This is a genomic window from Agaribacter marinus, from assembly GCF_030160655.1.
GTDB lineage: Bacteria > Pseudomonadota > Gammaproteobacteria > Enterobacterales > Alteromonadaceae > Glaciecola > Glaciecola marina.
Genome location: NZ_BSOT01000010.1, coordinates 1 through 42709 on the forward strand (window position 1 = coordinate 1; position 42709 = coordinate 42709).

A 42709-nucleotide genomic window follows, 5' to 3' on the forward strand; every position below is an offset into this window, starting at 1 on the left:
TAACCCACGAAAATTGGAGAGCAGCACCTTTAAAGGTGGCTCGTGGGGAGTCATTATGTCTATACGCATCTAATAGAGCCTCTGTCGTTAGATGAAGCGTATTTGGATGTAACAGACGCGACACTATGTAAAGGCTCAGCAACGCTCATTGCGCAGCAGATTCGCCAAGAAATATTTGATGAAACGCATTTGACGGCATCAGCGGGGATTGCTCCGTTGAAATTTGTCGCGAAAATTGCGTCAGATATGAATAAACCCAATGGACAGTACCTAGTAACACCAGACGACATTGATCAGTTTTTAATGGCATTGTCACTCAAAAAAATCCCGGGAGTAGGAAAAGTTAGTTTCGAAAAGCTATCAACATTGGGTTGGACGCATGGCCACCATATTAGGTCTTTGCCAGAGCATGAGTTGGCTGATAAATTTGGTAAGTTTGGGGTGTCGTTGTGGCGTAAATGTAACGGCATCGATAACAGGGACGTGCAAGTGAGCCGCGTTCGAAAATCAGTCGGTGTAGAACATACTTTTTCCGACAATTATCATTCCGAAAAAGACCTCCATAACTACTTAAAAGCAACCTTAATTCCTGAGTTAAAAAATAGAGCCTCAAAATACATTCTTGCGTCACAAATTGAAAAAATTGGCGTAAAGCTGAAGTTTGCTGATTTTACACAAACGACAAAAGAACAAAAGCATACGGAGATTGATGAAAATTTACTTAAAGAGCTGCTTCACGAGGCGTTTTTGAGGGGCAATGGTAAGTCTGTGCGTTTGTTGGGGATTCAAGTGGGCATTTCTGCTAGCAATGCTGTTGACGGCAAACAGCTTTCTCTGTCATTACTTGACTCTACTGCGCAATAAATTGTTTTTGAGGAGTGAGTTGCTAACGTAGTGTTTATAATAATTGATTCAATTGAAATCTTATTGCTAAAACATCGGTATAAGTACTATCAAGATCAATAAATAAAATAGAATTGTTACGACAGAAGGGAATTATATATGAAAAGACTACTAATATTGGCTGCAACTGTTAGTTTTTGTGCGACAACTTATGCACAAGATAGATTTGCCGATGTGCAAATAAAATCATCACATGTGGCAGGCTCGGTACATATGCTTGTTGGTGCTGGTGGAAACATTGGGGTGTCAGCAGGAGATGATGGTACATTAATTGTTGATGATCAGTTTGCGCCATTAGCAGAGAAGATTGATGCAGCCTTAGGTGTGCTTAGCGATTCACCTACAAAATACGTTATTAATACGCATTATCATGGTGATCACACGGGTTCAAACGCATTCTTTCAGACCCAAAAAGGAGCGACTGTTTTTGCCCATGAGAATGTGCGTATAAGGTTAGCGTCCGCCGAAAAAGCCAATAAAGCTGCATTGCCTGTCGTTACATATAATGACGGCGTTAAGTTTCACTTGAATGGAGACACAATTCATGTCTTTCATTTAGCCAAAGGCCACACCGATGGTGATAGTGTGGTTTGGTTTGAAAAGGCGAATGTTCTTCATTCTGGCGATTTGTTTTTTAAAGATAGATTTCCATATATCGATCTAGGGGCGGGCGGCGATGTTAAAGGCTACATTGAATCGGTAGAGATCTTATTAACTAAGATAAGTGATACCACTAAAATCATTCCTGGTCACGGTGAACTAGCAAATAAAGCCGATTATCAACGCTTTGTGGCAATGATGAAAGACACCTATGCTTATGTACAACAAAAAAAATCTGACGGCTTGTCTGAAGAACAGGTATTAGCGCTTGGATTGGACGATAAGTGGGATGCTTGGTCTTGGAATTTTATTAACGAAGAACGTTGGATTAAAACGCTTTATCAGTAAGAGACTCTCTAGCCTATTCTTCGAATGAATAGGCTAGTTTTCCATTGACCCATGTTTGCAATACCCGTGTTTCGCGTATCTCTGCCGCAGGTACTGAAAATATATCTCTGTCGACAATAATAAAATCGGCTTTTTTGTTTGTATCAAGTGTACCCAATATGTCCTCCTGAAAAGCAGCATAAGCTGCATCAATCGTAAAGCTAGCAAAGGCTTCTGTTATCGATACTGATTCTTCAGGTATCCAACCTCCTTTTGGATCGTTGTTAGCATCTTGGCGGGTGACTGCCGCATGTAAGCCATGAAAGGGGTTTGCTTTTTCGACTGGAAAATCTGAACCAAACGCGATACGAGAACCTTGGTCTAACAGCGTTCTCCAAGCATATGCGCCTTTTAAACGTTGTTTTCCAAGTCTATCCTCAGCCATGTTTTTATCACTGGTTGCGTGAGTAGGTTGCATCGATGGAATGACATTTAATGATTTAAATTTTGGTATGTCATCCAGTGCAATGACTTGCGCATGTTCAATGCGATGGCGCATGGGGTTATTTGGGTATTGCTTAAAGGCTTCGCCAAAATGTATGAGTGCAAGTCGGTTTGCACGGTCGCCAATGGCATGAAAGTTAAGTTGAAAATCCTGACTGATAACTTGCTCAAATAGGCCGGGTAGTTGTGCTTGTTTAGTGACAAGTAAACCACTATTTTCAGGCGCGTCCTTGTAAGGTGCCAATAAGGCAGCGCCTCGACTGCCCAAAGCGCCATCACCATAAGCTTTGACTGAACGTATAGATAGGAAATCTTGCTTGTCAGAAATGTAGCCTTCGCTGAGCATTTTATCTAGCGCAGGATCTGTCGCCGCTAGCATTGCATATATTCGGACTCTAAGCGCCGTGTCAGTCGACTGTTCGACATAAAAGTCCCTTACTTGTTCGCTAACACCAGCGTCATGCATACTGGTTATACCCAAGGACAGTAAATGATCAAAGGCGGTGTTTAGCTGCAAGTGCAATTGTTTGTTATCTAGTTTAGGAATAAAGTGTTCAACCAATGCCATCGCATTATCGATTAATATGCCGGTGGGTTTTCCATCTTTCCCATGAATAATGTCACCTCCCTCGGGTGACACTGTTAGTTCAGTGATACCGGCAATTTTTAGCGCTTTGCTATTTGCCCATGCAGCGTGTCCGTCCACACGTGTTAACCATACCGCTTGATTTGGAAAGGCCTTGTCGAGTGAATCTTTACTTGGGAATTGTTTGTTATGCCAATTTTCTTGATTCCAGCCTCTACCAATTATCCAACCGTCACCAATAGAAACACTGCCAATAAAATCCTTAACCAGCTTTACGGCATCCATTTCACTGCTGGCTTCTCGTAAATTAGCTTGCGTGAGGTTTTCACCTAGACCCAATAAATGTCCATGTGCGTCTATAATACCGGGCAGTAAGGTTCGTTGCTTTACATCGATTACTTTTGCACCCTCTGGTGCATTCAATCCATTTCCGATGCTTACTACCTTGTCATTTTTAATCAACATTTCACTGAATCGGATCAATGCATATTTGTCTTCGGTGTTAGTTCTCAGTGTGTAACCATTAGCGTTAGTAAAGTGTGTTACGTTGGCAAACGTTTGAGAGGTTAAAACACAAAACAATAGTGTCGAAATAGTGAGGAAACGCTTTAATCGAAAAAATTTCATGGCTACATGCCTCTACTGTTATTTTGATTTATATTTGCGGAATGTCATTTAAGTAATCTTGTTGCCAAATATGCTGCATGCTAGCGGTACTAATATTGCCGCCACTCGCGATGACTAACACTCGTTTGGGTGACGTTTGTAGTTTAAGCCACTGAATAACGGCTTCCATACTCATTGCACAAGTAGGTTCGATATGCAGCTTGAGTAAATGATGTAACCATTGGGTCCAATATTTTATTCGTTCTTCATTGACTTCATAAAAACCATCTAAGGCCTGTAGAAACGGAAAGTTAATTTCGCCAACCGCTGGGGTTGCAGCGCCATCAGCCAAGGTGTTTGGTGTTTTACTTAAACTTATTATTTGTTTTTGACGCAAAGACTTTGCTGCATCGTTGGCAGCCAAGGGTTCTACTCCAATGACTTGAGTATTGGGCGACAAGGCGCGGGCTGAAATTAACGATCCGCTTAATAAGCCCCCGCCGCCGCAGGGAGCGAAAATGCCATCAATATTGTCAATAGACTCAAGTGACTCAGCAACAACAGTACCTTGCCCTGCAATAACATTCAGGTGATTAAACGGTTTGATCCACGCCGTATCTTCTCTGTTTGCAGCTTCGCTAACGGCAGTATCAGCTAACGCGCGGTTTGCAAATAGCTTTAACTTTGCTCCGTAAGCTTTTGTTGCCGCCGCTTTAATCTTTGAAATACTTTCACTGGCGTAAATTGTGGTAGGAATATTCAGTTTTTTGCCAATGTACGCGACGGCTTGGGCATGATTACCAGAAGAGTTCGCAATAATCTTTTTGGGCGCCGTACCATTTTCAATTTTTTTAAGTAAGTAGTTACTTGCGCCGCGGATCTTAAATGATCCGGTCGTTTGCAAACATTCAGCTTTAAAAAATATCTCATGGCCTAAGCATTTGTTAAGCATTGACGAGCTTACAATCGGTGTTTTTTTAACGTATGGCGCGATACGTGATCGCGCCGACTGGATATCTGAAAAATCAATACTGCTCAACGCTATTACCTGTTATCTAGATGAAGATCGAAAAAATTTGTGACCGTATTATACAGATGGATACCGGTTTGTTTGCCACGAATACTGTGCTTTTTACCCGGATAGTCCATTGTCTGAAAGGGGAGTGCTAAATCTTGAAGGTGCTTGTATAACTTTGTGCTGTGAGTAAATAGTACGTTGTCGTCAGCCATACCGTGGTAGATGAGTAAGTCACCCTTTAAGTTTTCCGCATATGGAAACACACTTGATGCCGTGTATTTGTCGTCAACTAGTGTTGGATTACCCATATAGCGCTCAGTGTAATGTGTGTCGTATAGACGCCAATCTGTCACCGGTGCACCAGATACGCCTGCTGCAAAATAATCTCCGGCTTTAAACATTGACATTAAGGCCATGTATCCACCATAACTGTGGCCATAAACGCCTATTCTTTTTGCATCCACATAATCGAGTGTGCGCAAAAACTTCACACCAGCAACTTGGTCGGTCACTTCTATATCACCCATGGCATGGTAAATCGGGTCTTCGAAAGCTTTCCCTCGATAGTTAGACCCCCGATTATCAATACTGAATACGACATATCCTTTGTTTACCCAATGTTGGAAAAGCAAACCGCGATTGCCGGCCCAGCGATTTGTGACGACTTGCGCATGCGGGCCGCCGTATACGTAGACGATTACAGGGTGTTTGCCGTGTCGTTTTTTAGGCGCATACAAACGATAGTGCAACTCTGTTGTTTTATCGTCGGTCATAATAGTACCAAAGCTCGGTTTTACCCAACTACTACTGTATGCGTTCAATGGGTGATTAACATCAAGCTTATTTTCATTCAGCCATGTGATATGTTCGCCTTTGTTGTTGTAGAGAGCTACTTGAGAGGGGGTGTTAATGTTTGAACTAGTGTTTACGTAAACAGAACCGTCTTTACTAAAAGTAGGCAAATGGTAGTAACCACGCTCAGAAATTCGTTTAATGTTTCCATTGTTTGTCTCAAGACGATAAACATGCCGCTCTATAGGTGTGTCTTTTCTGCCACTGAAAAATATGAGACCGCGGTTTAGATCTACTGCTGAAATAGTATCAACGACCCATTTTCCTTTGGTCAATTGTGTACGTTGTTTGCCATCCGCATCATGCAAATATAAATGTTTGTATCCGTCCTTTTCTGATGCCCATATAAATTGACCATTGTCAGCAAAATACAAATCGTCATGAAGGTTTATCCATGTATTACTTTCTTCCGTAAGCAAAACGGCTGCTGTATCGCTAATTAAGTCATACGCAATTAAATGCAGACGTTTTTGGTCCCGAGATTGTACTTGGTAACTAAGCTTCGTATCGTTAATCCACTTAGCTCTTGCGAGGTAAATATCTTTATTGGCACTTAAAGGTATCCATTTTTTTTGCTTGGTTTTAAGGTTTACAATCGCCAGCTCAATATGCACATTAGGTGTCCCCGCTTTAGGATATTTTTGCTCGACCATTTTTATGCTGTCAGCATATATTTCTGAACGAGTGATAATATCTACGGGGGATTCATCTACTTTTGTAAGTGCTATGTTTTTTTCATCTGGCGACCACCAATACCCGGTCATTCGCGACATTTCTTCTTGAGCGACAAACTCTGCCATCCCAAATTTGATATTCCCTTTTCCTTCAGTGGTTATTGCTGTTTCAGTACCCGTGGCGATCTCGGTTACATATACGTTTTGGTCACGAATATAGCTGACAAAGTTTCCTTTCGGAGAAAAACGAACATCCGTCTCAAATGCCTCCGTTTCGACTAGTTTTATTGCCTTGCTTGTGCCAAGTTTGTAGTAGTAAACGTCGCCAGCTAACGGGAATACTAAGGCGTCACTTTGGGCGGACCAAGCATAGTCTAAAATACCGCTCCCATAAATTCGCATGCGTTCTCGACGGGCTTTTTCTTCATCGGATAATTGTTCATCACCTTTATGTAATTCGTCCGCATCAAACAATATGCGTGTTTTGCCACTTTCAACATGATATTCCCATAGGTCATAGCGGTCAAAATCCGAAGCTTTTCCTTTTATAAAGGTAACTCTTTTGCCGTCGGGTGATACTTTGAGTTTACTTGGTGCGCTGCCGGATAAGCTTGGTGACTGAAATATACGTTCAATGCTGATATTGTCGTTTGCTAGCACACATGAGCTTTGAAAGCTAAGTGCAATAAAGCACGATGAAATTAATTTAAGAACATTTTTTGTCATTTTGATGTATTTATAGTTATGTTTATAGACAAAAAAAGAGTATCACAAAGCACTCTATTATGGATATCAAATATGGACGCTAATGTTGAGAGGCAATCAACGTTAAACAGGAAAACAGCATTAGTATTGGGTGCTTCAGGTGCGGTTGGTCGAGCATTGGTTAACTGCTTGTGCGCAGACGTGCGTTACCACAAAGTGGTCTGTTTAGTGCGTAGCCCACTTAGCAATAATCAATACTGTGACCCTGAACGAAAGTTAGAACCGCTTGTTATCGACTTTCAGTATCTACAAGATTACCAAGGATATTTTACGGTGGATCACGTGTACTGCTGCTTGGGCACAACCCTAAAAAAAGCGGGCTCGAAAAAGGCATTTCGTTATGTGGATTTTGAGCTCGTACATATTGTTGCGCAACTTTCCCGTGCGCAGCGAGTCAAAAGCTTTGTATGGATTTCGTCGATTGGCGCAAATGCCAAGAGTAAAAGCTTTTATTTACGTGTGAAAGGCGAGTTAGAAAACGCAGTTTTGAATATGCCACAATTGAATAGTGCTGCTGCGGTTAGACCATCTTTAATTGATGCACATCGGCAAGGTGATACACGCAGGGCGGAAGCGCTGGTAATTAAAGTACTTTATGCTATCGGGCCAATATTGTTGGGCGCATTCAAGAAGTATCGGCCAGTAAAGCCTATACAAGTCGCTAAAGAAATGGTTCGCTTACAAACGTTTTAAATGCGCGCTAACTTAAGCATAGTCAAAGAAAATTAAAGTAAATTCGAATTACGGTGGATATAAATCATATAGCAGTTTTCTTATAAACAACTTAGGCGGAGTAATAATTATGGATCTTTTATTACCAGAAAGTGTTCGCAGTCTATTTCAAAATATTCAAGTTAACAGGTTTTGGTGGGATGGTGTTCAGGTAAATATTCCCATGCACTGTGTTTATGCCATTATTCCAAACCCAATCGCTGACCACTATACCGAAATCTCTGGATTCAATGTCCCTATAATGGCGTTGGGAAATTACCATGTGCCTGTATGGGATCCGATGCATAAAAACATAGATAAAATGCCAAAGTTTGCAATTGTTCTTATACATCAAGAAAATGAAAAATTTGGTCTTTACGCCTATCCTTCTGACTGTTTAGATGAGTCATTTGAGCTGAGTTACGACGAATGGTTTGAGCGTCAGAAAATGTCGTAAATAAACACCACCTAATTAAATACTGCTGGTCTTTGTTTATAAAATAAGCATAATACGCGTCCGTTACAACTAAGTGTTATGGTATTTCTTAGGGGCTGCATTGGATAACTACGTAATTTATGCTGAGGCTTTGGGCGCACTCGCGGTAATTTTCAACTTTATTGGTTATCGCCAGCAAAATATAAATAAGTATTTACTTATTTCAGCGATAGCGTTGGCCTGTCTTAGTACCCATTTTTTTATGATTAATGCGCTAGCGGCAGGCATTAGCTGTGCTCTCGCTTGCACGCGCAACCTTATCGCACTGTATTATCGTGGCAATCCGATCCTTATTTTTTTCGTGCTGGCTAACATTGCGTTTTTTTCTTATGAATGGTGGTGGCTTGGCAGTGAATGGGTTATTTTTATTGCTTATGCGAGTTCTATGATTTTTACCGTGGGGTCAATCGTATTAACGAGTGCCAAGCGAGTTAAGCAGTGGTTTATATTGGCTGAAGTCTTAGGGTTGGTTTATGCGATATTGGTCGGCAGTGTGTTTGGAACAGTATTCAACTTGAGCAATCTGTGTAGTATTTTTTATAGTTTACATAAAGAAAAACGTAATCAACTTAATGATGCAGTGGAAAAAAACGATAAGTGAGTGTTAGCATTAAAAATACGTTGTATAGCGTATTAGCTGTTTAATACAACAATAATAAAAAAAGCCAGCATTGCTGGCTTTTTTTAAATTAATAAGACTAACGCTGTTTAATCTTTTTTAACAAGCACCGATACGTTTTGAATGCCTGCAATTTTAACCTGATCCATTACTTGAACTACAATACCATGATCAGTATCTTCATGGGCTTGAATCGCCGCAGTTTCGGTCGCATTTTCAGCCAAGTATGTCTGAGAGTTTGCGACTACTCGACGAATATCCACAATACGACCGCCCATTTGAATCTGACCATTTGCATCTATTCGTATAGATAAGGCTTTAGATGGTTCATTATTATTTGGGTTATCTTTTGGACGGTTCGCCATTAAACCACGCTCTGACGAGAAAGTAGTGGTTACGATAAAAAATATTAACATAATGAATACGATGTCTAGCATCGGCGTCATATCAATCTGCGCGTCGTCATCCGAGGCTGTATGCTTCTTTCTCTTCATTTTCCAGCTCTTTTTTATAATCAGTTATTTTTATAGTATAACTATTCCAATGCAAATGCATAGAAAAAAGTTAGCGGTAGCATAACAATTTTGTATCTTATTGCAATTCTTCTATTAACTGGGCGCACCAGTTTTTTATACGTTCGTCAGACATTTCAAATTGATTTTCATCATCTAAACTTAAGCCAACAAAAAAATCTTTGTCTTCAGTAAGTGCTTTTGACGCCGTAAATTCGTAGCCTTCGTTCGGCCAGTAACCGATGATGTCGGCATCTACAGCAACGACTTCATCATGAAGCATGCCTAGCGCATCTTGAAACCAATCGGCATAACCATATTGGTCACCTAAGCCATAAATTGCGACTGTTTTACCGGCCAGTTTGAGTGACCTAATGTCTTCCCACGTTGATTCCCAGTCTTCTTGCAATTCACCAAAATCCCATGTGGATATACCAAAGACAATAAGCTCATATTCTTGGCATTTATGCAGTGAGATGTCTTTAATATTGAACATCGGAATACGTTGGCGGGTAAGTGCTTCCAAAGCACCTTGTATTTTTTCGCCCGCCATTTCCGTGTAGCAGGTGGTTGAACCATAAAAAATTGCGATTTGCATAGTGCGTTTCTAAGGCCTAGTGGTATTTGAACTCATTCATCGGAGGGCGTAAATTCGACACGTGTTCCGTCTGCACATATAAGTTTACAGGCTTTTTCAGTGCCATCTTCACTCAATTGTAGCAAACCTAAGGCGCATTTATTCACAATATCTCCGGTGTGCTTTTCTGGACCATTTTCAATCATGCTTTCGGGCTTTCTTTGCTTTACAGACATATTACGTCGTTTGGTTAAAAAATTTAGCGGTGACCTATGTCCATACAAAAAACGATTGCAACGCTCAAAAAATGTGATGAGCTTTTGTGGAAATTGGTTGTGAATGCCTGAACACGTGAATTGTACAATTTTAGGGCTATTTCTGCGAAATCGTAGTGACACGTCGTAAACGAAGGAGTAATGCACGTCCCCTGACAAAATGATAAAATTGGGTGGTGTTTTTATATGTCTAAACACGTTTAGCATGACACTTGCGGTGCCTTTGTGCGCCATCCAATTTTCTGCGTCAACAATGAGAGCCCCGCCAAACATAGTAAACATTCGTTGTATGGTTTCAATGAATTTAACACCATAGACCGGTGCGGCAGATACCATGATTACGGATTCTTTTCCGATGATACTATGTTGTAATTCGCAGAGGCCTTCCCAGTCCATGAGACCGGATGGTTTATTTGGATTAGATTCACTTCGCCAGCGCTGAGTGCGCGTATCTAATACATGAATCGACGGAGACGTATTTAGTTGATAGTGCCATTGATCAAAGTCAAAAAGCGTCTCTAATAATTCCTGATGACCCTGTATACGGCCACCAGAGAACGTTTTATTCGCGGCATCGATAAGTGGTGAAAGCTCAGCGATGGGATTACCAATACCTTGAAACAAAAAATAAGCACATATTGCATTGCCAATGATTTGTTTAGAATAGGCTTTTCCGTAGACTTGCTCTTCCCAGCCTCTTGTTAAATTCCAGTCGTCTGTAACATCGTGATCATCGAATATCATGTAAACAGGCACATGCGCTAAAGCTTTTTCTACATCAGGCAGAGTAGACACAAATTGCTCTATATGAACTCTTTCGTTTTCATAGCGTTGCTTATATTCGGGTTTTACATTGGGTGTTTCTAGGCTGACGATTGCCCATAACCTTGATGACCAAGACAATAAATACAATGCAACCATTTCATTCAATGCAATTAGGTGATTATGGGCGTTCGCGGAGGTAAATACTGGTTTTCGTTTGGCTTTGAAAAGTGCTTTAACCAAGGCCTCATTTTCGTCAACTTCAGGCAAGAGTTGTTCGCGTTCGTAAAAGCAATGCTCATGCCCAATTAAATCTTTCGACGATGTGATTACGCTGCCTGAAATGTCTTCGTGGTATAGTCCTAAATGGCGAATGACTTGTTGAATCGCATGTAGCATAGGCCCTGCTACATCATCCACATAAACCTGATCACCCGTAAATAAAACGATATCAGGGATATCATCTAGTTTATTATTCGGATCGACTAATTTTGCTAATTGCGGCAGCGCATCTTTGGCGAAATGATGCGCTTTTCGACAAGATCCATGAACGACATTCGTCAACTTTTGGGAGAACAAAAAACTGAATTTACTAGATATGTTCCCCTCTTCACCAGGAGTAGAGTGTTCTAGATCTGTGGCGCATTCGTATCTAAGTGCAGGTAGTAACTCACTTAATCTTTCTTCTGATGATAGTAAAACGTCATAATAATAGCGTTGACCGCATTTGAGTTGTTCGCCGACTGCCTGACCTTGCTCCATGAGTGAAGATTTTCCAATTATCAAATGAATAAAGCAACGTGTGCCTAGCTCCCATTGGATATGCTGAGAATCAAGGATTGCTAGTTGTTTTCCATCATCATTAAACAGTTCGAGTTGTGGTGTTATTGGCAAGGAGCTAACAAACCATACGCTCACGGAGTTTACAGTGGTATCTCTTAAGATAGGTCCAGCGACAATTGAAGGAAGAGGAGAATTTGGCGTTACCAATTAAATTTAAATCACGAGTTGGTTCATATTGATTTATAGCATAACATGCTAATCACAATAGAAAAGTACTGCCACAATATTTGTGTGTCAGTCATTGTAAATATATGTCAAATCTCATTGTTTTTTGTATGATTTTAATATATTTACATGTCAATGTTAGTTGCTGTTTCACTCGCAAATGAACAGGTGCCAATTTGCTTTTTTATTGTTTTTATAAAAATAAAAACATGTTTCGGCGGAGAATATGTAGGGCGGTGGTGTCGACGGCACCGGGTCATTACTTTAGTTAGGTTTACAATGAATAAAAATAAAATAATCTTTACAGGATGTTTACTGTTGAGCTTGATAGCTTGCTCAGCGCCACCTAAATCTTATGAATTAAATGGGCTATGGATAAAAGAATCAGATGGTACGACAATGCTCGACCCACAAACGTCTGGTTTAGTCAAAATTGGTGATAAGCTCTATTCTCTATCTGACGCGAGTGCTGATAAAAGTCAAATCAAGCGCTTGCATGTCATTGACCCGGTGTCGGGAAATATTATAAATAAGTCGGATGGCATGGCGTTTGATGAACGCATACGACAATCGTGCTTTTATGACTATTTGGCAGGTGAACCTGATTATGAAGCACTAGTGCCCGATCCATTCATTGAGAATAGTTGGATTTGGGTGACTGAAGATGCAAGTCGCAGCAAGCAAATGACAACGGCGTGTCAAGATAAGTATGGCGATACAGGCTCAACTGTTTACCCGACATTGTTAGTACGCCTAACGTTAGAAAATAATAGCTTACGCGTTACTGGTGTTAGACCTGTTCGCTACAATGAGGAAGAAAACGTTGCTGATCATCCTAATGACGGCATCGAAGGACTCGCGATTACTAAAGATAAAACGTTGTTATTAGGTTTAGAAAAAGACGGAAATGGTAACGCAAGAGTTTTTAGCGTGCCGTTGGATGTTGATTTTTTCAGTACCTTAGCATTCGTCACTGCCAAAGATGCTGGCCTTCGTATGCCGACGTTTGAGAAAGGAAATCATCCAATAAATGGTATGGATATTGTTTATAGAGAAGATGGACGTGGCTATTTAGTTGCGGCCGCGAGGAATGACAATCAGCTGTGGATCATTGATTTGCAGAAAGAGAAAGACACCGTAATTGTGCAGTTACAATTTTTAGCGCCTTCCCAAACATCTGATAAATGTGAGCCTTTTCATCTGATGAATAATTCCTCGATAGAAGGCATAGCCGTCGATGACGAAGCAATCTACATGGTGAATGATCCTTGGAAAGCAAATTACCACAAAAATATCGTTTGCGATGAAGACAAAGTGTTATATCAAAGGTATTCACCATTGCTATTTAAACTGCCGCTAAATGATGGCTGGTTTTAGAGGTTGGGGTCTAAAGCGAGCCAATAAATTTTTCGTTAGCGCTTTAATCTAGCTGAAAAGGTTTTCTTAAACTTTGCTAGTTTGGGCGCTACAACCATGTTGCAGTAAACATTTTCGGGATTATTGTTAAAATAGTCCTGATGATAATCTTCTGCTTGGAAGTAACTTTGCAGGGGCTCTAGCTCAGTCACGATAGGATTCAGGTAGATTTGCATATCACGCATTTCGCGCAGGATTTTTTCGGCATCTGCTTTTTGCGCTTCGTTAATGTAATAAATCCCACCTCTATATTGCGTGCCTTGATCATTGCCTTGTCTATTCAATTGCGTTGGGTCATGTAAGGCAAAAAATATTTCTAATATTTCTCTTCGGGTAATAACCTTTGTGTCAAATGTCACTTGCACAACTTCCGCATATCCAGTGCTACCGCTACAAACGGATTCGTAGTCTGGGTTTTCAGTACCGCCATTGGCGTAGCCTGAAAAGGCACTGATAACGCCATCAATTTGGTTATATGCTGATTCGATGCACCAAAAGCACCCGCCAGCAAGGGTAATTGTTTCGTGAGACATGCCATTTTCCTTTCTGTCTGTATATGCTTACAGAATGTAGCCGCATTTATTGTAATTCAAGTCATCTAATAGATATTATTTTGAGTACAAATGTTATTCACCAGCAAATATATATGCTAAACGGAAACGATTTTATGGTCTTAATAATATTTTATGACGGCAGGTGCCCACTTTGTGTTAGGGAAATGGCATATTTAAAACACAGATACAAAATATCTTATTGGTTAACGGGTAAAAAACGATGCGATACTAACTGCGGGATCAAGTATTAATGGCAATGAAAACGACGCTAGTGGTGGGAGCTAATGGAGGGATTGGACACGCGGTCGTTAATTACTTGTGTGAAGACCCGACTATTTCGCTCATCGAAACTGTATCTCGTTCTGAATATAAACATCAAGACAAACGTGTATTTCATACCGTTATTGATGTCGCAAGCGAGGACAGTATTAAGCGCTATGTCAACGAGCGAAAAACGTCTCATCAACGGTTCGACGCGGTATATATATGTACTGGTATTTTACATTCGGATAAGGCCCCAGCGCTGAAGCCTGAGAAGCGGCTAGAAGATATTAGTCAACGTCAATTTTTGGAATATTTCCAAATAAACACAATACAACCGTCGATATGGTTGAGTGCTTTAGTGAGTGTTATGACGAACAACTATTCGGTGATTGCCTTAATTACCGCGCGGGTGGGCAGTATTGAAGACAATCGCCTTGGCGGGTGGTACGGCTATCGAAGTTCCAAAGCAGCACTCAATATGGTGATCAAAAGTGCTGCGGTTGAGTATGCTCGTCGCAGCCCAAGTACAATACTGCTAAGCTATCACCCCGGTACTGTCGACACGTCATTGTCAAAACCGTTTCAAGCCAATGTGGCTCCTAAAAAATTATTCACTGCTGATTTCACTGCTCAGCGACTTGTTGACTTAAGTTACTCGCTAGATATTGAAGAATCACCGTATTTCTTAGACTGGGCAGGTAAGCCGATTCCGTGGTAGTGTTTTCTCTTTGATTTGCCGGCTAACGCTTTTGGTGCAGACATTTTTGTCTATGCTTGCTAACATCATAAAAAAATAACAAAAAAGGAAATGAGATGGCGGGTTCTAGAGAGCAGTTTGGCTCGAAGTTAGGATTCATATTGGCGGCTGCGGGTTCTGCAGTTGGCATCGGTAACTTGGTTGGTTTTCCAGTAGGTGCGGCTAAAAATGGCGGTGGGGCATTTTTAGTCATGTATGCTCTCTTTGTATGTTTCATTTGTTTACCTGTAATGATTGCAGAAATGACTGCAGGCAGAGCTAGTCAAAAAGACCCGCTAGGGGCATACACTTCGCTCAGTAATAAACAACCTGGATGGCGCATTGCAGGTTGGTTGTCGATTGTAACGCCGTTTATGATTGCGGTTTTCTACTTGGTAATCACGATATGGATTTTTGGCTACTTAGTTGAGTCGGTAATAGGTAACCTTGATGTACTAGCTAACCCAGATACCTTTGGTATGTTCATCAATTCCTACTCGCTTTTTGCATATATGGCGGGTGTGCTAGTCATTGTTTATTTAATCTTGCAGGGGGGGGTAAAGCAAGGGATTGAAAAAGCCGCAAAAATACTCATGCCAGCGCTTTTCATCATGCTGTTAGCGTTGGTTGTATTTGTCCTAACTCGGGACAATGCAATGGCTGGTGTTGAATTTTATTTGGTGCCTGATTTTTCAAAAATTGATGCAGGAGTTGTTAATGGCGCGTTGTCACAAGCGTTTTTCTCCTTGTCATTGGGCATGGGAATAATGATAACCTATGGCAGTTACATTGATAAACGCGCGAATCTTCCGCAGTCTGCAAAGCTAGTGGCGTTAACTGACACCGCAGTTGCGTTTACGGCAGGGTTAATGATCTTACCCGCTATTTTTTCTTTTAATCCTAACGTAAATACGGCCTCATTGAGTGAAAGCTCTATATCGATGATTTTTTCGTATCTTCCACAAATCTTCCTGGAAATGCAGAATTCACTTGGGTATGTTGGCGCAAGTATTGTCGCAGCGACATTCTTCCTATTGGTATTTTTTGCTGCGATTACTTCGTTGGTATCAATATTTGAAGTGCCTGTTGCTTCACTAATGAGTGAAAAAGACATTTCGCGAAAACGTTCATTGATGATTTGTGGCGCCTTACTGGTAATACTTTCTGTCTTTTGTGCATTGTCGTTTGGGTTTGTTGACTTTTTCACGTCATTTGTATCCTATGCAAATAGCGAAAAATCATTCTTTGACGTGGTTTATGACGTATTTTATGACACCATATTGCCGTTAAATGGTTTGTTGATATGTTTATTTGTTAGTTATCGCTGGCGTAAACGAGGTTTTAACGATGAGTTAGATATGGGGTCTGAAGGATATAAAGGTAGTTTGATTCAAAAGTATGTAGATTTTTCTCTTAGTACGTTTATTCCAATCATTCTAGCCGCGATCTTTATCAATACCGTAGCCCTTAAGTATTTTGGCATTGCTTTAATCGGCTAAAAAGTCATTTATATGTTTTCCGGAACTTCTAACAAGGAGGTTCCGGGTGAGCTGATCATTTCCTATATTGCGTTTGTTGTTTCAAGGCAGCATATCGTAAGGCGTCGTGAAATCTAACGTTAGGCCTAAGGTTTCCAACGTGTCTTTTGCGTTAATTCGCTTCGTTTTTCTGCTTCCTCTATCGTTATCGACGAATGAAAGTGGTGGCAAATCAAGTTGTTTCGCACACCATTGATAGTAGTCAACTCGTGTTGGATGTTCATGACTACATAGGTTAAATGCTCGGCCATCGTAATTTTGCTCAAGTAGCCTATGTATTGTAGAAATGACATCTTGTTTGTGAATAAGATTTACCGGGCCGCTAGGATCTGAAAGTACTGAGCGCAAAGCGAGTGAATGTATGGGATGCCTGTAGCCTTTGTCGGGGTTTGGTCCTACTAAACCTGCTAAACGAAGTACATTACTTTGCTGATGTGCAGACAATAAGTATTTTTCGATTGCATAATGAGCAAACCCTGAGCTTGAAGTAGGCTTTGGTTTGGTTAGATTGGTAATTTCTGCTTCGTCATCTGCAAATACTGAGGTCGCGCTAATGAATATTATCTTTCTACACCTTGACGCTGTTGCTATGTCTATCAGATTTTGGATAGCATCTATATATCGATGAGGATCTAAATTTCGCCTTCCTGCAGCGATACTGATGATAACATTTCGATGTTCAAATAGTGTTGAAGCTAAGCTTGTAGGAAGCGTTTGGTAGCAGTCAAATATATGGGCATTGACGCCTTTATTCGCCAATACGTGTTGTTTCTCTGTTTGCCTTACTGTGCCTATAACATTATGGCCTTGTTGGCTTAAGTGCTCTGCTAAAGATTGTCCTAACCAGCCAAGGCCAATAATCGTATGTTGCATATAACTCTTTTTATGCGCGTTGTTTAACGTCAATCATATCGATGTTTTCAAAAGCTTCAATGTTTTGCAGTTTAGATTCTGTTTCATCTAACTCTACAAGTGATTCACAAAACGCTTCTGCAGTATGTTCCAAAGATGCTGCTCTAGATTCAATTTCCAATTCTATGTCTTCTCCGAGTTTATCCATACGTGTTTCGAAATCAGTTAAGTTACCGTCGCCACTCAGCATGCTTTTCCCCAAGGCCATGAATATTTCGCCCATACCCTCGGATATTAGGTTTTCAACCGTGTCTTCAATTTTGCTTTCCAACGAACTTGATACATTGCCATTTTCTGAAAATACTTGTTTGCCAAATACAATGACACCTTCTTCTGGAAAGACTGAACTTCTTACTTCTTGCTCAATCGCTGAGATACTCTCGCCCATGGATTGAACAAAATCTGAGTCTTCGCCAAAAAAGCCGGTAAACACTGTTGTTAACGCCGTTTTTGCAATGTCGACGGCATCTTCAGCAAGCGAAACCGCTTGAGGTACTGCTTTATTCACCTGAGAGTAATATTGCCTAGTTGTTGCTTGCTCATCTTTAGTAAGATGAATGGATTTACCGTCCTGAATTACTTGACCAGACTTAAGGATTGTAATTTCGCTTGCAGCGGTTTGCTTTATGACTAGTTGCTCATTGGTTATTCTTATTTCGCCATCGAAGTCTATGTCACATTTGTTACCAATGCTTCCGTATTCATGGGCACTACTTACAAAGCTCATTGAACAAAATATGGTTGATAGTATTAATGCTGCTTTTTTCATCTTCAATCCTCTTCTTATTGTCGAGTCGTCATGTGTTGTTAATGTTTTGCGCTTAAGTGGCAATGTAACGTGCTTCAAACATTCACTTATATGTGTGGCCTATTGGTTGATAAAGTTTGTTTAGCAAAAGCTAAGCCAAATAAATAGTTTAATTAAAACAATGAGTTAATTTTTTAGGTTTAAGTTTAACTCATACCACAACGATAAATATGGTGAGTTCTTACAAAATTTAGTTAATTTGACTAAGATCATGTTCGGCTAAAAAAGACGAAGAGATCCGTGGAGCAAATCGAAACTTTGAGTATAATAAGCCTAGTGCAATGAAATAAGGTATTTTATGAACGACATTCTGAACACACTTAAATTGGGCGTATTATTTTTGGCGCTTATTCTTGGCTTGAGCTGTATTGTTATGAGTGTCATTTCAACTAAGCAAGGCGCTGAGGCTATGCAAGAGCGCGTTGAATATGGCTTCTTTGGTGTTACTGGTTTAGTCATTACGGGGTTAATGGCATACGCATTAAGCTAGATAACATCAACTTATATAAAAAGCGGCTTTGATTTTTAACAAAGCCGCTTTTTTGTAGATGTTTATGGAAAAACTCGCAGAAGATTATTTAACCTGAACTCTCGATAAGAAATAGTGCAAGTATTTGTTTTTAAAAACAATACTAAAGATATAGAATCCAGTAATGATAAAAACGTGAATAACAAGGCGTAAAAACGACGTAATAGTTATTCTATTGCTCGCTTTTACAACGCAGTAATTCGCGTTTTTAGCGTTGCTGGGCGCTGTTGCTTATCCAGAGTTCAGGTTATTTAGTCATTCCGATTTACTCTTATCACTGACTCGCTGATAAACGCGTAAGCCGAAGCTAGGCATAACAGAAAGTATGTGATCAAAGATATCAGATTGAATGTTTTCATACGCTATCCATTCCGTAGTGGTCGTAAAGCAGTAGATTTCAATTGGCAGGCCGACTTCACTTGGCTTTAGTTGGCGTACCATACATGTGAAATCTTTATGGACAAATGGATGCTCCTTCAGGTAGTTATCAACGTACGCTCTAAAGGTTCCGAGATTGGTTAACTTTCTTGCATTTACTAAGTCGCGTTTTTCAGATTCAGTTTTCTTTTCATCTTCTGCTAATTCTAACGATTTTCTATGAAGGTATTTTTCTAAAAAATTGTATTTTGACCATCTGCTAAGATCTTCTTTGCTAGCAAATACAACGCTCTTCATATCAATATTGATAGAGCGCTTAATACGTCTTCCACCTGTTTTCGTCATTCCCCGCCAGTTCTTTACTGGTTCGGTTGTTAACGCATAAGTCGGAATGGTGGCGATGGTTTTATCCCAGTTCTGTACTTTAACGACCGTCAAGCCTATTTCCTTGATGTCACCGTCTACACCGTACTTCGCAATCTCAATCCAATCACCTTCATTAAACATTCGATTTGCCGCAATCTGGATGCCTGCGACAAAACCCAAGATTGTGTCTTTAAAAATTAATAGCAAGACGGCTGCTATGGCAGTTAGTCCCGAAAGTAAGTAAATAGGACTTTGGCCTATTAATAGTGAGATGATTAAGAAAATCATCATAATAGTGACTAATAAGCGGGCGACTTGAATAAAACCGGTTATTGGCGCTTTCTTTGCGTATTCTGAGGCCTGATATATTTTATCAATACCACTTATAAGGGCTTGAAGTACCAAAAAACTTGTGACGATTAAATACAGGCTGGCACTAAAATATATAAAGGCATACGCAGCGCTCGTTTCTAGATTAAAGTTGGTGTTTGTATAGTAAAGAAATAAGCCTGGAAACAAGTGAGCTAATCGTCTAAAAAATCCGACTTGTAGTAAATAGTCGTCCCAGTTTGTTTTTGTTACGCTGACAATACGAGTTACTTTCCACAAAAATAGTATACGTACACCAGCCCACATCAAGATAGCGCCAATAGAGAGTATACAGAGGCTTGTCAGTTGGTAAATTAGTGAGTCTATACTGAACGGTTCATTGCTTACTAGCTCTAAGAGAGCTGATACGTAATTACTGAAAGTTGGGCTAACTATCTCACTCTTATCCATTTGATTCTATCCACTTTTTTATGCGCGCGTTTTTTTCAGTCCACAATGCATTTAACCATACTTGAAACTGTTCCCGGAAAACTGCATTTTCAAAGTAATCTCCAATAATGGAGTTATCTACGGGTAAAGTTTTTACATCAATAATTATCTTTGTCATTCGTCCGCCGAGCATGTCCATCATCGGATGCTTAGAATTTGGATAGGCTAATGTAATATCCAAAATATTGCTAAATAGTTCGCCCATTGACGCCAACGTGAAGGCGATACCACCTGCTTTGGGGCGAAGTAAATGCGAAAACGGACTATTTTTATCTCGCTGTTTTTTTTGCGTAAATCGTGTGCCTTCAACAAAATTGATAACTGTTGTTGGTTTATTGATATATTTTTCACAAGAGCGACGCGTTGTCTCTATATCATGCCCTTTTAGGTGAGGATTTTTTTCAAGAAAATTTTTGCTGTAACGTTGCATAAATGGCATATCTAACGCCCATGCCGCCAAGCCAACGACAGGTAACCAGATGAGTTCTTTTTTAAGAAAAAATTTTGGTGGTGGGATTCTGTTTTTACAAAAATTAATGAGTAAGATGATATCTAAATAACTAATATGATTCGCTGTAATTAGGTACCACTTTTTCTCGGATAAGGGCTCGTCAATGTTTATATGGACGTCGACTCGATTGAAAAACTGGATGAAGCTTACACTTATCACGCTAAAGTAAACATAAAAACAGTGCATTACGTTTAACAATACGCTTCTTATACTTCGAAGGGGCAATATAAATTTTACTATACCGAATAAAATTATCGCCGCGCCCCAAAATGTCATGTTGGCGAGTTGTAGTAGCAGGTGTATAGGAAAAATAATGAATGATTGCGGTTTCCACATTACAATTGATATTCCTTGCGTAAGTCTGCGAGTGCTTTATCTTTTTGTTTCCATTGACTATTTAACCATGATTGAAACGTAGCGCGCTGTTGGTCATCAGTAAAATAGTTTTCGCTAAATGTGCCGTCGTCAAACAGTTTGGATATACGAATAGTATTCACTCTAACTACTATCCTGCTTACTTTGCCACTTGCAAAATCCCAAAAAGAAGGAACGCCATGAGGATAGTATATTGTTACGTCTACAATGTGAGTTAGTTGCTCTTTCATTGCACTGAGCACAAAAGCAACGCCGCCAGCTTTCGGTGAAAGCAAATGGTTGAAGGTCGCTTTCTTATTTGCTTTTTGTGGGGTATATCGCGTGCCTTCTACAAAGTTCATAACACTAACAGGTTTATAGCTAAATTTTTTGCATGCTTTTTTAGTCGTTTCTAAATCTTTACCTTTGAGATGAGGGTGCTTTTTTAAAAATTGTTTACTGTAGCGTTGCATGAATGGAAAGTCTAAACCCCACCAAGCTAAACCGAGAAACGGAACGAAAATGAGATTCTTTTTTAGGAAAAACTTTAAAAAAGGAATTTTTTTATTAAACACACGTTGAAGCGAAAGGATGTCTACCCATGATTGATGGTTTGCAATGACAAGGTACCAATCATCTATGTTAAGCTCGTTTATACCCTCAACATCATATACTGTGCGTGAAAATACATTTTGATTAAAGGTATTGAGTGATATCCAAAAGGTAGCGATGGCATCAACGATGATACTCATTAATTTTTGAGATGCGTTTATTGGAACAACCTTTATCAACGAAAATAGTATCAAAGGTATGAAACATATCACCGTATTAACGAAATAAAGTATAGATGAAAGGCAAGCATTTATCAGTTGAAGCAGTCGCTTTAAAACAATATACATATCTATTTTCAATCAACTTTCGCAAGGCAAACTAAACAATCAAACCTAAGTTACTCTTCTTCATTAGTGTAACCATAGGTTACTGACGAAATTTTGTTCCTTCCTGTTCGTTTGCATTTATATAATTCCTCGTCTGCAAGTTCTACAATATCGTGCAGATTAAGGTTTACATTGCCTAGGATACTACAAATTCCTACGCTAACGGTAAAAGACACGTGTTCACCATCTTGTGTGGTTAACGATAGTGCCATCGTCTGTTGATGTATTTTTTGCATCATCTTATGATGCGATTGAACATCTTTTCCGCTCATCAGTATAATGAATTCTTCACCGCCGTAGCGACCAATAATATCTGTTTCGCGCTTACAGTTTCGTTGCATAAGTGCTGCAAACGCTTGTAAACATTTATCACCGAAAGGGTGTCCATACGAGTCGTTTAAGGTTTTAAAATGGTCAATATCCAATAGTGCTAAACTGAATGGTTGGTTTAAGCGATAACTTGTTTTTATTGCATTAATTGCTAATTCGTCAAACCCACTTCTATTAAGCAATTGTGTCATACCGTCTTCTCTGGCCTGAGCGGCCAACTGTAAATTGAGTTGTTCCAGTTGAACAGTTTTCTCGGTGACTTGTTGTTTTAGTCTATCTTCAAAGCTTTGCATTAAGAATTGCGTGCGCTTTAGTTTATTGGCGACATCAGAGAACTCTTTACTATTGCCCAACATTGATAATTTTTTGGTGTGTCTTTGGCCTTCTGGGTTTAGTAAGTCGACTAAAGGTGCTGTTATCTTTGTTGATAATTTATGGGCAAAAAATAGGAAGAGGCAAATAACGAAAATAATCCCAATGCCTACTACTATAAAGTTGTTCTCAATATCGTTGACAGCGTTTTTTGTATCGTGGAGCACATAAATATGCCAACCATATTCATTCATCCGGTGCTCATAGATAAAACTATTGCCGCCAACACGAGCGACTGGCAGCAATTCAGTAATGTAATGGTACACTGGGAAAGGCGTAAATTGTGCCAGAGGGGCAAGTGCTATTTTATCATCTGTAAATACTGTTCGACCTAAATTGTCAGTGATAACAACATGTTTATTAGGCAGGAGTTGCTCTACTGTATTTTTAAATTCGTTAATTGCACCTAAATGAATAGCGCCAAAGACTATTCCAGAAAATTGTTCGTTTTGAACTGTTGGAGTGGCAATAGAAATCATCGGTTCTACCACAACCCCTTTACTCATTATTGCATCGGAAATCACGGTTTTTCTCGTGACCATCGCTTCAATAAAATAATCTCTTTCTGAAACGTTGCGCAATTCTATTGGTAAGCGATTCACCGATTCATTTAAGTGCGTAGGCGCAAAAAACAGAAGTGTTCCGTCACGATCTGCTGTGGTGATATTGAAGAATGTTGGCATTTTTGCTTGCGCTATTGCCATCGACGTATGAACGGCAGGTATCGGAACGCCAATATTAATTAAATTGGCATGTTGTTCGATGACTTGTATATGCTCTCGAATGAAGCTTTCTGTGGCAGCAGTCAATAACTTGGTATTAGACACTAATTTATCTTGGATATTTGCTTCGTTTTCTTTGGCATTATTTGTCGTAAATAAAAAAGAAAATATGATTAGTGGCAACGTAAGCGTTGATGCACAAAGTGAAAAAATGTTAGAGGCTAATTTATATTGTCGGCGTGTTAAACTGCTGTGTTGAAATCTGAGTGGAATAAAAATCAAAATACTGACAGCTAACGCAGCATTTAATAGGCCATTATAAGATGTACTTATTGTAATAATTGCACTGACTTCTTTCAGTGCTTCAGAGCCGAAATACAGTAAACAAAAGAGAAGCGGTATACCGACGCAAAACCAGTATGCAAACGAGGCGAAAATTGCAAAAACCGATCGATATAGCAGTAGCGCTATGCAAATGAACTCAAGACAGTGAAATACTAGTAAATACCAAGGTTGTTCAATACGCAATTGAGCGGACAATGACGCAAGCAGTACTATCGTCGCATATTTTATTGGCAATAAATGAAGTGCAATAATTACAAAAACGCCACCAAGCAGAATTTTTGCGTCGCCAAATAAACCTACTGTGAAAAATAAGGTAAATACAACAGCACAAAAGCTCAAAAGTAAGCATTTTTGAATGTCTTCGTATGTATTTGAATTATTTACAGCACTCATATCCAATCTTAAATGAAAAATCCATTTATCGCGGTTGATTAGTCTATCGTACTATCGAACAAGTATACTAGTCTTATCTCTGCCAGTACGTTTACTTAAATACAGTTGTTCATCTGCGTATTTGATAAGCGCATCAAAATCGGAAGTGAAATCTTCAACGATGCTACAGATTCCAGCACTAACGGTCATTTTAACTATCTGATTTTTATGATTTAACTCAATCGAACGTATTGTATCAGTAATAAGCTTTACGCGCGTATGATGTTCACTTATCTCGCCACCGACTACCATCAATATAAATTCTTCTCCGCCAAACCGGCCGATGATATCCGTGTCACGTTTGCAGTGTTTCTGTAGTATTTTTGCGACAGTTGTAATGCACTTATCACCAAATGGATGGCCGTAAGAATCGTTAATTTTTTTAAAGTGATCAATGTCCACTAAGATCATCGACATTGGCAAGTGGTTTCTAATGCAATTCCTATATGATGTAAGCGCAAAGCGATTAAATCCAGATCTATTAAGTAATTGAGTTAAGCCATCTTTTTGAGCAAGTGAGTATAATTCTTTATTTAGTTGCTTCAATTGACGCGTTTTATTATCTACTTGTTCTTTTAGTTGTTGTTGAAAATCATTCATTACGGCGTGCGACGACACTAAGGTATTTGTTAATTTAACTATTTCATCGCTAACTTTCGAATCTTCAATGATTTGTGGATGTACTTTCGTGTTTGGGTAATGTTCGGCTATTTCTTCCAACGGGCGTGTAATTTTTTTTGCTAGATGTTTAGCAACTACCGAAAATGCAAGGATCAAAAGACATGCAAAAAGTAAAAGAAAGTAAAAGTGCCGTATTAAGGGCGTTGTAACTAGTTTGGGGTCAGACAATACCGATACAGTCCAATCACCTTTGGTTGTCGTTTGTTCATGTAAGTAACTAACATTTTTGTACAATATAGTAGATATCGAGTTAATCAAATCATGCTCTGTTTGCTCGAAGTCGAAGTTTGATACTAATAAGGTATTGTCAATCATCGAAGATGCGATGGTTCGGTTTCGTGTATCAGTAATTACATATGAAAACTCTTTATCTACAATATTGTCAATCAAGTCATCCAATTCTGTTAGTTTAATAGTCCCTTGCACCAATCCTTCAAATTCGTTACCGGAATTTATAGGAATATTTATCGTAATAATTGGTGTATCTTCAAAGTCCTTGTTGAAACTGGCGTCAGAAATATAAACATCTTTGCTGCTCCGAGTATGATTGAAAAACTCTTTGTCTTTAGCTGAGTAATAGCCATGAACGTTTTTCATAGTATATGGTTTCGACGTTAAAATTAGTACGCCGTCCTTATTATATATCGAAGTACGCTCGATCATCTGGAGGTTACTCTTCGCCACCAATAAACCCAGTTGTAATGCGTTTTGGTTCTTATTAAGTGAAATTAAGTTAGCAACAGTGTGTAAATTGCTAATGTTTTGGTTCAAAAGGTTGTTAATATTGGCACTTATTTCAAATACATTCGCCTGCATTTTTTGCGCAATGACCTGTTCGGTTTGATTTGCCGCCTGATTTATGAAAATAAGGGCGATTAGTAGTGCCGGCAGTGTGACCGTTAGCAAGCAAAGCGAAAATATCATTGATGCTAATTTGGGCGGCGGATTTTGATAATGATTTCGCGAAAGTTTTGTTGGCAAAAACCAGTGAAATAGCGCTGCAGCGGTTACATACATCAAAGCATTAAGTGCGCGCGTTGCGCCATTGACAAATAACACGTCATGTTCTGCGCCGCTTGTTAACGCAGTCAGCGTTAATAACAATGGTGCACCTAAGATAATCCAATAATATACTACTGCCTGAAATAGAAAAAAACCTCGATGAAGAAGTGCGTGAACAACTAGAACTTCCAAAGCAAATATTATTATAAGGTAAGGTTCGTTAGCACTTATCGCAGTAACTAAAGATGAGATAGCGACCGCAAAGATGGCTGAGTTAATGCCGCGCACAGTCAAGCAAAGCAATACAAAAAATTGCCCAAAATAAAGGGTTACGCTACCAAAGAATGGCACTCCCAAAAAGGCGTTAGTCATTCCGCCCAGCACACCAAAATTTAGACCAAAAAGTAAATTGGGTACTGCAAAGAATGTCAGAGAGCTAGTGCCAGGCTTTTTTCTAGCTATAATTTCTCTGTCGTTCATTTATCCCTGTTACAATTATCTTTCTGCGATGTTTTGTAATCTCTATTACGGCTTACCTGCGCTTGATGAAAACGACTTGGCAAGTGACAAAAATATACTTAAACTTCACCGAAGCAGACAAAAACCATAAGTACGTATGTAAAAATATACTAAAAAACAGTCTGCAATAATGTATAACAATAAACTGGTATTGTTCATAAGTAAAATTTGAATATCTTGCGACGCTTTATTGCTCTTGTTTTCCTTATCTTGTATGTGATTGGAACGGACGATGTTCGTGCCAACGAAAACCTTCATCTTGTCGCTATTACCAATAAGAGTATTTCTACGCTAACAAAGTCCGATATTCACGCATATTTTTCTTTACGCAAGCAACTTCTGCCGTCTGGGAATAAGGTGGTTCTGATTACTCTTCCTCTTAACTCGCCTGAAACATTACGATTCAGTCAAATCGTGTTTGACTACTACCCATATCAATTGGCAAGAGCATGGGATGCGAGGGTGTTCGCAGGGAAGGGAGCTTTACCTATTGAGAAACCGGATAAAACTTCATTAATTAAATTTATAACAGCAACTCAAGCTAGTATTGGGTACTTGTTATTGGACATTGATGAAATAGATACACTGTCGGAGCAAGTAAATGTTTTCCCTATTGAAGAGTAATTTCATGAAGTATTTGCCTAAATACATGCAATTGCTCAAAGTGTTGTTTTTAGCGACAATGTTTTTTAATGCAGTTGTTTACGCTTCTCAAAGTAAATTGAGAACCAATGCGTTTTTGGGGGTTGGCATTGCTAATGTCGATCATAATAACTTTTTGGGTGATGAGAGGCGCACTGCGACAATTATTGATGCGTCAATTAATGCGACTTATTCTTGGAGTGGTAATTTATCTCTAAATGGTCAAATAAGTTATCGAGAATTTGGTGATAGCCTTTCTGATGAAAAACCCAGAATTGACTATTTAAACATTACTTACGTTACCAATCAGCTATTGTTTGGCGAACAAACGTTCTCACTTGGGCGTGTGAAGAACAAAATGGGTATTTACAATGACTTCAGAGATATCCCCACAGCAAAACCGTCGATATTGCTCCCGCAATCTGTTTATTTAGATGTATATAGGAACCTGTTTTTATCTGTTGATGGTTTGTCTATAAATTCAGCGTTTGATAGTGATTTTGGTAGTATCCAGTTGCAGTTAGCATTGGGTGAAATCAATTTTGATGACAGCATGAATGAGACTTCATTAGGCAAGCTTGTTGATGGACGGTGGCGCGAAGACGCTGCATTTCTAACCGATTTGCGTTGGTTATATAAAGGGTATCTTGTGTCGTTCTCATATAGTCAGTTTGCGCCAACGTTTGAGGCTGCGCCAAATGACATCATTAGGATATCTCCTGATACGATGGCAATTCGCGTTATTGATGGCGAAGTAGAACTGACTAACTATATCTACTCTTTTCAAAAAAATTGGAATAATTTTGAATTGGTAGTTGAATACGCATATCGAAATTTTGAAGTGAAGGATTTACTTGCTTTTCCTGTAGGAGCCCGTCGTCCGATGGAAGGTTACTATATACAAGGGCGATATCACCTAAATGAAAAACTTACTCTACTTACTAGGTGGGAGCGTTATTTCAGAAGTGCAGATGATAAAAAAGGTGAACGCCTTAAAGCGCTTGGTTTAGAAGGTTGGGCGGACCATTCGATTACTAAGTCCATAGGACTTAAGTATCAGTTGAACAAGCGTTGGTCTGTTTTTGCCGAAGTTCATCGTATTACTGGGTCTGGCTATTTTCCCCCATTTGCGTTGCCGTCTTCATTTGCTGTCGAAAATCGAGACTCAATCTTAGGTGCCGCGGAATTGGTTTATCGTTTTTGAGGTATGACGCGAAGCTAAGTTAATTCTAATGCCATGAAATGATATACTTGCTGTAATAAGTTAGCCTCAAACTTTTGTTTTACTTGCTCTGTATCTGATATTCACCGTTAAAAGCTGATCTGAATAGATAAATGTAAAATAAATTTTGACGTGATCTGGCATTAATTTAAATTAAAGGTTCAAGTTGTATTCACACTCTTCATCAATAGATCATCGGTTATCAGTTGCCCCTATGCTGGACTGGACTGATCGTCACTGTAGATATTTTCTGCGACTACTCTCTAAACATACCGTTTTATATACTGAAATGGTAACCACCGGAGCAATTATATACGGCAAAGGGGATTATTTAGGTTTTCACCCTCAAGAACACCCGGTTGTTTTGCAGTTGGGCGGCAGTAACGCTGCGGATATGGCGCGTTGCGCTGAAATTGCACAATCAAAAGGTTACGATGAAATAAACATCAACGTCGGATGCCCTTCAGACCGCGTTAAAAACGGGAGTTTTGGTGCGTGTTTAATGGCCGAGCCAAATGTTGTCGCTGAATGCGTAACTGCAATGCAAAACATGGTAGACATTCCGATAACAGTGAAATGCCGCATTGGCATAGACGATATGGACGATGACAAAGGTTTAACCGATTTTGTTATGCCTATCGTAGATAGTGGCTGCGAACATTTTGTGGTGCATGCACGAAAGGCATGGCTAAAAGGGTTAAGTCCTAAAGAGAACAGAGAGATCCCACCGCTGAATTACGAGCGAGTATATAATTTAAAGGCACAATTTCCTGATATACATATTTCTATAAATGGTGGTATTAAGTCTATCGAACAAGCTAAAGCGCATCTTCAATATGTTGATGGAGTAATGATTGGTCGAGAAGTGTATAGCAACCCCTATATTCTCTCTGAAGTTGATTCGGCAATTTTTAGTCGGACCGATATGCCCATCTCACGTCTTGAAGTTGTCCAGAGTATGACAGCTTATATGAAAGAGCAAATTGCTAATGGTAGTAAGGCTTGGCATATTGCACGTCATACATTAGGCCTTTTCCAGAGTCAGCCTGGTGGCAAAATATGGCGTCGATTTTTGAGTCAAAATGCCCCTAAAGAGAAAGAGAATCCATATTTGCTTGAAATGGCTTATGAGGCTGTTGAGCAAGCAGTAAAAAATTAACTAAAATTTGGTCAAAAATTACTTTTTAATTTGTTAATTTGACCATTTTTTATAAATGCAATTCCTTTTGTTCTTAAATATTCTCAATAATATAGGTTAACATATTGAAAAATAACGATAATTTTATTTTCTTAAATTCTGGCATGACATTCGCTATTAAGTTGGTAATGCTGACTTGAGCAGAATGATGGGTTAACAAAGTCGTAAGCAACCCTACTAAAACTTTGAATTTATTGAGGAATGTAAAATGAACGTTAAAACTAAATTACTTATTACTACTTTTGTAGCTGCTTGCGCTTTTTCTGGTTCAGCTCAAGCCGAGCAAAGCCCACTTGAAACGATTGTTACAGGATTGGTTAAGTCGTCATTGGCTGAAGTGACTAGAGAAATTAATACCACTATCCAGCGTGATATTCTTACTAGCTCCTATGAATCTATAGCGCCCAGTGACAAAAAAGTTGGCAAAGTTACGATTAAAGACCTTGTTGTAGAAAGCAAAAAAATTGAGTCAAACCAAGCGCAACCTTCAGACGACTAATTATTTAGCTAGAAGCGTCATAAGGAATAGTGTCATGTTAGTTAATGTAGATTTATTAGGTTTGGTTTTATCACCTGTGTTGTTTTACTTAGGGTCAGCAGCAATAATCATGTTGTTAACTCATTTCAAGCTTATAAATGTTGAAGGGTAAAACGATTGAAGTAGCAATCGTCTAAATATTTATTATCAGAGGTAGTTGATGAAAACGGTAATTAATGACAAGCGGTTTTTTCGAGACCCACACAAGGCAAAAATTTCAGGTGTCTGTGCAGGTTTAGCAAAGCAAGTCGACGTTGACCCTTGGTGGGTGCGTGGAGCGGCAGTTGCCGCGTTTATTTTCGCACCAATCCCTGTGGCATTGGCATACGTCTTAGCTATCTTGTTGTTGCGATATCGCTATTAACAGCGGTACACTGACGCTGAAAAAGTATAATCTGAGGGTTTTATGCGAACACTAGTAACCAGCAAAAATGTAACTATTTTAATTGCGACGATAATGTTGATTATCACACTTATAGGCTGGTGGTGGAGCTTCGAACCTGATATTGCTGATATGAGCCGTGAGGCTGTCTCGAATGCCGAGAATAATCATCATACTGTCGTTGTTGGGTATACAACAACAACTACACTTATTCACACAATAGATACGATGCTGAATAAGCCAGGTGGTTATATTACTAACGATATTATGCCGCCAGGAATATTCATGGACAATATGCCAAGCTGGGAGTTTGGGGTACTTGAAATGAGTCGTGACTTAGCCTTAGCGATGCGAAAAGACTTTAGTCGTTCTCAGTCTCAATCTTTGGACAACGAGTACCTAACTAAAGCGCAGCCTATTTTAAATACAGATAGTAATCATTGGATACTCCCTTCTTCAGAAGGCGAATATAACAAAGGCTTGGAGTTGCTAGTTGAATATCGAGATAGTTTAGCCAATGTTGGCGAATCTAACGGCCAATTTTATGCTCGAGCTGATAACTTGAGAGAATATCTAAAACAAGTTGAAAAGCGTTTGGGAAGTTATTCTCAACGACTTAGTGCTAGTGTCGGCACCGAAACAATAAATACAAATCTAGCTGGCGATCCCAATGCTAGTACATCAACTCCTCAACCTATGGCAAATAGAACTAAAACCAGTTGGTTTAAGTTAGATAACAATTTTTATGAAGCTCGGGGTGCAAGTTGGGCGTTACTGCATTTTTTAAAAGCGATTGAAGTAGACTTTGCTGATGTATTGCGGAAAAAGAATGCTATGATTAGCCTGAAACAAATTATTCGAGAGTTGGAAGCGACGCAAGAAACTGTATTCAGTCCCATGATACTTAATGGAGATGGTTTTGGTTTAGTAGCAAACCACTCTTTAGTCATGGCAAACTATATTTCTAGAGCAAATGCAGCGCTGATAGAGTTATCTGAACTACTTAATCAAGGTTAACAAATGAAAAAATCTATATTCGTGTCTGCCGCAATCGTTGCGGCTTTTGTGTCTATGCCTACAAGTGCCGATACTGTATTAGGTGTATATGCCGGTGCGCAAGGTTGGAATATGGGCGTTGAGGGCGGTTTTGCTCGCGACGAAGACATTGCGCAGTTTGGGTTTGAAGACAAGACGAATTCAAGTTTTTATGTCGCGCTTGAGCATTTAGTTCCAGTTATCCCAAATATAAAAGTGGTGCGAACTAGCTATGATACTGACGGCGGAACCAACTTATCTTCAACGTTTACGTTTGGTGGCGAAGTTTATCCTATCGATACGACACTTGACACGAATATTGACTTATCAACCACTGACTATATTTTGTACTATGAAATATTAGACAATGATTTAGCAAGCTTTGATATCGGTGTGAATGCCAAACAGGTTTCAGGTGAATTCGTAGTCGTAGACAGTGAAACTCAACGGATGGCTATGGAAGACTTTGATGGTTTTATTCCAATGGCATATGGTCGCGTAGCGGTAGGTATTCCTGGTACGGGTATCGGCGCGTACGTTGAAGGCAGTTTTTTATCTATTGATGACAATAGTGTAAGTGACTATCAAGCGGCATTGACATACAACTTTATAGAATCGTTGGCGTTGGATTTTACTATTCAAGCTGGCTATCGTTCAACTACCCTCGATATCGAAGACATAGACGGCATATATGCGGATCTAGAGTTTGACGGTGCGTTTGCTGGAATCGAAATTCACTTCTAATATTTTGGTTCTTTCAGCATTAATTTGTATAAAAAATCATTTTTAATTCTTTCACGTTATGATTAAAAGCCGCTAATCTTATACTATGAAATAAGATTAGCGGTTTTTTGATGTCAACAAATAATTCTACGAATGCTTTTGTACCATTGCAAGAGCAACAGTTAAGCAAAATTACGCAAGCAGTGTCTGGGCTTTCACGAGACCAACTCGTATGGACGAGTGGATTTTTAGCTGGAATGGCTCAAGGCCAAGCTGGTGATACAGGAACGATTGCTAGTGTCGAGTCACAAAACTCTGCTGCGTCAGCATCAATAACAGTCATGTATGGATCACAAACTGGAAATGCGAAACACGCAGCCAGTGATTATGCCGAAATATTAAACGCTAAAGGTTTAACAGTTAATTTAGTTAACATGGCCGACTATAAGCCTCGCAAAATTAAAGATGAGTCATACCTTGTTACTTTTGTGAGTACGCATGGTGAAGGAGATGCGCCAGATGACGCCATAGAATTTCATGAGTTCTTGGGAGGTAAAAAAGCGCCCAAACTTGCAAATTTGAAATACGCGGTGGTTGGTCTTGGTGATAGCAGTTATGAGTTCTTTTGCCAAACAGGCAAAGACTTTGATGAGCGCTTAAGTAAGCTAGGCGCGTCGCCCTTAATTGAACGTTTAGACTGTGACGTTGACTATGAAGCGTCTATTGCAAGTTGGACGGAATCACTCACTAAAAAGCTTGAAGAGCTGGTTTCCGCTTCGTCTGGGGCAACTCAGGTAGTTTCGCAGAGTATCGCATCCGCTTCACAAGCGAGTGTGTTCACCAAACAAAATCCATTTTCGGCAAACTTGTCTGAAAGCATTAAAATTACTGGCCGTGATTCGATTAAAGATATTCGTCATATTGAAATTTCGCTCGAAGGTTCCGATATCCAGTATCAAGTAGGCGATGCCTTAGGTGTTTGGTTTGTCAATGATCAAGCCTTGGTTGAGCGCGTTATTGCCGCCACTGGCACTAACGGAGACGATCAGATAGTTATTGGTGGGGACAGTTTTTCGTTAGCAGATGCATTATCTGAGAAATTAGAATTAACATTAAGCTACCCCGGCTTTGTTCAAGCTTATCAACTGGCATCAGAAAACTCTGCGTTGGCAGACTTGCTAGCAGATAAAACAGCGCTTCGGGCATTTTTAGAAGAACATCAGATCGTTGATATTGTAGAAAAATATCCTTCCAAAATTGGTGCTCAAACCTTGGTGGATGCATTAAGAGCTATTTCTCCTCGTTTGTACTCCATTGCATCTGCGCAATCAGAAGTTGAGGACGAAGTACATTTAACTGTTGCGCATGTTGCTTATGAAGCATTTGGTTATGAGCATCAAGGCGGGGCTTCCGGTTTTCTGTCAACTCGCTTGGAAGAAGGTGCAGAAGTAAGAGTTTTTGTTGAAAGCAATGATAACTTTAGACTGCCGAGCGATGATAACACGCCCGTCATTATGATTGGTCCAGGGACAGGCATAGCGCCATTTAGAGCATTTATGCAAGAACGTGATGCGCGTGAAGCAACGGGTAAGAATTGGTTGTTTTTTGGTAATCCTAGTTTTACACAAGATTTTTTATATCAGACTGAATGGCAAGGATACAAGAAATCTGGTTTGTTAACTAAGATTAGCTTAGCGTTTTCGCGCGACCAAGCTGAGAAAATTTATGTTCAGCATCGTATAAAAGAAAATGGCAAAGAACTTTTTGCTTGGCTTGAAGAGGGGGCTCACGTATATATTTGTGGTGACGCGCTCAGAATGGCAAAAGATGTTGAAACAGCATTACTTGACCTTATACAAGAACATGGTCAACGCTCGGAAAAAGAAGCAAAAGAATACTTAGTTGGCTTGCGTAAAGCTAAACGTTATCAGAAGGATGTATACTAATGAGTGACAAGAATACACTTATCGTTGAGGGTAAATTATCTGATAACGAACGCTTAAAAAGAGAAAGTCGCCATTTGCGCGGTACTATTTTGGAAGACTTGAGTGACGATTTGACTGGTGGATTCGTTGCCGATAATTTTCAGCTAATTCGTTTTCATGGTATGTATCAACAAGATGACAGAGATATCCGTGGTGAGCGAGCTAAGCAAAAATTAGAGCCTTTACATAATGTGATGCTTAGAGCTAGATTACCGGGTGGTGTTATTACGCCACAACAATGGCTTGAAATAGAGAAGTTTGCTGAAGAAAGTACTATTTATGGTAGCGTTCGATTAACAACTCGACAAACATTCCAATTCCATGGTGTCTTAAAACCGCATATCAAAACAATGCATCAAACCCTTAACAAAACAGGAATTGATTCTATTGCAACTGCGGGCGATGTTAATAGGAACGTGTTGTGTACAAGTAATCCTATTGAGTCGGTTGTACATAAGGAAGCATGGCAGTGGGCCGCTAAAATAAGTGAACATTTATTGCCTAAAACTAATGCTTATGCAGAGATTTGGTTGGATGGTGAAAAAGTTGATTCTACTCAAGAGCAAGAACCTATTTTAGGCGACAACTATCTGCCTAGGAAATTTAAAACTACTGTCGTTATCCCGCCACTAAATGATATTGATGTGCACGCTAACGATCTAAATTTTGTGGCAATTGCTGAAAACGGCAAGCTCATTGGATTTAATGTGCTTGTTGGTGGTGGTTTAGCAATGACGCATGGCGACAAATCTACGTTTCCTAGAAAAGCGGATGACTTCGGTTTTATTCCATTGGATAAAACCTTAGACGTTGCCGCTGCCGTGGTGTCTACTCAACGAGACTGGGGAAATAGAGTTAACCGTAAAAATGCCAAGACGAAGTATACGTTGGAACGTGTGGGTGTTGAAACGTTCAAAGCTGAAGTTGAAAAACGAGCGAATGTTTCGTTTGAAGCAAGCAAACCATATGAGTTTACCGAGCGTGGAGACAGGTTTGGGTGGGTTGAAGGCATCGACGGAAAGCATCACCTAACATTATTTATTGAAAATGGGCGTATCCTAGATTTTCCTGACAAGCCATTAAAAACAGGTGTTCGGGAAATAGCCAAGATCCATAAAGGCGACTTCCGTTTAACTGCAAATCAAAATCTTATTGTCGCTGGCGTGCCTACAGACCAAAAAGAAATAATAGAGTCTTTGGCTGTAAAGTACGGTTTAAAGCCAGCCAGTATTAGTCCTCAACGATTAAATTCTATGGCGTGTGTGTCATTGCCTACATGCCCTTTAGCGATGGCTGAATCTGAACGGTATTTACCAGAAGCGGTTACAGAGTTAGAGGGTATGCTTAAAAAGCATGGAATTGCTGATGAAAGTATAATTTATCGCATTACTGGTTGTCCGAATGGGTGTGGTCGAGCAATGCTCGCAGAAATTGGGTTAGTGGGCAAAGGACCTAATAAATACAATTTACACATTGGTGGAAATAAAGCTGGTACGCGGATCCCCAAAATGTATCGTGAGAACATTAGCGATACTGAAATAATGGACGTTATCGATGATTTGATTGGTAAGTGGGCCTCTGAACGCAATGACAATGAAGCGTTTGGTGATTTCGTTATCAGAGCGGGGATAGTAAAAGCAGTTGTAAATTCCGCTGAGGATTTTTATGAGTAGCTTAGCGCATGTCTCTGAATTGGGTGCTTTAGATATTAGCATGGATTCAGAGGGCTTAACTGACATCAATAGACGACTAAATGAAGCGAGCGTCCACCAAAGAGTTGAGTGGTCGCTTGAGAATTTGCCTGGTACACATATTGTTTCATCTAGTTTTGGTGCACAGTCGGCTGTGATGCTGCATTTACTAAATACCGTGGCTCCTGGAATTCCGGTTGTATTGACGGATACTGGATATCTCTTCTCAGAGACTTATCTATTTATTGAAGAATTGAAAGAGCGATTCAACTTGAATTTGCAGGTTTTTAGAGCCGCGGAAAGTCCTGCTTGGCAAGAGGCTAAGTACGGTCGGCTATGGGAACAAGGTATTGATGGGCTTGAAAAATATAATGCGATGAACAAAGTTCAACCAATGAAGCAAGCGTTATCTGAATTGTCAGTAGGTACTTGGTTTGCTGGTTTGAGGCGTTCTCAATCTGATTCAAGAATGCAACTAGATGTTGTTAAAAAGCAGGCTCAGCAATTCAAAGTACACCCGATTGTTGACCAAAGTAATAAACAGCTTCATCAATATATGACAAAACACAAGCTGCCTTATAATCCACTATGGGATAAAGGGTATGTGTCAATTGGAGATTGGCATACTACGACCACTCTTCAAGAAGGGATGTCAGAACAAGACACTCGATTCTTTGGGCTTAAGCGAGAGTGTGGACTTCATGAATTTGGAGATGGAGACGGTATATAGCCTTATCCATCTACCTCTCTAGCGTTTACTATATTTCTTAGTTAATCATTCTGTATGCACTGATATACCCAATTTTAAAAACGTCTTTCAATATTTTTCATTTTAGATCTTTCATATTTTACCGATAACTACAAAAGGCATATATTTTTTTAAATATGAAATAAAATGCCTAAAAATGCGCTAAATTCATTGTATTTTCAATTTTTTGTAATACTTTTGTAATATTAGGGCGTTTTTTGATTGAATTTTTTGTTATTCATCTATATACTTTATTTCACATTACTTATGAGGAGATGCACATGAAAAAAATTGCTACTATATTGTTGGCTTTATCGAGCTTCTCTATCATTGCTGCTGAAAATACAGCACCTACTAAAAATAGTTTTTCTTGTATGGACAAGCAAACATTTGAAGTTGATGCAAAATGTATCAGTACGAAGATTGAGACTAGCGATAGTTTTAGTAAATCCCAGACATCTTTCTGGAATGATGCTGTGGAGTCTAACGAGTATGTTATGGCTACTATGCTCATGGATCCTAAGACGCTAAATATTACGGTGATTGCTCATCGTGATACTACGGCTGAAAAACTCGCAAAACTGACAAAGTTAACAAAAATCGACGATTGATGATTTTTGATTGGTAATTTCAAAAAGCCTTCCAATTGGAAGGCTTTTTTTGTGTTAAAAGACGCACATATTCTTGAGAATTAAGAGGAGACTGGTGCCATATAAAATGCATATACCTGTTGCCACTTCTGTTTTTGTAGAATGAAACTTTGTTTTAATTCTTTGTAGGCAAAATCTAACTCAAACTTTTCATATGATGCTTTAAGTTCGCCTGTTTTGTGTGATAATAGTTTTTTTCTGACCGCATAGTATTCAGCCATTTTTTGGACCAGTAGATCATATTCTTTTTGCATTTTTAGTACTATTTCTTCGGTATTTGGCAGATTTACAAGCTTAGATTTAGCATGCTGTAGTTGCATTTGAAGCTTCGCTTTTTCAATTCTTTCTTCTGGTGTTCTTCGCAAGTTTTTGGTTAATCCAACCATTGCTAATACCCTGATCAACCATTTAGTCGGATCATATTGCCACCAATGTATACCATTTCGATAATCGTACTCGAAAATATGATGATAGTTATGGTAGCCTTCTCCGAACGTAAACAATGCAATAATGCCATTGTCCCTCGCTGTATTCGCGTTTGTATATGGGCGACGTCCCCAAATATGCGCCAGGGAATTGATGAAAAATGTTATATGGTGAACGATAACTAATCTCGCAACACCCGCAATTAAAATCATGCCTATGATATCGCCATTGATAAACCCCAACATTCCGGTGATACCAAAGTTAGCACAAAGGACGATTGCCAAATAATGTTTGTGCTGCCACATGACGACTTTGTCTTTTTGTAGGTCTTTGCAATTGGCGTAATTTTCGTGTCGTTCAGCGGGATGTTCTCGTAGCATCCAACCGATATGAGAAAACCAAAATCCGCGCTTGGCTGAGTATGGGTCTTTATCGTTAATATCGACACGTCTATGATGCACTCTATGATCACTTGCCCAGTGTAAAATACTGTTTTGCACAGTCATTGCACCACCGATAGCAAGAACAACTTTAACTAGCCAATGCGCTTCATAGGTTTTGTGTGACCATAGTCTATGATACCCCGCGGTTATGGACATTCCTGTAAAAAAGAATAATGCTATTGCGGTACAAATTTCGACGATATCAATACCTTCGAAATATACCCAAAGTGGCATAGCAATCCCTGCAACCAATGTGGTGATAGCAAAAACTGCTATGTTTAAAGGGATAATAGGTGGTTTTTTCACAATATATTCACTTTCATATTTCAGCGTACAACTGTACGCTAATTTAACTTTATGACGCATCAAAGGCAAGATTTATTTGCAGAATTCAGAGTACTCGTGTAAACATCAATACTATGAACAGACAGCAACAAAAACAACAAACTCGACAGAGAATCATTAATGCAGCGTTCTCGCTACTAGATGAGAATAAAACACTTACCGCTATCAGTTTGCGCGAAGTCGCCCGAGCAGCTGGAATTGCCCCCACATCCTTTTATCGACATTTTGGCGATATCAATGAATTAGGCTTAACACTTGTTGATGAGTCAGGCTTAACACTTCGGCAATTAATGAGACAAGCGAGACAACGACTAGCATCTGGTGGTAGCGTTATAAACATTTCGGTCGATACCTTCATGGAGTTTATTGTCGAAAACAGGAATGTATTTCGTTTACTATTGCGAGAGCACACTGGAACGTCCAGTGCATTTCGCTCTGCTGTAATGCGTGAGATACAGCATTTCACAGAAGAATTGTCCGACTATATTGTTGATAATCTCTCGTTGCCACGAGAAGTTTCAAGTTTACAAGCTGAAGCAATGGTAAAACTTGTATTTAGCGCTGGCGCGGAAGCGCTAGATACTGACGCTAGAAAGGTGCCCGAAATTGCTGAAAGAGTTAAAGTGCAACTTCGATTTGTGCAGCTCGGCGCTTTTGCATACGTAGGCAAAACACGCCCTAGTTAGGCTTTATCATTTAATTTTTTTCAATAAAACCCCACTTTCAATATGTGGTGTTAATGGAAATTGATCAAATAGCGCGGCACTACTAACGATATGTGTATTGTTTAAGAGTTTCAGATTGTCAGCCAGTGTTATTGGATTGCAGGAGATATAAAGTATATGGTCAAATTGTCTAATTAATTCAATCGTTTCAAGATCAATGCCCGCTCGTGGCGGGTCTACCAGTACAGTCGAAAAGTTGTAATTCGATAGAGATAAGCCGTCTAAGCGCCTAAATATCCGTGTTTGGTTGAATGCTTCGACAAATTCCTCACTGGAAAGACGCGCTATTCTCAGGTTCTTTATATTATTGTTTTGTATATTCTTTTGAGCCGCATTTACAGATGTTTTTGATATTTCAGTGCCAAGTACATTGGTAAAGTGCTTACTCAGTGGAATGGAAAAATTGCCCGCGCCACAGTAAAGTTCTAGTAAATCTCCCTTTATTCCTGATAAATTTTCTATTGCCCATTCAATCATGCATTGATTTATTATCGCGTTTGGCTGTGTGAAGCTATTTTCAATTTGAACGAATGTGTAGTCATTCTTGTGAATCGACAACGTCTCGGTAACAAAATCGTGATGGATAATTATTTTCTGCTTCCTAGCTCTACCAATAATATTCACAGCACCTAAGGCATCTAAACCTTGCTTCAATTTTTCAGCGGCGAGTACCCAATCTTCATCTAATTGTCTGTGATAAAGCAACGAGATAAGAAGTTCACCAGATGTTGTCGCCAAATAATCGATTTGAAATAATTTTCTGCGTAATGTTTCGTTAACTTTTAGTAGAGGGAGGATAACTTGCATCGCTTGATTGATAAGGTCACAGGCAGCCGGGAAAGTTTCAACTTTATATTTTTCTTTTGTAGTTTGGTCAAACATGATGTGGTAAAGATCGTCGTCGTCATGCCACACACGAAATTCGGCTCGCATTCTGTACCCAACAGGATGAGAGCGAAAAACGGTGATTTCATCGTCATAGAATGGTTGCAATAAATTTCTTAAGCGCAGTTTTTTTTCGCCTAATTGCTCTTCGTATTGTTGGTTTTGTTCGACCACTATTTATGCCTCAACACTTTCGTTTGGCGTGAATTTTAGCGGCGAAAAAAAAAATACCAAGATTTAATTAAAGTTTTTCTATTTGTTGGCCGATACACGAGTTGAGGATAGAGAGGTAAGTTGTATGAATACGCTAGAGATTAATGGAGTAGCATCGATCAATAGTGCAAAACTTGGTGTCAGTAAATCGTTTGACAATGAGTCAAATACTGCTAGAAGCGAGCGCTTGAGTGGTAAGGTTGGTGATCACTATACCAAAAATGCGGCAAATGATTCAGTCGTGGCTAGTATATTGTCGACGTCAATTAATAAGTCATTCGGGTCTTCGCTCAACGTTGACGGTAAACGTGCAGTGTCCGAAAACGATACTTATAATAAACACGAGTTATTGCTCAGGAGCGATTTAGACGATGTTGTGTCTAATGTACTCACGTCGCTGAAAAGCTCTGCTATGCATATTGTTAAGCACCAAGGTAACGAAGAGGCCTTAGTTTATTTCAAAAAGCAGGCTAGCAAAGGTATATCTGAAGGCGTTACCCTTGCCTCTCAAGAATTGAGAGAGTTGTCGTCTGAGGGGGCATTGAACAAACTTATTCAACTTGAGAGCGCTTTGCAAAAAGGCTTAAACGAAATATCTACAATCCCTGAAGACTACAAATACAATCAGGTTAACTCACCAATTAACGCTGTAGAAACACGACTTAACAATGTCAATTTTGCCAATAAATCAGGAAAAAACATAGGCCTTACTTTTGGAACTGTCTCCTTTCAAGAGCAACAGGGTACAAATGTAGACGTTTCTAGGTTTACCACAGCTAAGAATAACGTATCTTTTAGTGTAAGTGGTGATTTGAGTAAACATGAATTAAAGGAAGTCGCTGATTTGGTCAATATGGCAGATAGTTTGGCCAATAAATTCTATTATGACGATATAAACGTTTTATATGATAGAGCGTTAGATAAAGGTTATGAAAAGCAAGAAATTATCGCTACGGCAATACAACTAAGGCAAAAAGAATCACTCGCACCAATTCGTCAATATGACGCCATTAAGCACTTTAACTCCGAGAGCTCAGGCGATGATAATCAAGCTGGTCGAAAAGTGGCTGAATATGTTTCAAACTTGTACGAACTCTCTGATAGTGTCGAAGCAAAATTTGCTTCTCGCTCACAGTACAAGCAAATAATTAATGGTATTGTTAATCAAATGGAGGATGTACAAGTGCCTGATTTATTGAGAGCTATTAATAAGTTTCATTCTTTTAATGGGAAGTTTATATAAATAGCCAACGTGTTAGTGTGTTGGCTATTTGGCTTACTTAATTTTCGGTGTTTGATTTATGCTACTTTATCTTTCGCAGGCCTTACGATTAAATTTCGTTCCATAAACACGCTATCATTTAATTTCTTGATAACAGATTTGGCCTCTCCTTGTTCGACTTCGATAAATCCAAAACCTTTTTTTCGACCTGTCCGCTTATCCTTCATTAATCTGATAGATAATACTTGTGAGACACTTTCGAAATAACTTCTGATTGTGTCTTCATTTGCTTTATAAGGTAAATTCCCGATGTACAAAGTTGTGCTGCTTTTGTCTTTTGTATCTTGGGCACTTTTTTGTTCATTGGTCTTTGTTAGTTGACTGTTATTTGTCATTAAGAGAAGAAAAGTAATTGAAACCGGGGTAGATAAAGAAACTAATAAGTTGTTTGTGTAAATAAAAACCACTAAAAACGAGATTATACTAATTACTACACTCAAGATAATAGTCTGTTTTGTTTTATTCATTTTTATTTTGACTCCTGTTGAAAAAAAGAAAGAATATTAGGTGGAAGTCCTAAAATTTTTGCTAAAGCTTTCGTGATACATGTCGAAAAAAGACTCACTTTTAGCTTTCGCTGAACGAATACTAGACTAAATACATATTTTTTCCATTTTTCTTTAAAAAATACTTGAACAATTGAACATGATCCGTAAAATGCGCCTCCGCTGTCAGGGGATAATGCTTCAGACAGTGTGTTTGTCAGTGTATTTGTTGCCAGATATTGTGTGATTAAATACGGTAAGTAATTAAGAAATAGTTTGAAGATTTTTTAATAAAAACCTTGACAAAAACTTTGGGAGGCGTATTATTCGCACCCCGCTTGAGACAAGGCCTACAAGGCACATCGCAAGCGACGTTCTTTAACAATTTAGCAAGACAATCTGTGTGGGCACTCGTAATGAGTGTTCTAACAAAAGAAGTTTATTTGTAATTCGATTTTAATTGAAGAGTTTGATCATGGCTCAGATTGAACGCTGGCGGCAGGCCTAACACATGCAAGTCGAACGGTAACAGGAAATGCTTGCATTTCGCTGACGAGTGGCGGACGGGTGAGTAATGCTTGGGAACTTGCCTTTGCGAGGGGGATAACAGTTGGAAACGACTGCTAATACCGCATAATACCTACGGGTCAAAGGGGGCTTAGGCTCTTGCGCAAAGAGAGGCCCAAGTGAGATTAGCTAGTTGGTGGGGTAAGAGCTCACCAAGGCGACGATCTCTAGCTGTTCTGAGAGGAAGATCAGCCACACTGGGA

General features: G+C 39.4%; 39 protein-coding genes and 1 rRNA gene. 23 read left to right on the top strand and 17 right to left on the bottom strand.

The features are described from left to right. Nucleotides 1-42 precede the first annotated feature (42 nt). A complete protein-coding gene (dinB, locus tag QQK00_RS17015; RefSeq protein ID WP_284218880.1) occupies nucleotides 43-864 on the top strand; it encodes a DNA polymerase IV in 822 nt (273 codons plus the stop codon). 138 nt (nucleotides 865-1002) lie between these two features. Further along, nucleotides 1003-1851: an MBL fold metallo-hydrolase gene (locus QQK00_RS17020; RefSeq protein WP_284218881.1), complete on the top strand. Its 849-nt coding sequence runs from the start codon at nucleotides 1003-1005 to the stop codon at nucleotides 1849-1851. A gap of 13 nt (nucleotides 1852-1864) precedes the next feature. On the opposite strand, the gene QQK00_RS17025 is transcribed toward QQK00_RS17020, so the two are convergent. The 3 genes from QQK00_RS17025 to QQK00_RS17035 are packed head-to-tail and all read right to left on the bottom strand — an operon-like array spanning nucleotide 1865 to nucleotide 6796. After that, on the bottom strand, nucleotides 1865-3547 hold the full coding sequence (locus QQK00_RS17025) for an amidohydrolase (protein ID WP_284218882.1): 1683 nt from the start codon (nucleotides 3545-3547) through the stop codon (nucleotides 1865-1867). A 28-nt stretch (nucleotides 3548-3575) separates the two neighbouring features. Further along, nucleotides 3576-4565: a serine/threonine dehydratase gene (locus QQK00_RS17030; protein ID WP_284218883.1), complete on the bottom strand. Its 990-nt coding sequence runs from the start codon at nucleotides 4563-4565 to the stop codon at nucleotides 3576-3578. 5 nt (nucleotides 4566-4570) lie between these two features. Further along, complete coding sequence (locus tag QQK00_RS17035) at nucleotides 4571-6796, bottom strand: S9 family peptidase (protein WP_284218884.1); 2226 nt, start codon at nucleotides 6794-6796, stop codon at nucleotides 4571-4573. Nucleotides 6797-6868: 72 nt separating this feature from the next. On the opposite strand from QQK00_RS17035, the gene QQK00_RS17040 reads away from it, so the two are divergent. The 3 genes from QQK00_RS17040 to QQK00_RS17050 all read left to right on the top strand — a co-directional run bounded on the left by QQK00_RS17040 (nucleotide 6869) and on the right by QQK00_RS17050 (nucleotide 8643). Then, nucleotides 6869-7528, top strand: coding sequence for an NAD(P)H-binding protein (locus tag QQK00_RS17040; RefSeq protein WP_284218885.1), 660 nt, complete (start codon nucleotides 6869-6871; stop codon nucleotides 7526-7528). A gap of 109 nt (nucleotides 7529-7637) precedes the next feature. Continuing rightward, the gene (locus QQK00_RS17045) at nucleotides 7638-8003 is read left to right on the top strand and encodes a hypothetical protein (protein ID WP_284218886.1); all 366 of its coding nucleotides are present in this window, start codon (nucleotides 7638-7640) and stop codon (nucleotides 8001-8003) included. Nucleotides 8004-8103: 100 nt separating this feature from the next. Then, a complete protein-coding gene (locus tag QQK00_RS17050; protein ID WP_284218887.1) occupies nucleotides 8104-8643 on the top strand; it encodes a YgjV family protein in 540 nt (179 codons plus the stop codon). 107 nt (nucleotides 8644-8750) lie between these two features. Here the strand turns inward: QQK00_RS17050 and QQK00_RS17055 are convergent, their stop codons facing one another. The 3 genes from QQK00_RS17055 to QQK00_RS17065 form a co-directional block, all read right to left on the bottom strand. After that, complete coding sequence (locus QQK00_RS17055; RefSeq protein WP_284218888.1) at nucleotides 8751-9155, bottom strand: ExbD/TolR family protein; 405 nt, start codon at nucleotides 9153-9155, stop codon at nucleotides 8751-8753. Between the two features lie 97 nt (nucleotides 9156-9252). After that, nucleotides 9253-9771 carry a flavodoxin FldB gene (gene fldB, locus QQK00_RS17060; RefSeq protein ID WP_284218890.1) on the bottom strand — a complete coding sequence of 173 codons (519 nt, stop codon included), beginning with the start codon at nucleotides 9769-9771 and terminating at the stop codon, nucleotides 9253-9255. Between the two features lie 32 nt (nucleotides 9772-9803). Continuing rightward, entirely contained in the window at nucleotides 9804-11705 is a 1902-nt protein-coding gene (locus tag QQK00_RS17065; RefSeq protein WP_284218891.1) for an alkaline phosphatase D family protein, read from the bottom strand. 369 nt (nucleotides 11706-12074) lie between these two features. On the opposite strand from QQK00_RS17065, the gene QQK00_RS17070 reads away from it, so the two are divergent. Further along, on the top strand, nucleotides 12075-13172 hold the full coding sequence (locus tag QQK00_RS17070) for a hypothetical protein (RefSeq protein ID WP_284218892.1): 1098 nt from the start codon (nucleotides 12075-12077) through the stop codon (nucleotides 13170-13172). A 35-nt stretch (nucleotides 13173-13207) separates the two neighbouring features. On the opposite strand, the gene msrA is transcribed toward QQK00_RS17070, so the two are convergent. Then, nucleotides 13208-13744: a peptide-methionine (S)-S-oxide reductase MsrA gene (msrA, locus tag QQK00_RS17075; RefSeq protein WP_284218893.1), complete on the bottom strand. Its 537-nt coding sequence runs from the start codon at nucleotides 13742-13744 to the stop codon at nucleotides 13208-13210. A gap of 277 nt (nucleotides 13745-14021) precedes the next feature. Between msrA and QQK00_RS17080 the strand changes: the two genes are divergently transcribed. Together QQK00_RS17080 and QQK00_RS17085 are read left to right on the top strand one after the other, a co-directional pair. Then, complete coding sequence (locus QQK00_RS17080; protein ID WP_284218894.1) at nucleotides 14022-14747, top strand: SDR family NAD(P)-dependent oxidoreductase; 726 nt, start codon at nucleotides 14022-14024, stop codon at nucleotides 14745-14747. A 95-nt stretch (nucleotides 14748-14842) separates the two neighbouring features. Then, entirely contained in the window at nucleotides 14843-16264 is a 1422-nt protein-coding gene (locus QQK00_RS17085; protein WP_284218895.1) for a sodium-dependent transporter, read from the top strand. A gap of 81 nt (nucleotides 16265-16345) precedes the next feature. On the opposite strand, the gene QQK00_RS17090 is transcribed toward QQK00_RS17085, so the two are convergent. Continuing rightward, a complete protein-coding gene (locus QQK00_RS17090; protein ID WP_284218896.1) occupies nucleotides 16346-17176 on the bottom strand; it encodes an NAD-dependent epimerase/dehydratase family protein in 831 nt (276 codons plus the stop codon). A gap of 10 nt (nucleotides 17177-17186) precedes the next feature. After that, the gene (locus tag QQK00_RS17095) at nucleotides 17187-17984 is read right to left on the bottom strand and encodes a DUF2884 family protein (protein ID WP_284218897.1); all 798 of its coding nucleotides are present in this window, start codon (nucleotides 17982-17984) and stop codon (nucleotides 17187-17189) included. A gap of 337 nt (nucleotides 17985-18321) precedes the next feature. Here QQK00_RS17095 and QQK00_RS17100 point away from each other — a divergent pair, with 337 nt between their 5' ends. Next, the gene (locus QQK00_RS17100; RefSeq protein WP_284218898.1) at nucleotides 18322-18513 is read left to right on the top strand and encodes a hypothetical protein; all 192 of its coding nucleotides are present in this window, start codon (nucleotides 18322-18324) and stop codon (nucleotides 18511-18513) included. Nucleotides 18514-18807: 294 nt separating this feature from the next. Here QQK00_RS17100 and QQK00_RS17105 read toward each other — a convergent pair whose 3' ends face one another. Genes QQK00_RS17105 through QQK00_RS17125 form a run of 5 tightly spaced genes read right to left on the bottom strand, consistent with a single transcriptional unit; the run spans nucleotide 18808 to nucleotide 26282 of the window. Beyond that, nucleotides 18808-20076 carry a mechanosensitive ion channel family protein gene (locus QQK00_RS17105; RefSeq protein WP_284218899.1) on the bottom strand — a complete coding sequence of 423 codons (1269 nt, stop codon included), beginning with the start codon at nucleotides 20074-20076 and terminating at the stop codon, nucleotides 18808-18810. Continuing rightward, nucleotides 20069-20962, bottom strand: a complete 894-nt coding sequence (yihG, locus tag QQK00_RS17110) for a 1-acylglycerol-3-phosphate O-acyltransferase, YihG family (RefSeq protein ID WP_284218900.1) — start codon at nucleotides 20960-20962, stop codon at nucleotides 20069-20071. The genes QQK00_RS17105 and yihG (QQK00_RS17110) overlap by 8 nt, the downstream gene beginning before the upstream one ends. Further along, on the bottom strand, nucleotides 20962-21879 hold the full coding sequence (gene yihG / locus QQK00_RS17115) for a 1-acylglycerol-3-phosphate O-acyltransferase, YihG family (RefSeq protein WP_284218901.1): 918 nt from the start codon (nucleotides 21877-21879) through the stop codon (nucleotides 20962-20964). Before yihG (QQK00_RS17115) ends, yihG (QQK00_RS17110) begins: the two co-directional genes overlap by 1 nt. Before the next feature lie 50 nt (nucleotides 21880-21929). Beyond that, nucleotides 21930-24080: a sensor domain-containing diguanylate cyclase gene (locus QQK00_RS17120; RefSeq protein WP_284218902.1), complete on the bottom strand. Its 2151-nt coding sequence runs from the start codon at nucleotides 24078-24080 to the stop codon at nucleotides 21930-21932. A 51-nt stretch (nucleotides 24081-24131) separates the two neighbouring features. Next, a complete protein-coding gene (locus QQK00_RS17125; RefSeq protein ID WP_284218903.1) occupies nucleotides 24132-26282 on the bottom strand; it encodes a diguanylate cyclase in 2151 nt (716 codons plus the stop codon). 207 nt (nucleotides 26283-26489) lie between these two features. Here QQK00_RS17125 and QQK00_RS17130 point away from each other — a divergent pair, with 207 nt between their 5' ends. From QQK00_RS17130 to QQK00_RS17180, 11 genes are all read left to right on the top strand, one after another. After that, the gene (locus tag QQK00_RS17130) at nucleotides 26490-26945 is read left to right on the top strand and encodes a hypothetical protein (protein ID WP_284218904.1); all 456 of its coding nucleotides are present in this window, start codon (nucleotides 26490-26492) and stop codon (nucleotides 26943-26945) included. 4 nt (nucleotides 26946-26949) lie between these two features. Further along, entirely contained in the window at nucleotides 26950-28167 is a 1218-nt protein-coding gene (locus tag QQK00_RS17135) for a hypothetical protein (RefSeq protein ID WP_284218905.1), read from the top strand. A gap of 184 nt (nucleotides 28168-28351) precedes the next feature. After that, the gene (gene dusA, locus QQK00_RS17140; RefSeq protein WP_284218906.1) at nucleotides 28352-29344 is read left to right on the top strand and encodes a tRNA dihydrouridine(20/20a) synthase DusA; all 993 of its coding nucleotides are present in this window, start codon (nucleotides 28352-28354) and stop codon (nucleotides 29342-29344) included. A gap of 247 nt (nucleotides 29345-29591) precedes the next feature. Continuing rightward, nucleotides 29592-29882 (top strand): hypothetical protein, encoded by a 291-nt coding sequence (locus QQK00_RS17145; RefSeq protein WP_284218907.1) that lies wholly within the window; start codon nucleotides 29592-29594, stop codon nucleotides 29880-29882. Between the two features lie 199 nt (nucleotides 29883-30081). Next, nucleotides 30082-30285, top strand: a complete 204-nt coding sequence (locus tag QQK00_RS17150) for a PspC domain-containing protein (RefSeq protein WP_284218908.1) — start codon at nucleotides 30082-30084, stop codon at nucleotides 30283-30285. A gap of 42 nt (nucleotides 30286-30327) precedes the next feature. Beyond that, nucleotides 30328-31320, top strand: a complete 993-nt coding sequence (locus QQK00_RS17155) for a DUF2333 family protein (protein WP_284218909.1) — start codon at nucleotides 30328-30330, stop codon at nucleotides 31318-31320. A gap of 3 nt (nucleotides 31321-31323) precedes the next feature. Beyond that, a complete protein-coding gene (locus tag QQK00_RS17160) occupies nucleotides 31324-32082 on the top strand; it encodes a TIGR04219 family outer membrane beta-barrel protein (RefSeq protein WP_284218910.1) in 759 nt (252 codons plus the stop codon). Between the two features lie 110 nt (nucleotides 32083-32192). Continuing rightward, nucleotides 32193-34007 (top strand): assimilatory sulfite reductase (NADPH) flavoprotein subunit, encoded by a 1815-nt coding sequence (locus tag QQK00_RS17165; protein ID WP_284218911.1) that lies wholly within the window; start codon nucleotides 32193-32195, stop codon nucleotides 34005-34007. Beyond that, a complete protein-coding gene (gene cysI, locus QQK00_RS17170) occupies nucleotides 34007-35719 on the top strand; it encodes an assimilatory sulfite reductase (NADPH) hemoprotein subunit (protein WP_284218912.1) in 1713 nt (570 codons plus the stop codon). The genes QQK00_RS17165 and cysI overlap by 1 nt, the downstream gene beginning before the upstream one ends. Further along, the gene (locus QQK00_RS17175; protein WP_431307757.1) at nucleotides 35712-36467 is read left to right on the top strand and encodes a phosphoadenylyl-sulfate reductase; all 756 of its coding nucleotides are present in this window, start codon (nucleotides 35712-35714) and stop codon (nucleotides 36465-36467) included. Before cysI ends, QQK00_RS17175 begins: the two co-directional genes overlap by 8 nt. Before the next feature lie 299 nt (nucleotides 36468-36766). After that, entirely contained in the window at nucleotides 36767-37096 is a 330-nt protein-coding gene (locus QQK00_RS17180) for a hypothetical protein (protein WP_284218913.1), read from the top strand. Between the two features lie 80 nt (nucleotides 37097-37176). Here the strand turns inward: QQK00_RS17180 and QQK00_RS17185 are convergent, their stop codons facing one another. Then, nucleotides 37177-38310, bottom strand: a complete 1134-nt coding sequence (locus tag QQK00_RS17185; RefSeq protein WP_284218914.1) for an acyl-CoA desaturase — start codon at nucleotides 38308-38310, stop codon at nucleotides 37177-37179. A gap of 113 nt (nucleotides 38311-38423) precedes the next feature. Here QQK00_RS17185 and fabR point away from each other — a divergent pair, with 113 nt between their 5' ends. Then, on the top strand, nucleotides 38424-39035 hold the full coding sequence (fabR, locus tag QQK00_RS17190; RefSeq protein ID WP_284218915.1) for an HTH-type transcriptional repressor FabR: 612 nt from the start codon (nucleotides 38424-38426) through the stop codon (nucleotides 39033-39035). 6 nt (nucleotides 39036-39041) lie between these two features. Here fabR and trmA read toward each other — a convergent pair whose 3' ends face one another. After that, nucleotides 39042-40136: a tRNA (uridine(54)-C5)-methyltransferase TrmA gene (gene trmA, locus QQK00_RS17195; protein WP_284218919.1), complete on the bottom strand. Its 1095-nt coding sequence runs from the start codon at nucleotides 40134-40136 to the stop codon at nucleotides 39042-39044. A 121-nt stretch (nucleotides 40137-40257) separates the two neighbouring features. Here trmA and QQK00_RS17200 point away from each other — a divergent pair, with 121 nt between their 5' ends. Then, nucleotides 40258-41415, top strand: coding sequence for a hypothetical protein (locus QQK00_RS17200; RefSeq protein ID WP_284218916.1), 1158 nt, complete (start codon nucleotides 40258-40260; stop codon nucleotides 41413-41415). A gap of 56 nt (nucleotides 41416-41471) precedes the next feature. Here QQK00_RS17200 and QQK00_RS17205 read toward each other — a convergent pair whose 3' ends face one another. Next, nucleotides 41472-41921: an RNA recognition motif domain-containing protein gene (locus QQK00_RS17205; protein WP_284218917.1), complete on the bottom strand. Its 450-nt coding sequence runs from the start codon at nucleotides 41919-41921 to the stop codon at nucleotides 41472-41474. A gap of 475 nt (nucleotides 41922-42396) precedes the next feature. On the opposite strand from QQK00_RS17205, the gene QQK00_RS17210 reads away from it, so the two are divergent. Beyond that, nucleotides 42397-42709 (top strand): 16S ribosomal RNA (locus QQK00_RS17210); the annotation flags it as partial.

Bases quoted from the DNA above. Each gene is read 5' to 3' on its own strand.
- QQK00_RS17040 (WP_284218885.1), top strand. From the start codon at position 6,869: ATGGACGCTAATGTTGAGAGGCAATCAACGTTAAACAGGAAAACAGCA.
- QQK00_RS17150 (WP_284218908.1), top strand. From the start codon at position 30,082: ATGAAAACGGTAATTAATGACAAGCGGTTTTTTCGAGACCCACACAAG.
- fldB (WP_284218890.1), bottom strand. From the start codon at position 9,771: ATGCAAATCGCAATTTTTTATGGTTCAACCACCTGCTACACGGAAATG.
- QQK00_RS17125 (WP_284218903.1), bottom strand. From the start codon at position 26,282: ATGAACGACAGAGAAATTATAGCTAGAAAAAAGCCTGGCACTAGCTCT.
- msrA (WP_284218893.1), bottom strand. From the start codon at position 13,744: ATGTCTCACGAAACAATTACCCTTGCTGGCGGGTGCTTTTGGTGCATC.
- QQK00_RS17100 (WP_284218898.1), top strand. From the start codon at position 18,322: ATGAACGACATTCTGAACACACTTAAATTGGGCGTATTATTTTTGGCG.
- yihG (WP_284218901.1), bottom strand. From the start codon at position 21,879: ATGTATATTGTTTTAAAGCGACTGCTTCAACTGATAAATGCTTGCCTT.
- QQK00_RS17145 (WP_284218907.1), top strand. From the start codon at position 29,592: ATGAACGTTAAAACTAAATTACTTATTACTACTTTTGTAGCTGCTTGC.
- QQK00_RS17085 (WP_284218895.1), top strand. From the start codon at position 14,843: ATGGCGGGTTCTAGAGAGCAGTTTGGCTCGAAGTTAGGATTCATATTG.
- QQK00_RS17180 (WP_284218913.1), top strand. From the start codon at position 36,767: ATGAAAAAAATTGCTACTATATTGTTGGCTTTATCGAGCTTCTCTATC.
- QQK00_RS17135 (WP_284218905.1), top strand. From the start codon at position 26,950: ATGAAGTATTTGCCTAAATACATGCAATTGCTCAAAGTGTTGTTTTTA.
- QQK00_RS17090 (WP_284218896.1), bottom strand. From the start codon at position 17,176: ATGCAACATACGATTATTGGCCTTGGCTGGTTAGGACAATCTTTAGCA.
- QQK00_RS17160 (WP_284218910.1), top strand. From the start codon at position 31,324: ATGAAAAAATCTATATTCGTGTCTGCCGCAATCGTTGCGGCTTTTGTG.
- QQK00_RS17200 (WP_284218916.1), top strand. From the start codon at position 40,258: ATGAATACGCTAGAGATTAATGGAGTAGCATCGATCAATAGTGCAAAA.
- QQK00_RS17055 (WP_284218888.1), bottom strand. From the start codon at position 9,155: ATGAAGAGAAAGAAGCATACAGCCTCGGATGACGACGCGCAGATTGAT.
- QQK00_RS17070 (WP_284218892.1), top strand. From the start codon at position 12,075: ATGAATAAAAATAAAATAATCTTTACAGGATGTTTACTGTTGAGCTTG.
- QQK00_RS17080 (WP_284218894.1), top strand. From the start codon at position 14,022: ATGAAAACGACGCTAGTGGTGGGAGCTAATGGAGGGATTGGACACGCG.
- QQK00_RS17095 (WP_284218897.1), bottom strand. From the start codon at position 17,984: ATGAAAAAAGCAGCATTAATACTATCAACCATATTTTGTTCAATGAGC.
- QQK00_RS17105 (WP_284218899.1), bottom strand. From the start codon at position 20,076: ATGGATAAGAGTGAGATAGTTAGCCCAACTTTCAGTAATTACGTATCA.
- QQK00_RS17205 (WP_284218917.1), bottom strand. From the start codon at position 41,921: ATGAATAAAACAAAACAGACTATTATCTTGAGTGTAGTAATTAGTATA.
- QQK00_RS17165 (WP_284218911.1), top strand. From the start codon at position 32,193: ATGTCAACAAATAATTCTACGAATGCTTTTGTACCATTGCAAGAGCAA.
- QQK00_RS17155 (WP_284218909.1), top strand. From the start codon at position 30,328: ATGCGAACACTAGTAACCAGCAAAAATGTAACTATTTTAATTGCGACG.
- cysI (WP_284218912.1), top strand. From the start codon at position 34,007: ATGAGTGACAAGAATACACTTATCGTTGAGGGTAAATTATCTGATAAC.
- yihG (WP_284218900.1), bottom strand. From the start codon at position 20,962: ATGTGGAAACCGCAATCATTCATTATTTTTCCTATACACCTGCTACTA.
- QQK00_RS17025 (WP_284218882.1), bottom strand. From the start codon at position 3,547: ATGAAATTTTTTCGATTAAAGCGTTTCCTCACTATTTCGACACTATTG.
- QQK00_RS17045 (WP_284218886.1), top strand. From the start codon at position 7,638: ATGGATCTTTTATTACCAGAAAGTGTTCGCAGTCTATTTCAAAATATT.
- QQK00_RS17120 (WP_284218902.1), bottom strand. From the start codon at position 24,080: ATGAGTGCTGTAAATAATTCAAATACATACGAAGACATTCAAAAATGC.
- QQK00_RS17175 (WP_431307757.1), top strand. From the start codon at position 35,712: ATGAGTAGCTTAGCGCATGTCTCTGAATTGGGTGCTTTAGATATTAGC.
- QQK00_RS17020 (WP_284218881.1), top strand. From the start codon at position 1,003: ATGAAAAGACTACTAATATTGGCTGCAACTGTTAGTTTTTGTGCGACA.
- QQK00_RS17035 (WP_284218884.1), bottom strand. From the start codon at position 6,796: ATGACAAAAAATGTTCTTAAATTAATTTCATCGTGCTTTATTGCACTT.
- fabR (WP_284218915.1), top strand. From the start codon at position 38,424: ATGAACAGACAGCAACAAAAACAACAAACTCGACAGAGAATCATTAAT.